This window comes from Accumulibacter sp. (assembly GCF_036625275.1).
Lineage (GTDB): Bacteria > Pseudomonadota > Gammaproteobacteria > Burkholderiales > Rhodocyclaceae > Accumulibacter.
Window position 1 is genome coordinate 1 of record NZ_JAZKUD010000011.1, and the last position, 57042, is coordinate 57042.

A 57042-nucleotide genomic window follows, 5' to 3' on the forward strand; every position below is an offset into this window, starting at 1 on the left:
CACGCCACTTCGCGAGCTGGCACGCATGCAGGCACAGCGCCATTTCATCGAGCGCGCCTTCGAGAATGCGAAAGGTGGCTGCGGGATGGCCGACTACCAGGTACGCAAGTGGCGGGCTTGGTACCACCCCATGGCGCTCGTCTGCGTCGCACTCCTCTTTCTCGTCAAGGAGCGGCGGCAACACTCACCCTACGCCGAGTTACTGTCCTGTGCCGATGTCGTCGACAGGCTCGTGGCGCAGCTCCCGGTGAAGATTCACGGTCGCGAAGACCTCGTGCGAATCATCGCCGAGCGTCATGCACGGCGACAAAGCGCCCGCGACAGCGCCTACCGAAGGCAGCCGCCAGCACCGAAAAATGCCATTCCAATCTGTTAATGTAGAATTAAGTACGACTGGTTGCCTTTCAAAGCCCGGACCGCCGAGAAGCTTCACGAAGATGTCGGTAAAATCCTGGACGAATTTGGCTCGGTTTGTCGGATGACTTTTTGCTGACCGCTTACAAGATCGATTTTGGTTAGAAAGTAGGCTAAAGTGGTCCCCGAAGTCAAGACAGGAGATCGCTGGCATCGACCACCGCCGGTTTTTGCTGCGCATCGATCGTCGACCGGCAGACCCCGGCCAGGACGCACTGCTGCACCATGGCGGCCGCCTCCCCTGGGTCGATCCACCCTGGCCGGATCATGACGGGCTGATCCCGGACTTTTTTTGAGCCAGTCCAATTCCCTCTTCAACTTGCCGATCTCGCTGTACAGCCGCTCCGGCTCCCGGTGGGCGGCCAGCGGCTTGGGACCTCGCTTCCCTTCAAACAGCGTCTTCGCCTGTTCCTGGATAGCCTTCTTCCACTGCCCAACCTGAACCGGATGGACGCCATACTCCTGGCCAATCTCGTTGATCGTCTTCACCCCTCGCACGGCCTCCAGACCCACCTTCGCCTTGAACTCCGGTGTATGTACCTTCCGCGTCTTCGTTTCACTCATCGTTCCTGGCTTCCTACCTTGGCGCACAGCTTAAGCTACTGTCTGAATTCCGGGGACCACTATATTCAGCCAAAATGAGAATTGCTGGTCAACAACCGGTTAAGCGGCGGTTAAGCTTGCTGGTCTAAAATGGCACTTTTGGGAGTTTCGCCGATGCCCGGATTGCCTTCGCTTGCCAGTATCAGCCGATTTTATTTGTTCACATGGCTGAGCGTCATCGCCCACGTCACCCGTTTCACCACCCGTGAGCAATACGCTGATCCGGGCACCGCTCTGTGGACCCTGGCGACGACGGCGACATACTCGATGTTCTATCTCCTGCCCGCCATTGGAGTCGGCTACCTGGCTTACTGGCTATTGCGTCGCGCAAAAAGTTTCCGTTACGGGAACCTGCTGCTGGCGACAACGCTCATCGCCCTGACCGGACTGATCCATGTGCTGCTGTTCGCCGATCGCCTGATCCACGACATGTATGGCTTTCATATCAACGGCTTCGTGGTGGATCTCGTCCTCACGCCCGGAGGCATTGACTCCCTGGGTGCGACGACCAGCACCCAGCTCACGGCGGCCCTGATCATCACCGCGCTGCTGGCCTTGCAGGGACTTGCCTATTACTGGCTGGTGGCGCGCAGCCCCGCGACCGCACGCCCCCTGCCGCGCATTCTGCGCTGGCGCTGGCTGGCCCTGATCATCCTGCTGGCGAGCATGGGCGAGCGTGTTGCCTACGCCTACAGCGCCGCGGTCAATTACCAGCCCATCCTGTTCGCCAGCGAACGTTATCCGATGTACTTGCCCCTGACGTCGCGCGCCACGATAGCCAGGCTGGGGATCAAGGAAGCCGACAAGGCTTCGGACGGAATCCAGGTGAAGAAGAGCGTTCTCAACTATCCCCTGGTGCCGCTGGATGTCGACAAATCCGTGCAGCCGCCGAACATCGTCTGGCTGGTTGCCGAGTCGCTGCGTTTCGACATGCTCGATCCGAAGATCATGCCGCAGCTTTGGGACTTTTCACAGCAGGCGCTGCGCCTGGAAAAACACTACAGCGGCGGCAACCTGACCCAGATGGGCGTCTTCTCGATGTTCTACGGGCTCTACGCCAACTACTGGTTCCCGATGCTGGACGCGCGTCGCGCACCGGTGCTGATGGATGTCATGCAGCAGCGCGGTTACCAGTTCACCCTGCACACTAGCCAGCGTTTCACCTTCCCCGCCTTCGACAAGACGGTATTCGTCAACATGAACCCGAACGACATGCATATGGCTTCCGTCGACCAGGTCGCCTGGCAGCGCGATCGAGACAACATCCGGGACCTGCTGGCATTCATCGACAAGCGCGATCCGGCTCGCCCGTTCATGGCTTACCACTTCTTCGAGTCGACGCACGCGCCCTATGTCTTTCCGCCGGATACGGTGATTGCCCAGCCCTACCTCGAAGACCTGAACTACCTGACGACGGATTTCAAGGGCGACATCAATCTGATCAAGAACCGTTACCTGAACGCCGCGCGCCATGTCGATCAGCAGGTGGGACGGGTCATCGAACACCTGAAGCAGAAGAATCTGCTGGACAACACCGTGATCATCGTGCTCGGCGACCACGGCGAAGAATTCATGGAGATCAGCCGCTGGGGCCATAGCGCCGAATTCAACCGTTACCAGACCAGCACGCCGGCGGTGATCTGGATACCCGGCAACCAGCCGCGCGTGGTCAAGGGCATCACCAGCCACCTTGACATTCCGGCCACCCTGATGCCACTGCTCGGCGTGCGCAACAAATCGTCCGACTATTCGCAGGGCATGAACCTGCTCGATCCCGCCTACCACCGCGCCTACGCGGTTGCCGGTGACTGGAACCGCCTGGCGTATTTGGGCGAGGATTACAAGGTCGCATTCCCGATCAATGCCACCGGCGGTGCCAAGCGCGACGAAGTCACCGACGGCAATGATCGCGAGATTGCCGATCGGGTACAGGTCAAGCAGAAAATCAGTCCCGCAATCACAGAAATGATGCAGAACCTGACGCGCTTCAGTCGCTTGAAAGGTTAATGTGAAAGTCGCGTCAGCGACTCACGAATCTCCTCTCTCCACTCGGGGGAGAGGGGAAACGGTCATGACTTTCATGATCAAGGGTGCCTGAAAAAGTCATGACCGTTAGCCGCCTCCGGGGTGGCCCCATGCCTGTCGCAATGCTCAGTGATCGCCGTCGCCAGGCGCGGCATCAGGGCTTCGGTAAAACGTAGCCCATGCCCTCGACCACCTGCGTCGCGGATTGCCGCCATCGCATGATCGAAAGCCTGGGTGTTCACGAAGGGTCCGTGCGGCTGTTCGTGGCCATGTAGTGCACCGCCAGATCGTCGATGTTGCGCAGGCGACGGCTCAGTTCCCGGGCCAGGTTGAGGGCAAGTAGCGTAAAGGTCTGCGGGTCAGACTCGTAGATCTGGAACAGATCGGCGTTGGACAAGGCCAATACCGACACCGGTTCGAGTGCCCGGATCGTTGCCGAACGACGCTGCGTGTCGATCAACTCCATTTCGCCAAAAACGTCACCGACCTGGAGAATGGCGATGCGCTTGCCAAACGTGCCGTTCGCGACAGGAGAGGCTTTCAGCACTTCGACCGAGCCGCTGCAGATCACGAAGAGGGAGTCACCATCTTCTCCCTCCTGAACGATCACCTCGGCAGCCGCGAAATGGAGTTCCCGCATCAGCAGCATGATCGACTGCATCGCCTGATCGCCGACGCCGCCGAAAATGGGTTGTTCCTGGAGGAATCGTGCTGTTTTCACTGCGCACTCCGGAGACGAAGATGGAAACCTCGACTATCGAAATAGTTTATACAGAATCAATCAGTTCAATCAGTTCACAAGGGCTGAAGATTTTCCTCGGCGCCGCTGATCCCGAATACCTGTTTGCGGATGCGGAACAATTCGTCGCGCGCGGCGGCGGCTTTCTCGAATTCGAGGTTTCTGGCGTACTCGTGCATTTCCTTCTCCAGGCGTCGCAGTTCGCGCGCCAGTTGCTTTTCGCTCATGGCCTGGTAGTCGGCCTGTTGCTGTGCGACCTTGAGGTCGCGTTGCGCATTCTCGGTATCGTAGACTCCGTCGATGATGTCGATGATACGTTTACTGATCCCCTTGGGTATGATGCCGTTGGCTTCGTTGAAAGCAAGCTGTTTGAGCCGCCGTCGTTCGGTTTCGGCGATTGCACGCTGCATCGAGTCGGTGACCCTGTCGGCGTAGAGGATCGCGGTACCGTGCAGATGGCGGGCGGCGCGACCGATGGTCTGGATCAGCGAGCGTTCGGAGCGCAAGAAACCTTCCTTGTCGGCGTCGAGGATGGCCACCAGCGAGACTTCGGGAATGTCCAGTCCTTCACGCAGCAGGTTGATGCCGACCAGAACGTCGAACTTGCCCAGACGCAGATCGCGAATGATCTCGGCGCGCTCGACGGTATCGATGTCCGAATGCAGATAGCGCACCCGCACTTCGTGTTCGTTGAGGTAATCGGTCAGGTCCTCGGCCATGCGCTTGGTCAGCGTGGTGACCAGCACCCGTTCCGCCAGTGCGGTGCGCAGCCGGATCTCCGACAGCAGGTCGTCGACCTGAGTCGAGGCAGGACGAACGATGAGTGTCGGATCGACCAGACCGGTCGGGCGGACGAGCAGCTCGACGACCTGCCCCTGGTGTGTCGTCTCGTAGTCGGCAGGGGTGGCCGAAACGAAAATGGTCTGCCGCATCAGGGCTTCGAACTCGGCGAACTTCAGCGGCCGGTTGTCGAGCGCCGACGGCAGACGAAATCCGTAATTGACGAGGTTCTCCTTGCGCGAGCGGTCGCCCTTGTACATGCCACCGACCTGAGAAACCGAGACATGCGACTCGTCGATGAACATCAGCGCATCGGTTGCCAGATAGTCGATCAGGGTCGGCGGAGGTTCGCCGACCTGGCGTCCCGAGAGATGCCGGGAATAGTTCTCGATGCCCTTGCAGAAACCGACCTGATCGAGCATTTCGAGGTCGAAACGGGTACGCTGTTCGATGCGCTGCGCCTCGACCAGACGGTTCTCGGCGTTGAAGTAAGCGATCTGTTCAACGAGTTCGCCCTTGATCGCCTCGATTGCCCGCAACACGGTCTCGCGCGGCGTGACGTAGTGCGACGACGGGAAAATCGTGAAGCGCAGCAGCCGGGCCTGCAGATGGCCGGTCAGGGGATCGAAGATCTGCAGGCCTTCGATTTCGTCGTCGAACAGCGAGATCCGGATCGCCTGTTCGGCGTGTTCGGCGGGGAAGACGTCGATGGTGTCGCCACGAACGCGAAAGGTGCCGCGGTGAAAGTCGGTCTCATTGCGCTCGTACTGCATGTCGGCAAGGCGCTTGATCACCTCGCGCTGGCCGATGCGGTCGCCGACGCGCATGATCAGGATCATCTTGTGGTACTCGTCGCGGTCGCCAAGGCCATAAATGCACGAAACGGTGGCAACGATCACGCAATCCCGGCGTTCGAGCAGGCTCTTGGTCGCGGACAGGCGCATCTGCTCGATGTGCTCGTTGACCGACGAATCTTTTTCGATGAACAGGTCGCGTGCCGGCACATAAGCCTCCGGCTGGTAGTAGTCGTAATAGGAAACAAAATACTCGACCGCGTTATCAGGAAAAAATTCGCGGAATTCGGCGTAGAGCTGTGCCGCGAGCGTTTTGTTGGGCGCCAGGACGAGCGCTGGACGACCCGTTCGCGCGATGACATTGGCCATGGTGTAGGTCTTGCCCGAGCCGGTGACGCCGAGCAGGGTCTGGAACGAGAGCCCGTCCTGCAATCCCTCGACCAGCCGATCAATGGCGGCCGGTTGGTCGCCGGCCGGCAGGAAGGGTTGGTAGAGACGAAACGGGCTGCCCTCGAAGGTGACGAAGGGCGGCTTCTCAGGAGAGTGCGCTGGGTTCGGCATGCTAGAATTCTACGTTGTTTCGCGACGGATCGGCGTCGGGAACGGCCGTTCAACGTTCTGTCTCGCGGATCGGGTGGTGTCTTCGGTGGGTGAAGGAACCATGCACCGCCGTTTTCGTCAAGGCACAACGAACCTATCTTGACCAACCGAGCAACTGAGGAAAACTGCATGACCGCTTCGATATTCGCCGCTGTGGAAATGGCTCCACGCGACCCCATTCTCGGCCTCACCGAATCATTCAACGCCGATGGACGCTCGACCAAGGTCAACCTCGGCGTTGGCGTGTACCTCGATGGCAGTGGCAAGGTGCCCCTGCTCGCTGCCGTCAAACTGGCCGAGAAAGCTCGTCTGGAGGCCATGCCGTCGCGTGGCTACCAGCCGATCGACGGCCTGGCCGCTTACAATCAGAACGTACAGAAGCTGCTTTTCGGTGCCGATTCGGCGCTTCTCGCGGAGGGGCGCGTACTCACCATCGAGGCGCTGGGCGGCACCGGCGCGCTCAAGGTCGGCGCTGACTATCTGCGGCGTCTGCTGCCCGAGGCCACGGTGTATCTCAGCGATCCGAGCTGGGAAAACCACCGCGCACTGTTCGAGAATGCAGGCTTCACGGTGGCGACTTATCCTTACTACGATCCGGCGACGCATGGCGTCGATTTCGCCGCCATGCAGGCTGGACTGAATGCCTTGCCGGCGGGTTCAATCGTCGTTCTGCATGCCTGTTGCCATAATCCAACCGGCGCTGATCTCGACGAGGCACAGTGGCGCCAGGTCATCGACGTGATCGGCGCCCGCGGCCTCCTGGCCTTCGTGGACATCGCCTATCAGGGCTTTGCCGACGGCCTTGGAGAGGATGCCCTGGCGCTCCGGCTGTTTGTCGAGTCCGGCTTGCAGTTCCTGGTGGCGAGTTCGTTTTCGAAATCGTTCTCGCTGTACGGAGAGCGTGTCGGTGCCCTGTCGGTGATCACCGCCAACCGGGATGAAACGGCGCGCGTGCTGTCACAGATCAAGCGTATCGTCCGCACCAACTACTCCAGCCCGCCGACACATGGCGGGGCCATCGTCGCTGCGGTGTTGTCCAGTCCGGAACTGCGCCGGATGTGGGAAGAAGAACTGGCAGACATGCGCGGGCGAATCCGCGCCATGCGCCTCAGCCTGGTCGACCGGCTGCAGGGCCGGGGAGTTGGCCAGGACTACTCCTTTGTCATCCGGCAGCGAGGGATGTTCTCCTATACCGGACTGAGCGTCGAGCAGGTCGACCGCATGCGCGAGGAGTTCGGCATTTACGCCGTGAGCAGTGGCCGAATCTGCCTGGCGGCGCTGAATACGCACAATATCGACTATGTGGCTGACGCCATCGCGGCGGTCCTGTAATGGATGATCCCCTGATCAGCGGTTGGCCGTTTGCGTCAGCGGCGACTTGAGGGGGCCGCTGATCAGGATCGACCGGCTGCTGTGATCGGCCTGGCCGCGCATCTGGACCTCCATCCTGCCGCGCAACTGCAGCTTGCGGGTCAGTTCGATCTGTCCAGAGGACTGCATCAGGCCGGCATTCAGTGCCAGGCGTGAAAAGAGGAAAGCGTCTGGCGTTACCGTGATGGCGCCGGACAATTCCTCGAAGCGGGTCCAGCCGCCCAGCGTTGCCGGTGTGGTCAATGATCGGCGTACTGCCTCGGGAAGATCGATGCCACCCAGCCTGCCACGACGCATCGTGAAGTTTCCGCTGGCCTGAAGAGCGGCGGGCAGGCCTGGCCAACTGGCCGAGTTGGCCGAGAATTTCAGCTTGCCATGCGCCTCACCCTGGAATTGACCGCCGATGCCCAGGGCTTCGCCGAGTTTCCGGGCATTGATCCGCTCGAACGACAGTTCACCGGCGATTGCCGCTTGCTGTCCATCGCGCAGGATCATCGCCGCGCGCACCACGCCGTCGAAAATTCGCGATTCGAAGCTGTCGATGACCCAATCGCTGCCTTCGATGACGCCCTTCACGTTCAAGGAATCAAAAAGATACGGCGAACCCTGCGCTACCCGCCAGGCGATCGCATCGATCTGAACCGCGAGCCCGCGCTCACTCGGGCTGAGCTTCAACTGCAGGCCGCGGTCTCGCGAGCGCAGCGAGATCGATTCCAGGCGGTGATCGGCCGAGAGTTGGCAGTGGCCATCCATTTCGTCAATGGCCAGTTCGGAGAACGAGAATGCCGCATTGCTGATCGTCAACTGCTGAACGCCGGCCCGGGCTGACGGGCTGGCGACGGAGGCCAGCATCCGCGACAGATTGCTGATCGTCGCGACGGACAGCCTGAGGTCGCTCAGTTCGGCCTCCCTGAAGAGAATCTTGTCTGCCCGCAGCGTCTGGAGTTCGGGCTGCAGGCGGACCTCGGCGATCTCGAGCCCGTCGCTTCCCTCACCGAGGCGGACATTGACCAGCAGCAAGCCGGGCCGGGGGTAGACACTGACCCGCATGCGATCGATCCTGGCAGGCTGCCCGATGCTTTGCGCCAGGCCGGCTTCCACCTCCGGCAGGTAGTTGGCGTAAGGAAAGAACAGGGCCAGAAGAAAGAGTACGGCGCAGAGCGACAGTCCCCCCAGCAGCAGGCCCAGCGACCAGGTCAGCGACCAACGCCGGCGGCCACGCCGGATCGGTTTGAGCGCTGGCTCGTCGCCCTCAGTGGCAGGTCGGGCGATCGCCTTCAGACGATCAAAAAGCGAGGGTTCCGCCGGCACGGCTTCGGCGGTTGCCGCCGGCCTGGCGGCTGTGGCTTCCTGCTGCAGCTGCAGGGCCGCGCCGGACAGCGGGCCGCCGCTCAGTGCAGGCTGCGGCGTGAGCGAGCCGGGAGCGCGCGAGGGATGACCCCCCCGACTTTCCGGAAAAGGAATGCTCCGGCCTTGCTGGTCATCGGATGCGGGTTCCTCGACCGGCGGCGCAGCCTTGTCGCCAAAGGTAGAGAATTCGGAAACCGTCCGGATGGCCGTTGCCACGATGCCTGTGGGTGAGTCCTTGGTATGCCGCCAGACCGAGTTCTTTTCGATTCTGCGCTCGATGAGGCCGCCATGTTCCAGTTCGAGCAGTGCATTCTGGGTAATCGGGGCATTGCCGGTTTTGTCGCATAACTCGGCGACGGTGGCGTTGCCATCAACGAGAATGAGCACCATCCGGACGTTTCGCTGGACGACCCGCGTTCGTTGCAGCATCGCTTCTTCGCCGGCTGGAGTCTTGGCGAAAACCAGATTGGCATCGATCAGATCAGGGTCCATGGTATTGGCAGGGCCGCAGGGTTAATGTGAAAGCCTTGTCGGCGACTGATCCCCTTCAGGGAAGGGTTCGGCCGTTGCAAGGATCGAATTGTGCATTGTGCACCTTGTTGGCAGGCGGGAAAAGGCGCAGACGACATGAGTCGGCATCCGTGCGTCGATAGCATAAACGGCCTGGCCCATTCCTGCACGGCCAATCACCTGCTGGCCGCCCGGATGTTGAGCCGCAGCCATGGGTTCTTGGGCCCACGGGCAGGCTGGCCATTCATGCCATTCATTCCGGCAGCGGCGCCGGGTGGTAATGAACGGCCAGCCAGACGCTGGTCTGATCAGGGCTGGTCCAGTCCACGCGGTGCCGCCGATGCGGCGCAATGTGCAGATAATCCCCGGCCTTGAGCTGGCGGGCTTGTGTCTCGTCGGCGAAACGCAGGCCGGCTTCGCCCTGCACCAACAGTACCCATTCCCCCTCTGGCTGGTCGTACCAGAAACCCGGCGGGCTGGACTGGCCGGTCGAGACGATGCGTTCAATCGTCAGACCGGGCTGGACCAATAGTTGCAAGAACTGCTCGGTGGGCGAGTCTGGAGGTGGCAGGTTGGCGAACAGGTTGTCCATTGGGCGTAAGTGGCGGGTGATCGATGCGGCAGGCAACAGATACGAATGGTGAAGGATGGTGAAGTGTGGATGATAAACGCAGCCGATCCCGAAAATTGAAAGATGGCTGCGTTTGAATGACCACCTGCCTGGCCCTCGGCGACCTCAACGACGCCGCCTGCCGCCTTACCGCGAGATCACGAATGCCTCGGCGAGGCCAAAACCCTGCAGGCTCCGGAAATCTGGCATCTGGCCAGCGGCGACCCGGCGAAGGCCTTCGTGAGCATCCACGTCGGCCTGGTGATTCAGAACTCGATCGATGATCGTTCTGGTGCAGCCGCTCGCCATGGCTTCTCGTCGAGCATTCGCCAAACGGGGTCTAGGGTTGGTGCTGCCTGGCTTCTGGGGGTAGCACGGAAGTTCGTGGCAGCGTCCGGGGTTAATGTGAAAGTCGCGCCAGCGACTCACGAATCTCCCTTCCCCCTTGCGGGGGCGAAGGCGGGGTTTCGCGGAGCACTGCTCCGCGCCGCCGTAGCCGGCCCGCGATGCAGCGCGGGCCGTGGAAGGAGTCGGGGGGCGAGATGGGGAAATCGCAGAGCCTGCTCTGCGCCCATCGAGCGATTCCGGCGTGCCAGCCGGAATGCGCCCTGCAAGGGAGGGAAGCGGTCATGACTTTCATGATTGGGGGTGCCTGGAGAAGTCATGACCGTTGGTTCAACGTTTGCGCCTGGAATTTGCAGACCGCTTGCCGAGCGAGGCCTTGACAGGAGTCTCGTCGCTCAGGCGCCTGTAGCGCATGTCGGGCCATGCGCCGTCCCTGGTCGACAGCAATCGATGATCTCGTTGATGGCCTGGAGAATTGGCCGCTATTCGCCTGCCTCGGTGCCAGGTTCCGGAGCGATGACGTCGCGAATCGCTGTCTTCAGCTCGCTGCGGTCGAGATGGACGAGCAGCAGCAGACCGGCGCGAACGAGTTCTTCCTTGCTGGCGGAGAGGCCCTTGCGCGCCAGTTGCTTCTTCAGCTTGGAGAGTTTAAGGAATTCGCTGTTCGTCAGGCGTACCTGGCAGCGAACCGTTCTGGCGGCTTTCTTCCCTTTTTTCCGATCCGGTTTCTCGCCGGTTTTTCCGGCCAGCCTTTTCAGTTTGAGTGCATGTGTTGCGGCGGCAATCGGGTCATCGCCGGGAGGATTGGCTGATGCTGACATTCAAATCTCCGTGACAGGAAGCAACAGGTTCAGGGTTCAACAGCGGTCCTCTGTGCCCAAGGGGCAGGTATCTCGCTGCGGGTGGGGGTCCCGGAGGGGGGCTCCGGGGTATTTGAAAGTCTTTGTCCGGGGCAATGGTCAGGAACCGTGCATCAAGGCATCGAGCAACTTGCGCATGTCAACCGGCCGCGGCCGGGCCTTGTTCTCGCCGCCATAAACGCTGCCGACTTTCCTGGCATTGATCCGTTCGAGGTTCTCGCTGTACGCCCGTGCCGGCAGCGGCAGGTAGTTCGCTTCGACCACCAGCCGCTCGGCGTTCTTCATGCAGAAATCAACGAAATCCTTGACCGCCGGTTTTTCGAGCGACTTTTCATTGACGTAGAGGAACAACGGACGCGATAGCGGCTGATAGCTGCCGTTGCGAATGTTGGCAACCGTCGGCAGAACGGCTTCCTTGCCGTCTCCGATGGCCACAGCCTTCAGCTTCTTCGCGTTTTCGACATAGTAGTCGAGGCTCAGATAGCCCAGAGCGTCCTTGTCGTCGGCAATCCGCTGCGCCAGCACGGCGTGGTCTTCGGCAGTATGGACATCGCTGCGGCTGGACTTGACGGTGCCAACGACGACTTCGGTGAAGGATTCGAAAGATCCCGAATCGGCACCCGGCGCATAGAGATTGATCTTCTGGGCCGGCCATGCCGGATTGAGGTCCTTCCAGGTGTTGATCCGGCCCTGTGCCCCCGGTTCCCAGAGCTTTCTCAGATCGGCGACGCTCAGTCTATTGACGAAGGCATTCTGTGGATTGACCACGACGGTCAGCGCATCGTAGGCCATCGGCATTTCGTAGAAGCGGACGCCGGCTTTGGTGCAGTCGTCCATTTCCTTTTTCAGGATCGGTCGCGAGGCGTTCGAGAGGTCGGTCTCGCCGCGGCAGAACTTCGCAAAACCGGCACTGGTTCCGGAGACGCCGATGTTGACGTGCACTTCGTGCAGCTTGGCCCGCTGGAAATCCTGGGCCACCGCCTCGGTGATCGGATAGACCGTGCTCGAACCGTCGATCCTGACCACGGGTCCGGCACCCATGGCCAGCGGACTGACCGCCAGGGCAGCAGCAAAAGCGCCTGCGGAAAAAAACGACGTGGCAAGTGAAGCGGACAGATCGCGCGGCATGGGAAGTCTCCATGATGAGGGTTGATCGAAACGACGCAGGGATTGTGTGACAGATTTGTGACGGATTGATGACAGATTGTCTTTGCCGCGACGGCGACCCGCTGGTCGGCGATGACCGTCCTGGTGAAGCCGCCGCTCACTCGTACGACGGGCTGTTTGCGTGCCGACGCGCGACGCCCGATAATGAGTACTGGCGCCGGGCCGACAGGCCGGCAGAACTCGGGAGCGTGGTATGGATTTATGGGCATGTCCGGCGGTCGTGACCGGGGCAGCATCGGGCCTGGGCGCCGAGACGGCGCGCTATCTCTCTGAAGCGGGTGCCAAGGTGGCGGTGATCGACATCGACGCCGAGGGTGTTCAGAGGGTTGCCGACGAGATTGGCGCGCTCGCCATTCCCTGTGACGTCGCCGATGCACTGTCCGCCGAGCAGGCGATCGCCATGGCACGTGAGGCGCATGGCGCAGCGCGCGTGCTGGTGCACTGCGTCGGCCGTGGCCACTGCAAGCCAATCGTCGGGGCCAGTGGTCCGATGCCACTGGAGGATTTTCGCCAGCTCGTCGAAGTCAACCTGATTTCGACCTTCAACATGATGCGGCTCGCCGCCGCCGACATGGCGGGTTTGCAGCCACTGGCCAACGGCGAGCGTGGCGTCATCCTGTCCACGGCATCGGTCTCGGCCTACGAAGGACAGAGCGGCGAAGCGGCGTATGCCGCCTCGAAAGGCGGCGTCGTCAGCATGATCCTGCCGGCCTCGCGCGAACTCGGTCCCCTCGGGATCCGTGTCGTCGGCATCGCGCCCGGCCTGTTCGGCACGCAGACCCTGTTCGATATGGAGAAGAACCTCGACTCGCGGTTGGCCAGGCAGATCCCGTTCCCGCACCGCTTCGGCGATCCCGCCGAGTTCGCGATGCTGGTTCTGCATGTGCTCAAGAATGTCATGATCAACGGCAGTGTGTTGCGCCTCGACGGTGGCTATCATCGCTGAAAAGGGGGCGTGATGATCAAGGAGAAGGGACGGAAGGCTGAGCACAGCAGGACCATCGTCCTGTATCTTGTCTCGCATGCCTCGGGCGAGCTGGTCGAGATGCTGGCGCGCAATGCGGTCACCCAGCTGGCCGGACTCGAGGTGAAACGCCGGCTGTGGAAGATGGTCCGGCACCTCGACCAGATTCCCGAGATCCTTGGCACATTCGCCAGTTCGCCGGGCTATGTTCTGCACAGCATCAGCCACCACGATATCCGCGAGGCACTCGAGGAAGGCTGTCGCCGGCTCAACCTCCCTTGCCAGTTTGCGCTCGAGCCGCTGCTCGGCCGGCTGGCCGGATACTCCGGCGCCACGGTGCAGCTTCACAACAGTTCGGGCGACGCTTTTGACGAGGACTACTACCGCCGCGTCGAGGCCATGAAGTATACCCTGGCCCATGACGACGGGATCGGCAGCGATGATCTTGAGGGTGCCGACGTGATCGTCGTCGGCGTGTCACGGGCGACCAAGACGCCGACCTGCATGTACCTCGCCTCGCGCGGCATCAAGGCCGCCAATGTGCCGCTGGTGCCGGGAGCGCCGCCGCCGTCGGCGCTGTTGCATGTGAGCAAGCCGTTGATCGTCGGGCTGACCGTCGATCCTGTACGGTTGGCGATGGTCCGCGCGGCCCGCCTGACGGCGCTGCAGGATGAAGCCAATACCGACTACGCGGATATCGACGGTCTGCGCAAGGAAGTGCTCGAAGCGCGTCGCCTGTTCATCCGGCGCGGCTGGCCAATCATCGACGCCAGCCATCGTTCGATCGAGCAGACGGCGTCAATGATCGTCGAAATGCTGCGCAAACGGGCCATCGAGGGTCATTAATGTCAAAGTCGCGTATGCGACTCACGAACCTCCCCTCCCCCCTCGCGGGGGAGGGGTTGGGGTAGAGGGAAACGGTCATGACTTTCATGATCGGGGGTGCCTGGAAAAGTCATGACCGTTAGCAGGCGACGGATCGGCCAAGCAGCGTTTCGCAACCGCCGCTTGCGCCGCTAGAAAAAATATCGATGGACGAAGAACGCCGCGAGACCCATGGCTATCGTCACCAACAGATTGCGCGTGACGAGGCCGGCGGCCAGGCTGACCAGTGCGGCAACCAGGTACGAATTGGCAAACGAAACCTGCCACTCGCCATTCGGCAGCAGGACGGCGGGTACGGTGATGGCCGTCAGCACCGCCGGCGGGATGAACTTGAGCGAGACTTCGAGCCACGGCGCCAGGCGAATCCGGTCTGCCACTGCGAACAGACCATAGCGGATGCCGAAGGTCACGACCACCATTCCGGCAAGCATCCAGACCTCATCGCTGCTCATGGCCGGCCGGCCTCCCGGCGTGCATCGATGATGCGCTGCGCCAGCAAGCCCGAGGCGATGCCGGCGAAAGCGGAAACGACAATCCCGAGTTTGTAGGGCATCGCCAGCGTGAGCAGCGAGGCCGCTCCGGCCGTGAGAACGGAGAGCAGGACCGGAAGGGTTTTGACAAAGGGGATGATCATTCCAATGAAGGTCACCGGCATCGCCACATCGAGTCCCCAGCTCTGCGCGTCGGGAATGCGGTGGCCGAGCACCAGGCCGAGAAAGCACCAGAATTGCCAGTTGAGATACATGGCAATCGACGAGCCGAGCTGGTACCAGTGCTTGCAAGGTGACGAATCGCTCCTTTGAAAGCGGTGCACGGTCACCGCGAAGGTTTCGTCGGTCAGCCAGAACGCCAGCGGAATTCGCCATCTTTGTGGCAGATCCTTGAGATACGGGAGGAGGGTGGCGCTGTAGAGCATGTGGCGCAGATTGACGATCAGGGTCGTCAGCACGATGATCGCGACCGGCGTCTGTGCGGCGACCAGCCCGACGGCGATGAACTGCGATGAACCGGCAAAAACCAGCGCCGACATCAGGATTGCGGCCGTCATCGACAGGCCCGAGGTGGCCGCGATGGCGCCGTAAATCAGCCCAAACGGCAGCGCGCCGAGCAGCAGCGGCAGCGTATCGCGGATTCCCGAGAAAAATTCGTGTCTGTTGAGCGATTCAGGGTGATTCATGGGAGTGGTCATTGGCGTCGGAGACATGCCCCTGCGGGCCACGTCAATCCTGATGATCAGGCGAACATGAGCCGATCGCGCGGCGCCGGGATCGGGCGACTCAGGTCATTGACGATCAGATGACGCACTGGGCTTTCCTTCCGGGTCCTCAGTCAGCCAGTGCTGCCGCCAGCGTTTTCGCGTTCTGCCGCATCATGCCAAGATAACTGTCGGCTGCGCTGCCGGGTTTTGCCAGCGAGTCGGAGTATAGCGTGCCACCGATGCGAGCGCCCGATTCACGGCTGATGCGTTCGAGCAGGCGCGGGTCGGTGATGTTCTCGACGAACATCGCCTTGATCCTTTCCTGGCGGATCTGCCGGATGATGGCGCCGACCTCGCCGGCCGAAGGCTCGGCGTCGGTACTGACGCCGACCGGGGCGATGAAGCGGATCCCGTAGGCGCGGCTGAAGTAGGCGAAAGCGTCATGCGAGCTGACGACTTTGCGCCTTTCTGCCGGCAGGACATTGAAGGTGGCGCGAATTTCGCCGTCGAGAATCGCCATGGCCTGCTCCAGGCGGGCCGCATTGGCCTGATAGACGCTGCGGTTTGCCGGGTCCGCCTCGCCGAGTGCGGCAGCGATGTTGGCGACGTAACGGCGAGCATTGGCGAGGTCCTGCCAGGCATGCGGATCGAGGTCGCCGGGATGCTGGTGAGGGTCGGCAGGCTTGCCGGCATGCGCTCGCGGCTGGCGCAGTGCATGGATTCCCTGGCTGGCGACGACCCGCGCACCGCGATAGCCGGATGACTTGATCAGGCGGTCGATCCAGCCCTCGAAACCGAGCCCGTTGACGATCACCAGTCGCGCCCGGGAAAGGGTTCTGGCGTCGCTGGGTGTCGGTTGGTAGACATGCGCATCGGCGCCGGCGCCAACCAGGGTGTATACCTGCACGCGGTCGCCGCCGATCTGCTGCGTCAGATCGCCGAGAATGCTGAAGCTGGCGACCACCGGCAGCGCCTCGCCAGCCACCGTCCGACCGACCGATCCCAGACTGGCAATGGCCAGCAGTCCAATGGCCAGCAGCCCTATTGCCAGAAGCCGGAAAGGCGCGCTCAGAAGAATCATGGGCATGACTGGATTTCTCATCAGGGTTCAGCGTTCGAAATGCCAATTCGGCCGCCAGCGGCTGGCCAGCGGCCCGAGTCGGCCGATTCCCATCGACAGCAGGTAGAAGGCACCAAGCGTCAGCACGATGGCCGGTCCCGCCGGTAGGTTGGCGTAGTACGACAGCAGCAGGCCGATCAGCGACCCGAAAAAAGCCGTCAGCACGGCGATCAGCAGCATTGGGCCGAGGGTCCCCGCCCACAGGCGTGCCGTGGCCGCCGGCAGAATCATGATGCCGACCGCCATCAGCGTGCCGAGGGCGTGGAAACCAGCCACCAGGTTGAGCACCAGCAGGATCATGAAACCATAGTGGGCGACCGGCGCGAGGCGGCTGATGCGCGCCAGGAAAGCCGGATCGCAGCCTTCGAGCGCGAACAGACGCAGCCCGATCGCGAGCGCGACGACCGATAGCGAGGCGAAGCTGGCAAGCAGGTACAGTGCGGCGTCGTCGAGCGCGAGCACGCTGCCGAAAAGGACATGCAACAGATCGACGCTACTGCCGCGCAGCGAGATGATCAGCACGCCGGCGGAGAGCGAGAGCAAGTAGAAGGTCGCCAGGCTGGTGTCCTCCTTGATCACCGTATTGCGCGCCACGCCACCGGCCAGCACCGCCACCGCCAGGCCGGCCATCAGGCCGCCAAGGGTCATTGCCGGGAGGGACAGTCCGGCAATCAGATAGCCGATGGCCGCGCCCGGCAGGATCGCGTGCGACATCGCATCACCGGCGAGACTCATGCGGCGCAACATCAGGAAGACACCGACCGGCGTCGCACCCAGCGACAGGGCCAGGCAACCTGCCAGTGCCCGGCGCATGAAGCCGAACTCGATGAATGGCGAGAGCAGTGGCAGCGACGACAACGTTTCGGTCATGCGCCCATCCGGTGGCTGCGACAGATCGCCGTGGCCTGGTCCGCGCGGCGGCCTTCGGCGAGTTGCTGGGCGCGCAAGAGGTTGGCCTCGCTGAGTACGCTCGCGGTGTCACCGCGCGCGACGACTTCACGCGCCAGCAACAGCGTTTCCGGATATTCCTGGCGAACATGTTCGAGATCGTGCAGGACAGAGATCACCGTTCGCCCTTCACTGTGCCAGCGGCGCACCAGCGCCGCCAGGTCGCGCACGCTGGCCACGTCGATCGCCCCATAGGGCTCGTCGAGCAGCACCAGCGGCGCGTCCTGGAGCAGGACCCTGGCAAACAGCGCGCGCTGCAACTGACCGCCAGAGAGCGAGCCAATCGGGCGTCCTTCGAGTCCGCCCAGGCCGACGCCATCGATGGCCGCTTCGATGCGCTCCCGGCGGACGCGGTCGAGGCCGGCAAAAGCACCGATTTCGCGCCACAGGCCCATCGCCACGAAGTCATGAACAACGATCGGGAAGCTCGTATCAAGCGTCGCCTGCTGCGTCAGGTAGGCGATCTGCCGGCGCTGCAGGCCGTTCAGGCCGATCCTCCCCTGCAGGGGTCGCAGTTCGCCGGCGATGCCCTTGAGCAGCGTCGATTTGCCGGCGCCGTTGGGGCCGACGATGGCCAGCAGACTGCCGGTAGCGACTTCGCCACGCAAGTGGTGCACGGCGGGATGCCGGTTGTAGCCGAGCGTCAGATCGTCAAAGTAGAGCAGCGCCTCAGCCTGCAAGGGCGGGCGCAGACATGACGGTTGCACGGCGTTCAATCGAGTGCCCAGAGGACGGTCGTCCACAACAGCAGCAGCGCCGCGAAGGCCCACAGCAAGCGGATGGCGGTGCTGCTGCAGAGCACCGGATCGAGCTTCAGGACGCCTGTCGATCGGGCTGAACGGAGTGGGGTAGGCATCAGACAGTGTAGTCGGCAGGGAAAACTGCTGGTCGAAACTTATGGCGAAATACGGATCTTGCCGCATTCGACTGCCTAATGCAACCTTGTTGCGAAAACTTCAGCCCTGACGCATGACCCTGCCCAATCGCGAGCGATCGCTGTTCCTGCCAACACGCGCCAAATGGGGCGTCAGACAGGCTAGCGCACGGCGCAGGATTGGGTTATGAGGCTGCGCAAAGAAGAAGTAACCGTTTTATTCCCGGTACTATTTCTTCAGCATCGCGGAACGCCGACGCAGGGCCAGTACCACCGCAGGTCCCAGCAGCCACAGCACGCCCGGTTCCGGCACATCGGTGATTCGCGCGTCGGTGAAGTGGCCCGCCTGCAGGCGCAATTGCTCGAGAGACAGCCCCTCGTCACAGGAGAAACACGGCCGGCCCACCTCCGTGTCGATGCCCAGTGCGAGGTTCGAAAGGTACAGGCTGCCGTCGCCGTCAGTGTCCACCCTGGGCGAGAAGGTAAAGTCCGTCACGCGGCCGCGGCAGGTCACGCAGAACAGCGTACCGATCTCCACACCACTGATTACCACCGGCTCGTCGGCCTCGAATAGTTCGTCCGGCGGGCACGCGCCAGCATCGGCGAGACCACATCCGAACGACGAGATCTGGCGGAAGGTGCCTGCCACGGTGACATCGAAGTAGCCCGCATCGCCGTGTGTGCCATTGCGCAGGTTGCCGAAGCCGTGGCCATTGGCCGCCACATCGCCCGCGCGCGCCACCGTCATGGTCAGGCTCGATGCCTCGCGCAGCAGGCGCGTCCGCGGGTCTTCCAGCAGGATCCGGAACGCCGGCGTGTCGATGGGGATCACGTTTGCCTTGAAGCTCGAATCCACCACCGGTGCCACGAAGCCATCCGCATTCAGCTTCAGATTGAACAGCGGTGACGTGGTGCCTTCGAAGCCCAGCAATTCTGCGCGCACTTCTGGCCCCGCGAAGCTTGACTGGCCGGCAAACGCCAGCGACACAGCGCTGTGGATGTCGGCATCCAGCAGGTAGGACGGCTTCACGCGCAGTTCCGACACGTTGGCGACCGTGCGCAACTGCAGCGGGTTCGCCGGATCGAAAACGCTCGTATAGCCCGGACTCTGCCACGCGCCGTCCTCGAACACCTGCACGGGCTGGTTGAAGAGGAGGGCCACGCGCGTCTTCGTGGTGATGTCGAACTGCGCGGAGAGCGATGCGGCGAACCCGAGATGACCGTCGAGCAACTGGTAGCTGAAGGGGTCCACGCTGCCGCTAAGGGGGGGCAGGCCGCGTGCACGCAGTACGTTGTTCAGGCTGTCACCGACGTCGAAGCCGAGGTTGAACAGTGGCACACTGCCGCCGTAGGAACGCGTGGCGTTCGGCAGCGCGGGGCCGGCCAGCGGGATCGGCGGGACGGGGCCGATCCCGCTGCCAAGGTCCTTGGCAATGCCGTCGTCGAGCTTCGAGCCGAGGTTGTTCTGCGTGAAGAACGGGATGCGTGCGTTCACGAACTTCGGCAGATCGGCGCTACTACGCTTACAGAGAGGCCCAGCGCAGGCCTCGGCGAACACGCTTGGGCCGAGGTTGAGCAGCGCAGACACCGCGACATCGACACCCCCCAGGTCGAAGTTCACCGAGGGTTTCACGTTCGCCGGGCTCGAACCGAAGAACGTCTTGTAGACCATCCAGCAGGTCACCCTTCGGATCCTTGGCCGGTTGGAGCGCTGCGACGGTAAACTTCGTGTCCGTTGCATCGGCCAGACGGCTGGTGGGTGTCAGGAATCGGCCAGACGGCTGGTGGGTGTCAGGAAAAAGCTGCGCCCTGCGACGGCCGCGTAGTCGTCCGGATAGTCGAACTTCTGCCGCACGGGCAACGCGAGGTCGAATGTGCCACCGGTGAGGTAGGCATCGACGCCGATACCCACGCTGCCCTTCGCGGACACACCGACCGCCAACGGGCCGAAGGACTGGCGGTATGCATCGATGTCGAACGGTGTCCTCAGGTCGAACTGGCCGCGCGCGGAGAACGTGTTGCTCGCTGCAAACGCGTTCTGCGAGCGCGCCACGAACACGACATCGGCCTCGTATTTTGCTGCGTTGACCTGCGGCGCGGCGCCGAGGATGAACAAGGCGGCCGCTGCCGCGAGCACGCGGCGAACGGTGCGGATTCGATTGCCGGAACTCGCGGGCATGACCTCCGGCCTGATGACATTTCTCGCGTGCGGATCCCGGTCTTTCCGAATGGCCCCCTGGAACCGGAGGCAGGAACGGCGAGCGGACCCAGCACCCAAGTCAAACATCCGCAGAGCCAATGTGGCCAATGCAAGTGTCTTCATTTTGAACTCCAAAGTATCCAAATAGTATCCAAAAAGAGCAAACACCGTGCCATAGTTGGGCATGTTCACGTGCTCTGGATGGGTTTTCATTGCACTTCATGCGGTTAGCGCGAGTGGTCGCACCGTCAGCCGCTGGCAGGGAGCGAAAAGATCCCCGTTGTTCCGTCATCTCGAAGGGGATCTGTAAAAATTGTCGACACGTACATGCCCGTAATGCGATACGACAGCGCCGATGTGAGCGTCTCTGGATTTCGTCCCACGCCTGCGCGATTCACCATAGGATGCCCATACCATGATCGTCATCCGGATGAGAGGGGTCACTCTCCCGGATGTTCGTCCGTTGTCGCCGAAAAATCCCGCCAATTCGCCTGCCCGGGCATGTAAAGAAATCCGACAGCTGTCGCCCAGGGAGCGCGGAACATCCGCTGGATCGCCGGTGTCTCCACTTTGGCATCCATATGGCTCGACGCCGGGCGATGTTCTTGGTCAGCGTGGACTTCGACTGAATAGTCTGGAATTCCGGCGAGACTTCCCATGGCTATGCTATCCGTCACGCGAACTCAGGTCCGTGCGGTGCATCATCCGTCGCGAGACGTACGCTTGGCCCTGCGGCATGACGGCCCGGCGCACAGCAGTGAGATCGACCGCACATCCGCCGGACAGATGCGGTATGGCGGTGAAATCCTTGCCGAGGTCGTTACCGTAGGCGTGGTTTCGACGCCCGATTGTCGATTATCATGAGACTCACGTAGACCGATCCAAAATGGAGACCAGCAGTGACCGAACTGATTCCAGTTGAAGCATTGGCCGAGCGTCTGCGGCCCAACCCAGGCAATTCCCAGCCTTACTATCAGCAGATTCTGCAGCAACTGACCGGCCTGATCGATTCCGGTGAATTGGCGGAAGGCGTCAACCTGCCCCCGGAACGGGTGCTCGCAGACTTGCTTGCCGTCAGCCGGACGACCGTCAAGCGCTGCTACGACGCGCTGCGCGAGACCCATAAGCTGGCTTCCTACGGGCGTGGCGGCACCGTGGTTCGCGGTACGCCGCGCGTGAGTCCCGAAATGGGCCGGCTCAAGGGATTTTCCGAGGAAATGCGCGAACTGGGGATGACACCTTCCACGCGTCTGCTGGAACGCGTGGTGATACAGGATCGTACGCTGGCTTCCATGTTCGGAGGCCCTTCGTCGGCGCGTTTTCTCAAGCTGGTGCGCTTGCGTCTGGGCGACGAACAGCCCATGAGCTACGAGACAGCCTGGTATGACCTGGGCCTGGCGCCGGACCTGGAGAATTGGGATACCAACGGTTCGGCCTATGCCTTCTTGCGCGATCCGTGCGGGATCGTCCTCGCCGATGCGGATCAGAGCATCGAAGCGGTGCTGAGTTCCGGGATGGAAAGCGAAGTATTCGGTTTTTCGGCGCCCGCGCCCTGTCTGTTGCTGAAGCGCCGCACCTACTCCAGTCACCGGAAACTTGTGGAATACGTGGAAGGGTTGTTCCGCGGCGATGCCTACGCGTATCGGTTGAAGCTGCGCGCTTGAGAGAACCCGCCGGCGTCGGGGGTGAGCGCGGTCTGCTCACCGGATGACCGATGCCAACTCGAGGACACTCAAATCCGGCCTGGCCCTTCGGCTGGTGTATGGTTTGCTCAGGCAGGAGCTGCCGCTGAGCGTGGCCAACGCGGTCATGGTCGTCCTGACCGGCGCAATCGGCGCAATCACGGCAATGAAGTTGCGGTTTGAACAGCCGCCAGGCCGCGTCTGAAATCGCGTAGCCGCTCCGCCGTCGGGAGTGCGGATAACACGCCCCGATGCGCGGCCATGAAAGCGCCACAGGCATTGGCCTGGTCGAGTGCGTCGGGGAGGGGGATGCCGGTTCCCAGACCGTGCAACAGGCCGGCGGCAAAGGAGTCGCCGGCACCGATGCTGTCGAGAGCGGTGACGGGATAAGCCGGAGCGGCAACGCAATTCCCTGCGCGCGGGAAGGCGAGGGCGCCACGTGAGCCCAGGGTCAACACCAGAAGTTCGCCTGACCATGTTCGAAAGAAATCGGCCACGTGTCCGCGCACTTGCGCGAGGCAGCCCATCAGGGTGTCCTGATCCAGATCTCCGCAGCCGATGAGCCCCTGCGCTTCCACTTCGTTGACGATGAGGATATCGCACAATGCCAGGAGCTGCGGCGCTGTGGGCTGCCAAGGTGAAGGGTTGAGCACCGTGCGCACGCCATCCCTGCGTGCGCGGCGGAAGCATTCCCAAAGTGCGCCCAGCGATGTCTCGAACTGGCCATAGACCAGATCGGCGGCGGCGATGGCGGCTTGCGAAAGGATCGCGTGACTGGCTTCGAGACGATCGTTTGCGCCGGGATAGACGGCAATCAGGTTCTCGCCATTGGCGCCGATCAGTCCGGCGCCATGCCCGGACGGGGTGTCGAAGTCGAACACCAGTTCGGTGGAGATACCTTCCGCGGCAAACAGATCGCGCAAACACCGGCCGCCGGAATCGCGCCCAACGCCAACCAGCGCGCTGACCTCGGCGCCCAGACGGCGCGTGCCCACCGCTACGTTGAGTCCCTTGCCACCCGGTTCCACCAGAAAGCCGTCGGCGCGCAGGGTTTCGGCCGCGCACGGCAGGCGCGCAACCAGCCAGCAGTAGGCCATGACCAGATTGGCGCAGACAAAGACATTGACACTCTTATCCAAGACGGTTCATGACAATGAGAAAGTCAGGGCAGCAGCACAGCCGCTATTCGATTCGGCTCAAGGTATTCTGCCAACTAAGCCAGGGCCATCGTATTCGCCTCCTGCAGGGAAGGTCAAGAGTCTGGAGCCAGTGCTCCGGCGAAATGTGCTTCATTTTTGATCAGATGCACGAATCCGGATTCCGGCGTACGCCGGAATGACTGGGGACTGTCAGAACAAATTTGCTCTGAGCCCGCTACCGCCTGCCGGTTGGCCCGCCGGCCTCGTTTGCCTGATAATCGCTCCCTTCGCTCTCTTTGCAGCAATGCCGCCCATGGATGACGATCCGGTCAGCAACGACAGCCCGAACCCGCTTTTTGAGCAGCTTCTCGCAGCGCTTGGGCCACACGCCCCAATGCGCCGCCGCCTGCTGCAACTGGGTCTCGGTAGTGTCGTACTGCCATTTCTCGGTTTGCCCGCGCGGGCGACTGCGGGCCGATCAGAGATCGGTTTCAAAGCGATCGCCGCGTCTGCAGAGGATCTGGTACGGGTTCCCGAAGCCTATATGCTGCAGGTGCTCTATGCTTGGGGGGACCCGGTTTCGAATGGCCCGGCTTTTCGATCCGATGCCGGTAACAGCGCCGAAGAGCAGGCCGAGCAGGCGGGAATGCATCACGACGGGATGCATTTCTTTCCTTTCGTCAGCCACGGCAAACCCTCGTCGACGCACGGCCTGCTGTGCGTGAACCACGAATACACCGACGAAAACCTGCTTCACCCGGAGGGTGGCGCCAACTGGAGCCAGGCCAAAACGCTCAAGTCGCAGAATGCGCATGGCGTTTCGGTGATCGAGATCGAATTTATGAGCCGCGGCAAGGGCCTGCGCTGGCAGCTCGTCCGGCCTTCCGCCTACGCCCGCAGGATCACGGCGCGCACACCGATGCGCATCGACGGCCCGGCCGCCGGCACCGCCGCCATGCGCACCCGCGACGACACGGATGGTCAACGCGTCGCCGGCACCCTCGCCAATTGCGCAATGGGCGTGACGCCCTGGGGCACCTACCTGACCTGCGAGGAGCATTTCAACGCGTACTTCAACGGACTCGACCAGCCGACACCGGCGCAGAAACGTTACGGTATCCGTGCCCGGAGTGCCGGCTACCGCTGGCACGAGCATGACCGCCGTTTCGATGTGGCGAGCGAGCCCAACGAAGCCAATCGCTTCGGCTGGGTAGTCGAAATCGATCCCTGGAATCCGGGCAGCGAACCGGTCAAGCACACTGCACTCGGCCGCTTCAAACATGAAGGAGCGATGCTGACGCTGGCCAGCGATGGTCGGGTGGTGGTGTACATGGGCGACGACGAGGCTTTCGAGTATCTCTACAAGTACGTCTCACGCGATCGTTTCGACGCCGGCAAGCCAGGCAGCGGTGCTGCGTTGCTCACGGTCGGGACGCTGTACGTTGCCCGTTTTGCGGCCGATGGACGCGGCCAGTGGATTGCCCTGCAGCATGGGCAGAACGGTCTCGACGCAGCGCATGGTTTTGCCGACCAGGCCGACGTCCTGATCCATACCCGTCAGGCTGCCGACCAGGTCGGTGCGACCAAGATGGACCGCCCGGAGTGGATTGCCGTCCATCCACGAACCGGTGAAGCCTACTGTAGCCTGACCAACAACCGCCAGCGGAGCACAGCCGACCCCGCCAATCCACGCACCGACAACACTTTCGGCCATATCATCCGCTGGCGCGAGGGGGGCAGGCAGGGTGCCGCGGCAGCGACCGACCGTTTCGCCTGGGACATCTTCGTTCTCTGCGGCGACCCGCAGCATCCCGACCCCGACAAACGCGGCAACATTCGCGGTGACGCCTTTGCCAGTCCGGACGGGTTATGGTTCGACCCCGACGGTCGCCTGTGGATTGCCACCGATGTCTCCGGCAGCGCGCTCAGCCGTGGCGACCATGAGCGATTCGGCAACAATCAGCTATTGGTCGCCGACGTTGCCAGTGGCGAAATCCGGCGCTTTCTCACCGGGCCAAGAGGCTGCGAGATCACTGGACTCACCGCCAGTCCTGACGGTTGCAATCTGTTCATCAACGTTCAGCATCCCGGTGAGGTCGTCGGCGGCCGTTTCGATCCAGCCAGGCCGCGAACCGGATCAGTCTGGCCGGCCAGTCAGTTCCCTGAATTGACCGGTGGTCGACCACGCTCGGCAACCCTGGTCATCCGCCGCCAGGATGGCGGCATCGTGGGGCGCTGAGGAGCATTCAAACCGGCGGTGGCGGTGGGGTCGCGTCGTCGGGAGCCACCTGTTGCTGGCACGCCTGCCGGAGGAAAGACAGTTGCTTCTGGTAGTTTCGGCAGCCGACACAGATCAGCTTGTGCAGCCGCAGGGCAAAGCGATGGCCGCCAGCGAGATCATGGTCCATTTCTTCCGACATCAGCCGGATGGCTTCCTTGCAGTTCATTCTCGGACCAGTGGGTTGATGGCCCCGGCCATGAACCATTTCTGATCGAGGCACAGGCGCAGACCCATGCGTGCCCGGTGCAGAACCACCCAGCAGTGGTTGCTGCTCATCGACAGTTCCTCACAGATTTCGTCGGTTTCCAGACCAAGCATCTCGCGCATCATGAAAACGCGCGCTGTCGCCGCCGGCAGGCGATTCAGGCAGGTATCGAAGACGGCCCAGAAGCGCTGGTTCTCAAAACTCTTTTCCGGGTCTCCCCAGTCCGCAGGGCGGGCGTCGCGTTGCCAGTGGCCGTTGGCGGAGAAAAGCGGGTCGAAATCGCTTTCGTCGATCTCGTCTTCGGGGTCCTGGTAGCTCGGTTCGCGAACCCGTCGCCGGATGATGTCGACGATCTTGTTCCTGAGAATCGAAAAGACCCAGGTCTTGAACTTGGCCCGCTCGTCAAAACGGTCGGCCCCCTGCAGCGCGGCAAGCATCGCCTCCTGCACGGCATCTTCGGCACTGGCCTGATCACGCAACTGCAGGATCGCGAAACGCAGCATCTCGCGCCGAAAACCGGCCATTTCAGCGGCGATGGTTTCCGCCGCCGGCGGTAGCTTCCGGCGCATGGCTCCGGGTAATGGCGTTGGCTCGATGTCGCCGCCGGTATTTGCGATCATGCGGCGGTACCGTCAGCAAGGACGCGCAACGAATCTGGCAAGGATCATGTTTCTCCAAAATGAGGGGCCGCTGGACTCGCCGCCAGGGATGGCAAAGTCAGAGTGATTGCCGCTTCGGGCCATGCCGCGGCAGTGTATACGCAAGCGGGCGTGCAGCATAGCCCGAGCATCCGCGCATTTGACCGAATGGGCACCGTCAGCCTGGCAGCCTGTCGGACTTTACCCATACCCCGGCAGGTCGGCCAGGACGAGGCCCGCGGCAAGTCCGGCCATCACCACCGCGATGCCGCTGTCGAGCATCCGCCAGGCGACCGGCCGGGCGAACAGCGGCACCAGCCGGCGGGCGCCCCAGGCGAGCGAGACGAACCAGACGGCACTGGCGGTGCAGGCGCCGAGGCCGAAGATCCAGCGCCCCTCCTCGCCGTGCTGGTTGGCCATGCTGCCGAGCAGAATCACGGTGTCCAGATAGACGTGCGGGTTGAGGAAGGTCAGCCCGAGGCAGGTCAATACTGCCGTCGCGGCCGGCATCGTCCGCTTGTCCGCCGCAGCGACTTCCAGGCGCTGGCCCTGCCAGGCACGGCGCAGGGCCTGCCAGGCGCAGCAAGCGAGGAAAGCGGCGCCGCCATGGCGCACCACGTCGAGCAGGGATGGCTGCGCCTGGATCAGTTGCCCGAGGCCGGCAATGCCGACGCCGATCAGGAGCGCGTCGGAGAACGCGCAGATCAGCGTCACCAGGACCAGATGTTCGCCGCGCAGACCTTGCCGCAGAACGAAGGCGTTCTGCGCGCCGATGGCGACTATGAGGCCCATGCAGGCCAGGAATCCGGCGAGGAATGAAGGGTTCATGCGGGTGCTCTCCGATCGTTCGGAGCACAGCGTAGCGAGCGGAGAGTGAAAAGAAAAACTAAACTATTTAAACTGCCATCAGTTTTGCTAACGGTCATGATTTTTCCAGCCCCCCGCCCCGATCATGAAAGTCGTGAGTCGCTGACGCGACTTTCACATTAAAGCCATGAAAATGGACAATGCCCAGCTCGCCGCTTTCGCGGCGATCATCCGCGAAGGTTCCTTCGACGCCGCCGCGCGCCGCCTGCATGTCACGCCATCGGCGATCAGCCAGCGCATCCGGCAACTCGAGGAACGGCTCGGCCAGGTCCTCGTCCAGCGCAGCAGTCCATGCCAGGCCACGGCGGCCGGCCGGCTTCTGGTGCGCTACACCGAGGAGGTGGCGCTACTCGAAACCGAGATGCTCGGCGCCCTTGGCGGCAGCGAGGCCGCGCCTGCCGGCGAGCGGCCGGTGGTGCGCCTGCCGGTGGCGGTCAACGCCGACTCGCTCGAGACCTGGTTCATGGCCGTCATCGCCGCGTTGTCGGCCGACACGGACCTGCTCTTCGACCTGCGCGTCGAGGACCAGGACCATTCGGCCACCTTGTTGCGCGACGGGACGGTGATGGCGGCGGTCAGCGCCAGCGCTGCGCCGGTCCAGGGTTGCCGCGTCGAACCTCTCGGCGTGATGCGCTACCTCGCGGTGGCAGCGCCGGATTTCGCCGCCCGTCATTTCGCACACGGAGTCAACTCGCGCAGCCTGGCGCGGGCGCCGATGCTGCGCTTCAACCCCAAGGATGCGCTGCAAGACCAGTTCATCGCGCTGCAAACCACCGAGCCGGTAGCGCCGCCGACGCACTTCGTGCCTTCGGTGCACGGTTTCCTCGGCCTGACGGGCGCTGGACTCGGCTGGGGCATGGTGCCCGAGGTCATGGCACGGCCCGCGATCGCCGCCGGCCAACTGGTCGAACTGGTTCGCGACAAACCCCTCGACGTGCCGCTGTACTGGCACCGCTGGCGGCTCGAATCGCAGGCGCTGGCGGCCCTGAGTGCGGCGGTCGGCCGCGGCGCGAAAGCCAGCCTGCGACCCATGCCTGCCGGTCGCTGAGCGCTGGTGAAGGAATCGTCGCGAGCAGGAACACGCGACTGGTCGGGTTGACGCGGTTATCATGAACGGATGGGTCCACAAACCTGCGGGGGAGGGTGGCAATGGTCAGCGTTTACGTTTCGTATGCGTGGAAGGACGAGGAGCAGCACCGGCTTGTCGACCGACTCGGCGCGGTGTGTCGGGCGCGCGGGATCGATCTGGTGCGCGACATTGCCCATGTCGGTTACGGCAGATCGATCCGCGAGTTCATGGATCGGCTGGCTGCCGCAGAGCATGTCGTGGTGGTGCTCAGCGACCGCTATCTGCGCTCCCGGTACTGCCTGTACGAGTTACGGGAAATCTGGCGCAATGGCCATTTCCGGGCGCGAGTGAGCCCGATCGTCCTGCGTGGCACGTCGCTTGAGCCGGAAGACTGGGCCGACTACCTCGAGCACTGGGAGTGCAAGAAGAAAAGGCTCGGGGATAGGCTCAACAAGCTCGACCGCGAGTACACCCGCCCGCTCAACCAGGCCGTAGACGACTATGCGGAGTTTCGGCGTTTGATCGCCGAGTCGCTGGCGACTGTCTGCGACATGAACGCCCTTGACCCCGATGTGCATCTCAACACCGATTTCGCCGCCCTGATCGCGAGGATCCTGGCGGGCAAGTCAGGCGGCACGAGGCAGCAAGCACACGCATCGCGGCAGAAGGACGAGGAGTTCGTCGCCAGGGTCGAAGTGGAGATACGCGAGATCCTCGATGCGCTGCCCTCGTTTGCCAAGGTCCTTCACGAGCAGGCGCGGAAGCAAGGGCTGCTGAACACATCGACTGACCTCGCCAGGTCTCTTGCTACGGCCAGGCCGGAAGTCGCACTCAGCGACGTACTGCGGCCGGCAACCGAGAAGGCCCTGCCGCGCGGATCGCCACAAACCATCCGCGACTCCGATGTCTGGGAAAACGCCAAGACGCTGCTGGCGTGGCTCAGCGTTCTGGCCGTCCGTCCCGAGTGGGTGCAGAAGCAGGAGCAACTCGACAGCGACGGAGAAGCCACTTTCGAGATCCTGGTCAGAACCGAGTGCGGTGTCGAGATCCTCAGCTCGCGCTACCGGCAGATACGCCCACGCTTCGGTCCGGTCAGGGGCTTCGACATCGTCGGTGAGGAACGCCTCGATCTCCCGGTAGTCGAGTCCGGCTGGGATGACGAGTACGCGGTCAGGCAAATCGGCCTCGATATTGCCGCGCAGCTTTTCCCCGAGCTGAAATGCGGAGCCAATCCGACCGCAAAGCCAAGCGACGACGAGATCCTCGACAACCTCAGGGAAACGCTCGGCGAACGTGCCAAGCACAAGTCGCACCATCACTATCTCCTGATCACGACCGACGACCACTCGCCCTTGCAGCGGCGCGACTTCCACGAAAAGCTCATCGGTGAGTTTCCCTTGACGGTGATCTACATGCGCCCCCCAGGACCGGAAACCCCGTTCCTGGTCGACAAGGAAAGCCGCCTGCTCACCATCATCCGCGAATTCCTGACCCTCCCCGACCTGCTGGCGAAAAGACGATGAACCTCCCTCTCCCGAAGATCCCCGAAATCCCGCTCTCCGACCTCCCCCTGCCGCAACGCGGCTCGTGGCCGGCGTCGGTGCATCGTTTCGACGAAGAATCGGCGTGGGCCGTTCGCTCGGCGCTCGCCGCGCAGCGGCCGCTGCTGGTGCGCGGCGAGCCGGGGTCGGGCAAGAGCCAGTTGGCGCGCGCCGCGGCCGAGGCGCTTGGCCGCCTGTTCGTTGCCGAAGTCGTGCATGCGCGCAGCGAGAGCCAGGACCTGCAGTGGCGCTTCGACGCGCTCGGCCGGCTCGGCGACGCGCAGGCGATGGGCGCGCACCATTGTGGCGCCGACGAGGTCCGGCAGCGCCTCGACCCGCGCAACTACCTGAGCCCCGGCGCGCTGTGGTGGGTCCTCGACTGGCGGTCGGCGCTGCAGCAGCAGCAACAGAGCGGCGGGCGCGGCGCGCGGCCGCAGCCGCCGGCCGGCTGGTTGCCGGAGAAGGGCAGCGTGCTGCTGATCGACGAGATCGACAAGGCCGAAGCCGACCTGCCCAACGGCCTGCTCGAAACGCTCGGCAACGGTGGCTTCAGCGTTCCCTGGCTCGACGCCGCCGTCTGCGCGCCACCGACGATGCCGACGCCACTGGTCGTGATCACCACCAACGAGGAGCGCGAACTGCCGGCGGCGTTCATCCGTCGCTGCCTGGTGCTCAACCTGCAGTGGCCGAGCAACGAGGACGCTTTCAGCGCCCGGCTGATCGAACGCGGCCGGTTGCATTTCCACGCACGCTGCCACGCCGACGTCTATCGCGAAGCCGCGCGCCAGCTCTGGCAGGACCGCCAGGCGGCGGCCAGCCAGGGGCTGCAGGGGCCGGGTCAGGCCGAATACCTCGACCTGCTGCGCGTCGTCGTCCGCCTCGCACCGGTCATCGACGAGCAGTTGGCGCTGCTCGCCAGGGTCGGCGAGTTCGCGCTCAGGAAGCACCCGCCGGCCGGCTGATGGAAACGACGGTTCTGCATTCACGGGCCGCCGTCGGTCGTGCCGACCTGCTGCGCATCTACGCCGCCGGGGGCGACGAAGCGCTCGCGCACGCCGCCGCGGCGCTCGGCTACCAGCGGCGGCCGCGCGCGCCGGCGCCGCCGCCAGTCATCAGCGGCGGCAGCGAAGACACGCCATTCGGCGATCCGGTCGACCGCAGCGCACCCGCCGCCTTGCCCGAACGACCGCCGGCCTTGCCGATGGCGCGCTTCTTCCGCGTCGTCGGACATCGCCGGCGCGAACCGCAAGCCGCCGCCAGGGCCGGGCCGCCGCCCCCGCCGTGGCTCGCCAACGCGCAGGTTCTCGGCAGCGATTCGCGGCCGCCAGCGACCTCGCTGCACCTGCCGCCGCGCCCGCCGCTGACCCGCTGGTCGCGGCTGTGGCCTTTCCTGCGCCGCGTGCTCGGTCGCCGCCTCGCGACCCGCCAGCCCGACCTGCCGCGGCTGCTCGAAAGGCTGACGCGCGGCGAGGTGCTGCGCGCGCTCCCGCTGCTGCCGGGCCACGGCTGGAGCCCGCGCATCGCCATCCTCGGCGACTACGGCCGGCGCACCCGGCCGTTTCACGAAGACTTCAACGCGCTCTGCCGCGCGCTCGAAAAGCGTCACGGCAAGCTCGGCATCGACCGCCGCATCCTTGCTGGCGAACCCGGCCGGCAGCCGCGCGTCCGCCAGCCGGGTGCCGGCACGACCGAGCGCTGGCCGCTGCCGGCGCCGAACACGCCGCTGCTGATCCTCGGCGACGCCGGCCTGCTCGACAGCACGCCCGACACGGCGAACGGCTGGCAGCAGTTCGGCCATCGCCTGCGCAGCGCCGGCGTGCCGGCGCTGGTCCTCTGCCCGCTGCCGGCGCGCCAGCACGGCGCCGGCGCGCCAGGCAGCCTGACGCTCGTCGAATGGGACCGCCACAGCCGCCTGCGCCCCTCGTCCACTTCGTCGCTGCGTGCGCCGGCGGGCGACCCGGCCGGCGACGAGCGCCGGCAGCGCGCGCTCGACACGCTATTGACGCTGCTCGCGCCGGCCGTCGTCATCGAACCGGACCTGCTGCGCGCGCTGCGCTACCTGCTGCCGGCGAGCGAAGCCGACGTGCTCGTCGAGGCGCTGGTCTGGCAGCATCCCGATCTGGTCACCAGCGCGCACGCCGGCCAGTTCGCGAGTCCGCTGGCAATCGCCGAATACCAGCAGAAGTTCCGCGCGCTGGCGCCCGCATTGCGCCAGGCGGCAGTCGCGCGCCTCCTCGCGCAGCACGCCGGCCTGCCGGCTTCGGTGCGCTGCGCCGAAGTGCTGGCGTGCCGGCATCTCGCTCCCGAAGCCGTTCCGCCGGCACTCGCCGCCGACGCCGAGCGCTGGCAGGCCGACATCGCCGAAACCGCCCGCCGGTGCGACGACCGCGCGCTGCGCCAGTGGCTGCAGCGGCACGCCGCGCGCCAGAGCGACGCCGCGCTCGCCGCCAACCCGGCGCTCGCCGCGCACTGGGCGCTGGCGCAGCGCGAGCGGCTGGCGGCCGGCGTCATGGTCGAGCTGCCGGAAGGCGTCCGCGAGGAAGACCTCGGCTATTTCCTGCACGACGCGCACGAGCCGGCATCGCGCGTCCGCTGCACGCTTCGCCAGCGTGGCGACGAACTGTGGCTCGAACCGGTCGACGCCGCCGGCGGCAGCCCTGATGCCGAGCTCACACTGGTCGATCGCGGCGTCTACGTGACGCTGACGCGCAGCGCCGACCGTGCCGATTCACCAGACCGGCGCTATTTCGCCGCCGGCGCGCTGCCGCAGAGGATCGCCCGGCTGACGCGCGAAGTCGAGCGGATCGCGCTGCACAGCGAGCATTTCGATCTCGTCGTCACGCCGCTCAATAAGCCCGTCTGGGCGAGCGCCATCGGTCGCGACGCGCGTGGCCTGTACGCCGAGGTGTTCTGGCGCGGCGAGCGCTGCCGCCTCGACTGGCATCCGCCAGAGGCCGATGGTGGAGCCGAAGGTGCCTGGACGGGCGAACAGGCGCTCGGTGTCGATCGTTACGGGCTGTTCGGCGAAATCGCCGTCGCGGGCGTCACGCAGCGCTTCCGCTGGATCGCGCCGGGGAGTTTCCGGATGGGTTCGCCGGAGGGCGAGCCCGAACGCTACGACGATGAAGTGCAGCACGAAGTGACGCTGAGCGAGGGCTACTGGCTCGCCGACACGGCGTGCACGCAGGCGCTGTGGCAGGCGGTGACGGGCGAGAACCCGAGCCGCTTCAAGGACAACCCTTCCCATCCGGTCGAGCAGGTGAGCTGGGACGACGTTCAGGGTTTCCTGGGCGAGCTGAACCGTCGGCTGCCCGGTCTCGAAGCGCGCCTGCCGAGCGAAGCCGAATGGGAATACGCGTGCCGGTCGGGAACGACGACGCCGTTTTCGTTTGGCGAGAACATCACTCCCGAGCAGGTCAACTACGACGGAAACTATCCCTACGCCGGTGGCGCGAAGGGCGTCTATCGCCGGAAGACCGTGCCAGTGGGCTCCCTGCCGGCGAATCCGTGGGGCCTGTACGAGATGCATGGCAATGTCTTGGAGTGGTGTGCGGATTGGTACGGGGACTACCCGACGACGCCGCAGGTGGACCCGCGCGGCGCGCCGTCGGGCGGCGCCCGCGTGTTGCGCGGCGGCTCGTGGAACGGCCACGGCGGGCTCGTCCGTTCTGCCAACCGCTTCGGGTACGAGCCAGGCAGGCACGACTTCGTCAGCGGGTTCCGGCTCGCCCTAGGTCCCCAGAAGCCGGCGGAGCCGGCTTGGCAGGTGGGAAGGAAGTCGCCGGCGGAGCCGGCGATCAGCGAGCCGGCGCCCGCGGAGCGGGTGCCGGCGGTCGAGCTGCCGCCCGGGACGGGCGGCAGCTCCGGGGTGCGCGGCGCAACGTCGCGCACGTTCACTCAACGACTGAAGGATCTCTTCAAACGCCCATGAGATTCCATGTGTTCACCATCGAAGTGCGCGATCCCGGTCCGGGACAGGACGCACTCAACGCGTTCTGCGCGCAGCATCGGGTAGCCGATGTCGAAAAGCGCTTCGTCGATCAGGGGTCCCACTCGTACTGGACGTTCTGCGTGGCAACGCTCGACGGTGAAGACTCGTCTCGCCCGCCTGCCGAGAGGAAGCGGATCGATTACCGGGAGCTGCTGAACGAGGCCGACTTTGCCGTCTATGCCGAGCTGCGCGGTTTGCGCCGGTCGCTCGCCGAACACGAGGGCGTGCCGCAGTTTGCGCTGTTCACCAACGAGCAGCTCGCGGCGATGGTCACGCGGCGGGTAACGACGGCTACGGCGCTCGGCGAGATCGAAGGCGTCGGCAAGGCGCGCGTCGACAAGTACGCCAGCCATTTCCTGCCGCTGCTGCGAAAGGCATTCACGGTGCCGGCAGGTGCTTCGACCGATGCAGCGCGTGCGAATTGAGCTCGCCGACCTGGCGAGTGCCGACAACCTCGCCCTCGCGGCGTGGAAAGCGGCGCGCGGCAAGCGGCAGCGCCCGGAAGTGAGGCGCTTCTGCGCGCATTTCGACGACTCGATTGCCCGCTTGCGCCGCGACATCCTGGCCGGCGTCGTTCCCTACGGCGAGTATCGCAGCTTCCTGATCCACGACCCGAAGCAACGCCTGATCCACGCCGCGTGCTTCGCCGATCGCGTTCTCCACCACGCGATCATGAATCTTGCCGGACCGGTTTTCGAGCGTACGCTGGTTCCGAGCACCTACGCCTGCCGGCCGGGGCTCGGCGTGCATCGCGCGATACGCCAGGTGCAGGCCGAGCTGCGCCGCTTTGCGTGGTTCGTCAAGGTCGATGTCGACGCCTACTTCCCGTCGATCGACCACGCGATTCTGGAGCGGCTGCTCGCCAGGCGCTTCAAGGGCGCCGACTTCCTCGCCCTGCTCGGGCGAATCATCGCCGCGTGCCCGGCGGCTCCCAGGCGCGGGTTGCCGATCGGCTCGCTGACCTCGCAGCATTTTGCCAATCATTACCTCGACGGCGCCGACCGCTTTCTGCTCGCGCACCCGCTGGTCCGCGCCCACGTCCGTTACATGGACGACATCCTCTGCTGGGGCGACGACCGGCAGAGCGTCAGGCAGGTGGCCGGCGAACTGCGCGAATGGCTGCAGCGCGAGCGGCACCTGACGCTGAAAGCCAACGTTCAGATCAACCGCAGCGAGCGTGGCGTCAGCTATTGCGGCGCGCGCGTGCTGCGCGGTTCGCTGCGCCTGACGCCGCGCAAGCAGGCGCGTTACCGGCACGGCTGCCAGCGCTGGGAGGCCGCCTGGCTGGCCGGCGTCATCGACGAAGCGGCGCTGCAGCGCGGTTACGCCGCGGTGCTGGCGCCGACGCTGCACTGCGACAGCCTGAGCTGGCGAAAACGTCACCTCGAACTCCACCCTTCGCGCTATAGTGAGCAATGAGCGGCCCGCTGCAATTTTGGATGGGCTGCTCGGCAGGTGCAGCAACCAGGGAGGCCATCGCAGGCGACGCCCGCGTGTTGCGCGGCGGCTCGTGGAACAACAACGGCAGGAACGTCCGTTCTGCCAACCGCAACAGGAACGAGCCAGGCAGGCACGACAACGACAGCGGGTTCCGGCTCGCCCTAGCTCCGGAGTCCAGGAGACCGGCTCGGGACCAGATGACCTTCCTGTCCGCCGTGTACCGGCGGCAAAAAGCCCATGCCCTTCGGCAGGCTGGTAGGCAGGATGCCGAACGCCTGCCGAAGTGGCGCTTCGCCGGATGCCCGTGATGCTCGTTCCCGCTCTCGCTGACGACAGCGCCGCGATCTTCCTTCCCGAGCGCTTCCCGCTGCGCTGGGCCAGCGCCTGGGGTGAGGACGAGTGGGGTCTGTGGATGACGCTCGAACTGGCCGAAGCGCAGCAGCGCTTCCGCTGGATCGCGCCGGGGCGTTTCCGGATGGGTTCGCCGGAGAACGAGCCCGAACGCGACGGCGATGAAGTGCAGCACGAAGTGACGCTGAGCGAGGGCTACTGGCTCGCCGACACGGCGTGCACGCAGGCGCTGTGGCAGGCGGTGACGGGCGAGAACCCGAGCCGCTTCAAGGACAACCCTTCCCATCCGGTCGAGCAGGTGAGCTGGGACGACGTTCAGGGTTTCCTGGGTGAGCTGAATCGTCGGCTGCCCGGTCTCGAAGCGCGCCTGCCGAGCGAAGCCGAATGGGAATACGCGTGCCGGGCGGGAACGACGACGCCGTTTTCGTTTGGCGAGAACATCACTCCCGAGCAGGTCAACTACAACGGGAATTATCCGTATGCCGGTGGCGCGAAGGGCGTGTATCGCGAGAAGACCGTTCCGGTAGGCTCCCTGCCGGCCAATCCGTGGGGCCTGTACGAGATGCATGGCAACGTCTGGGAGTGGTGTGCGGATTGGTACGGGGACTACCCGACGACGCCGCAGGTGGACCCGCGCGGTGCGGCGTGGGGCGACGCCCGCGTGTTGCGCGGCGGCTCGTGGGGCAGCGACGGCAGGGGCGTCCGTTCTGCCGACCGCAGCGGGAGCGGGCCGGGCAGGCACGGCGGCGGCAGCGGGTTCCGGCTCGCCCTAGGTCCCGGGAAGCCGGCGGAGCCGGCTCAGGAGAATTCGGCGGCGGAGCCGCCGAATTGAGCGCCGCTGCCCGCTCCGCGGGCAGCGGCGGCAATGCGCAGGGTTTGCGAGCAGTTGCGAGCAGAAAAATTTTCGCCTGTTAGTGGCAAAACGCAATGAAGTGGTCTGCCGTGTGTTCACGCGCCTGGCCGGATGCCTGGCCGCCGCACGATGCCGGATTGCTCAAGGCGCTCGGCCTGCCGAACACCGCCAGCGGCTGGCGCGAAGCCGAGGCGATCGCCGAGCCGTGGCGACCCTGGCGCAGCCATGCGCTGAGGCACCTGTGGCCCCCTCGGGAGAAAACCGCATTGCATCTACAGGGTGCGAACGAAAGTGTTGGTCGAAGGATTGCATGTGGCATGGCCTCTTCAAAACGACCGTCCGATGGCGAAACCTTGGGGGTTCACCCCTCGCGGGAGAGGGCCAGCCAACATGTACAGCAGCGGCGCGCCGACCAACGATCGCCCCTCCCCCCTCGCGGGGGAGGGGTTGGGGAGAGGGGCAAGGGTTGAACACAAATTCGTCAAAACCCTGCGGCAGCACAGGAACGAAGTCGGAAAGCCGTTCCGGCCTGAAGGCCATGATGGCCGCGGTGGAGCACATGCCCCCTCTCCCCAACCCCTCCCCCGCGAGGGGGGAGGGGAGTCAGGGTTCCGCCCAACACTTTCGTTCGTACCCGCATCTACAGCTTGCCTTGATTCTCGATCATAATGCATCTACGATTTGGCAGTGATCACCTTCGACGAAACCAAGTGTCAAGCGAACATTGCCAAGCACGGCATTGATTTGGCCGCGCTGTCGGGTTTCTTTGAGGGTGACTTGCTGACCCGCGAAGATGCGCGCGAAGCCTATGGCGAGTTGCGCTTCCAGAGCGTTGGCTGGCACGCGGGAGAAATGTTGTTCGTTGTCTGGACGCCGGGCGACGACGAATGGCCCCATATTATTTCGGCGCGAAAGGCAGAAAAACATGAGCGCGAGGCGTGGACACGTTTCTGTAAATGATGCTCCGGCTACCAAACCGGACGATTGGAATAATGCATTTGTCACTCATTCGGCAGACCAACTTCGTGAAGTGATTGCGGCACGTCGTCCCCGCGGGCCAAACAAGCACCCGACGAAAGAGCAAGTGACGGTGCGATACAGCCCGGAAGTACTTGCCTATTTCCGCGCGACCGGAGCAGGCTGGCAAACCCGCATGGACGAAGCGTTATGCGAGTATGTGTCCCAACACAAGGTGACCTAACGGTCATGACTTTTCCAGGCATCCCACGATCATGAAAGTCATGACCGTTTCCCTCTCCCCCAACCCCTTCCACGGCCCGCGCTGCATCGCGGGCCGGCTGCGGCGGCGCGGAGCAGTGCTCCGCGAAACCCCGCCTTCGTTCCACGGCCCGCGCTGCATCGCGGGCCGGCTACGGCGGCGCGGAGCAGTGCTCCGCGAAACCCCGCCTTCGTTCCACGGCCCGCGCTGCATCGCGGGCCGGCTACGGCGGCGCGGAGCAGTGCTCCGCGAAACCCCGCCTTCGTTCCACGGCCCGCGCTGCATCGCGGGCCGGCTGCGGCGGCGCGGAGCAGTGCTCCACGAAACCCCGCCTTCGTTCCACGGCCCGCGCTGCATCGCGGGCCGGCTACGGCGGCGCGGAGCAGTGCTCCGCGAAACCCCGCCTTCGCCCCCGCGAGGGGGAGGGGAGGTTCGTGAGTCGCGTACGCGACTTGCACAGTAACCCTTCACTCTAACCCTTCACTCGAAGCGCCCACGGCTTGGTGCTGGCCCGGAAGTCTTCCCCGTCATGCCGCCTCGCCCACGCGAGCCGTGCATTCTTCGCCGCAATCGCCGCGACGGCCTTCCAGTAGCCGCATCGTTCCTGAAGACTGCGCGCCCAGCGGCTGAAGCCGTCCTGTGGGTCGCCCAGCCCTGCCAGTATGGCGCGGGCGCCCATCACCCGGAGATTTCGGAGAGGGGCCTCTCCGGCCTGGGTGATCCTGCCCAGCCCAGCCTTGCCGCCGCGGCTGTCTTGTCCCGGAACCAGCCCGACCCACGCCGCGACCTGTCGGCCGTTCTTGAAGTCGTGACCGCTGCCGAGGCAGGCCAGCGAGAAATTTTCATCTATTAGTTGCAAAATGCAACGAAGTTGTTTACAGTGTGTTCACGCGCCGGCTGGTCGGCGTTGCCGAAGAGGAGAGTGAGCATGACCTGGAACAAGATTGATCCCCCCGTCGTCCGCAGCCTGCTGGAGAACGACCTCTACAAGTTCACGATGTGGCAGGCGCTGCTGCATAGCCACCCTGGGGCGCAGGCCGAGTACGCCTTTTTCTGCCGGAACCGGCCGGTCTATCCGCTGGCCGAGCTGCAGGCCGACGTCGATGCCGAACTCGACCACTTGTGTACCCTGACCTTCGATGACGATGAACTCGCTTACCTGCGTAGCCTGCGTTTCATCAAGAGCGACTTCGTCGACTTCCTCTCGGTGTTTCGCTTCCAGCGCCGCTTCATCACGACGCGCGCCGACGGCGAGCATCTGCGGGTCGTCGCCAGCGGTCCCCTGGTGCATGTCATGGCCTTCGAGATCTTTGTGCTCTACATCGTCAATGAGCTCTACTTCCGACGGCTGTCGACCGATCCCTCGATTCTGGCCGTGGCGCGCGAACGGCTGCAGGCGAAGATCGACTTCCTGAAGTCGCAGCAGCCGTTGCTGGCGTCGGCGACCGAGCCTTTCATTTTCTTCGACTTCGGCCTGCGCCGGCGCTATTCCGCCGCCTGGCACGAGGAAGTCGTGCGCACGCTGGCCAACGAGGTGCCGGAGCATTTCCGCGGCACTTCCAACGTCTACCTGGCGAAGAAACTGGGGCTGACGCCGATCGGCACGATGGCGCACGAGTACCTGCAGGCTTACCAGGCGTTCGGCTTTCGCCTGCGCGATTTCCAGAAAGCGGCGCTCGAGGCCTGGGTGCAGGAGTACCGCGGCGATCTCGGCATCGCGCTGACCGACGTGGTCGGCATGGACGCCTTTCTCGCCGATTTCGACCTCTACTTTGCCAAGCTCTTCGACGGTCTGCGCCACGATTCGGGCGATCCCGTCGAATGGGCCGAGAAGGCGCTGCGCCACTATCAGCAACTGCACATCGACCCGCTGAGCAAGCGCCTGGTCTTCTCCGACAGCCTGAACCTGCCGCGCGCGGTCGATCTCTACCGGCGTTTGCGCGGACGGGTGCAAACCTCCTACGGCATCGGTACCGACCTCTCGAACGATACGCCGCATCAGGCGCTGAACGTGGTCATGAAAATCATGGCGTGCAACGGGCAGCCGGTCGCCAAGCTCTCCGATTCCGCGGGCAAGACGCTGTGCGAGGACCGCACCTTTCTCGCCTACCTGCGGCAGGTCTTCCATCATCCGGTGGCAACGCCATGAACGCCTTTCGCATCACCCTCGCGCAGTTGAACCCGACGATCGGCGACATCGACGGCAACATCGCCCTGATGGGTCGCGCAGCCGCGCAGGCGCATGCCGAGCAGGCGCAGATGGTGGTTTTTCCCGAGCTGTCGCTGACCGGCTACTCGCCCGGCGACCTGCTCGACGAAGCCGACTTCATCGAGCGCGCGGCGGCGGGCCTCGACAGCTTGCTCGCCGCGAGCCAGACGACGCCGGGCCTGTGCTGGGTGGTCGGCGCGCCAACGCGGCGCAGCGGCCCCGGCAAGCCGCTTGAAAACAGTCTGCTCGTGCTCCGCGACGGGGCGGTCGTGCTCAGATACGCGAAGCAGTTGCTGCCGACCTACAACGTTTTTGACGAGCGCCGCCACTTCGAGCCGGGACCGGATGTCGCCAGGGTCTTGCGCGTCGGCGGCACGCAGGTCGGCTTCCTGATCTGCGAAGACGGCTGGAACGACGCCGGCAGCGACTACGCGGTCAACCCCTTTAGCCGCCTCGCCGACGCCAGTCCCGATCTGCTGGTGACGATCAACGCCAGCCCGTCGAACATCGGCAAGCGCGAGCAGCGCCATCGTCTCTTTGCGGCGGCCAGCCAGCGCCACCAGATGCCGTTGGTCTATGTCAACCAGATCGGCGGGCATGACCAGCTCATCTTCGACGGCGCCTCGTTCGCCGTTTCTCCGGCCGCCGGTGTGGTCTTCGAGGCGCCGCGCTTTGCCGAAGCGGTGAGCACGCTGCAATGGGACGGCACGAACTTCCTGTCGGCCACCGGCGAAGCACTACCGCCGATCGCCGCCGAAGGTCTGCCGGTGATGGAGTTCTACCGCCGGCAGATCGTTCTCGGCTTGCGCGACTACGCTCGTCGCTGCGGCTTCAGCCGCGCGGTCGTCGGCTCGTCGGGCGGGATCGACAGCGCGCTGACGCTGGCGCTCGCCGTCGAGGCGCTCGGCGCGGACCATGTCGTCGCCATCACCATGCCGTCGAGTTTCTCGACGCCAGGCAGCGTCGGCGACTCCGAAGTGCTTTGCCGCCGGCTTGGAATCCGCCTGATCGAGCATCCGATTCGCGACCTCGTCAGCCAGTTTGCAACCGGCTTCGCCGCGGCCTGCAGCGACCCCTTGCGCGGTCTGGCGCTCGAGAATCTGCAGGCGCGGGTGCGCGGCACCATCCTGATGGAGTATTCCAACAGCTACGGCCACCTGCTGCTGACCACCGGCAACAAGAGCGAAATCTCGGTCGGCTACTGCACCCTCTACGGCGACACCAACGGCGGTCTGGGTCTGATCGGCGACCTCTACAAGACCGAAGTCTTTGCCTTGAGCCGGTACCTCAACGAATGCGCCGGTGGCGAAGTGATCCCGCAGGCGATCCTCGACAAGGAGCCTTCGGCCGAACTCGCGCCCGGTCAGCGGGACACCGACAGCCTGCCGCCGTATCCGGTCCTCGACACGATCCTCAAGGTGCTGATCGAGGGCGAGCGGCTCGGTGCCGACGAGCGCGCCAGCGTCGAGTCCGCCTACGCGCAACTGCTGGCCGACGCCGAGGGCAGGGCGCTGGTGACGAGAATTCGGCGTCTGATCGCGCGCAACGAATACAAGCGACGCCAGGCGCCGCCGATTCTGCGCCTGCGCGGGCGCGCCTTCGGCAGCGGCCGGCAGATGCCGATTGCCGCCCGCCATGACTAACGGTCATGACTTTTCCAGGCCACCCCCGATCCTGAAAGTCATGACCGTTTCCCTCCCTTGCAGGGCGCATTCCGGCTGGCACGCCGGAATCGCTCGATGGGCGCGGAGCAGGCTCCGCGAATTCCCCATCTCGCTCCCCGACTCCTCTCCCGCGAGGGGAGAGGGGAGATTCGTGAGTCGCTGACGCGACTTGCACATTAACGACCACTGACCATGACTGACCAGGAGCCCATCCGATGACCACCGACCGATTCGACATCGCCGTACTGATTGGCCGTTTCCAGCCCTTCCACCATGCGCATGCGGCCTTGCTCGCCAGGACCCTGGAAAGCGCCGAACAGGTGATCGTTCTGCTCGGATCGGCGCACGCGGCGCGCAATGCGAAGAACCCGTTCACCTGGGAGGAGCGCGCCGCCATGATCGGCAGCACGCTCGACGACGCGACGCGCGCGCGTGTCCGTTTTCTGCCGATTCGCGATTATTACGACGATCGGCGCTGGGGCGAGGCGGTCGTCGCCGCGGTGCAGGAACACAGCGCCCCCGGTGCGCGGATCGCCCTCGTCGGCTACCTCAAGGACGCCTCCAGCCACTACCTGCAACGTTTTCCGCGCTGGCAGTTCGTCGCCGCGCCGCAATTCGACGAGATCGACGCGACCAGCATCCGCCAGATCTACTTCGAGAGCGAAGACTGGCCGGCGACGCAGGCGCTGCTCGGCGGGCTGCTGCCGGCGACGATCGTGCACTATCTGAAGGGCTGGACCCGTCTGCCGCATTACCGCTCACTGCGCGGCGAGCATCTGGCGCTCGAGGAGAACCGGCGGGTCTGGGGAAGTGGTCCTTTCGTGACCGTGGACGCGGTCGTCACCGCGTCCACGCATGTCCTGCTCGTCGAACGTGGGCATCCGCCGGGAAAAGGCTTGTGGGCGGTACCCGGCGGTTTCCTCGAGGCGCGTGAGCGCGTCCTGCAGGGCGCGATTCGCGAGCTGCGCGAAGAAACCGGCCTTGGCCTGCTCGATTCCACGCTTGAAGTGGCCTTGCAAGGCGTCGCCGTTTTCGATCATCCCGACCGCAGTCTGCGCGGGCGAACGATCACGCATGCGCACTGGTTCGATCTCGGCGACTGCCGCTTGCCCGAGGTCTGCGGCGCCGACGACGCCGCGCAAGCCAGGTGGGTGCCGATCACAGAACTCCCGGCCCTGGAAAGTCACTTTTTCGAAGACCATTTCAACCTGCTCGACCATTTCCTGTCCCTGCATCCCTGAGTCCGGCGCGATGGCATTCAACCGCACTCACCTGTCCGCAATGCGGCGCTGCCCGGACCCGACATTCCGCACTCCCCATGCCGAATTGGCCCATATCCCATTTAGCGTGAAAGTCGCGCCAGCGACTCACGAATCTCCCCTCCCCCCTCGCGGGGGAGGGGTCGGGGGAGAGGGAAACGGTCATGACTTTCAGGATCGGGGGTGCCTGGAGAAGTCATGACCGTTAACCAAAAATGGGAAATCCCCGGGGCTCTGCCGGGGGAGCGGATCAGTCACACCCGTCGGCGGGTGCCGCAGCATGGCCGGGGAGGGTTCCCTTTCAGAAGGACACCAGACGAACGTTCGCCGACGTCAGACGCTCGCTAAGGACAGCGAGAAAAGACTGGTAGAAATGCATTCGACAGGCAGCAGAAGAGTTCTGCAAAGCGCTTTCGGTAATCCTCACCAGTTTGCTATCGGTCAGGGCGATGATATCCGCGCCACGTACCGAGTTCGCCTTGCCGATCACGGCCATTTCGCCGAAGCACTCTCCAGTGGTCAGCAGATCAAGGATCATGCCGTTCTTGAGGACTTTCAGTTCACCTGCGGCGAGGAAATAGAAACAATCGCCGGCGTTGCCGTCCTGAATGATCACTTCACCGGGTGGAACGCGGCTCCATTGAGAAAAATGCACGATTTCCCAGAGCTCGACATCGGAGAAATCGGCGAAGAAGGCGAACGCACGCAAGGTGTCGAACTTTTCGACATCGACCATCTGCTCGGCTGGCATGTTCGACCTTGGGCCGCGGCAAGTCTGCGCGAGATCGTGCGCAAACTCTGCCCAATTCGGGTAACGGTTTTCGAGTTTCTTGCTCATCGCACGCGCGACGATGGCGTCGAGCGATGCCGGAATGTCAGCGCGTAGCGTCGAAGGCCGGCGAGGTTCCGAGTGGATGATCTGGTAGATCAGGTCGTAACTGTTGCGAGCCTGAAAAGGCAGTTGCCCGGTCAGCAACTGATACATGACCACGCCGAGAGAGTAGATGTCGGCCTGGTGATCGAGCGGATGATCTTTCACCTGTTGCGGCGACATGTAGGCGGGTGACCCCATGCCGAGAATCAGGGTACGGTCGGGCGAGCCGATGATTGCCGCGCCAAAATCCGAGATCTTGATCTCGCCTACATTCGGGTCGAAGCCCGCGACGAGAATATTGGCAGGCTTGATGTCACGATGAATGATGCCGGCCCGGAACGCAAAATCGAGCGCTCGCGTACATTTGAAAATGATCTCGACGACACGTGCGTATGACAGCAGCCGGTTGGCTGTGCAAGCCGCCTCCAGCGTGCTGCCTGCTACATATTCCATAACGATGTAGCAGAGATGGTCGTCGACCACCGCGTCGTAAGTCTGGACGATGTGCGGGTGTGACAGTTTGCCGATCAGTGCGGCTTCATTGAGAAAGATGTGTGTGTATAGCCTGCCCCGTTTGGAGTCTCTCAGAATATCCGGAAAGGCGATCTTGACCGCGACCTCGCGTTTGCTGAAAGGGTCGTTGCCGAGGTAGACGGTGGAAGTTGCGCCCCGGCCGATTTCCCGGACAAGTTCGTATTTGCCGATCTTCTCCATGCCTGCCGTGTCGGGGGGACTTAATGTGAAAGTCGCGTCAGCGACTCATGACGGGGGGTGAGAGGGGGAATTCGCGGAGCCTGCTCCGCGCCCATCGAACGATTCCGGCGTGCCAGCCGGAATGTGCCCTGCAAGGGAGGGAAACGGTCATCACTTTCATGATCGGAGGTGCCTGGAAAAGTCATGACCGTTAGCCGCAACGCGCACGCGCGATCGCCGCCAGAACCTGTTCCGGCGCCGTGCCGCCTACATGGCGGCGTGCCGCCAGCGAGCCCTCGATGGTCAGTACGGCAAAGACATCGTCACCAATCAGCGGGGATAAGCGCTGCAGTTCTCCGAGCGAAAGCTGCGCGAGGTCGACGCCGAGTTCCTCTGCGCGGCGAACGGCCAGGCCGACGGCTGCGTGAGCATCGCGGAAAGGCAGTCCCTTGCGGGTCAGGTAGTCAGCCAGGTCGGTGGCGGTGGCAAATCCCTGGCGCAAGGCGTCACGCATATTTTCCGGGTGGGTGGTGATCCCGGGAATCATCTCGATGAAGATGCGCAGGGTATCGATGAGCGTGTCAACGGTGTCGAAAAGCGGTTCCTTGTCTTCCTGGTTGTCCTTGTTGTAGGCCAGAGGCTGGCCCTTCATCAATGTCAGCAAGGCGGTCAGGTGACCATAGATGCGGCCGGTCTTGCCGCGCGCCAACTCGGGTACGTCGGGATTCCGCTTCTGGGGCATGATCGAGCTGCCGGTGCAGAATCGATCGGCGAGCCGGATGAAGCCGAAACGGGGATTCATCCACAGGATCAGTTCTTCGGACAGACGCGAGAGGTGCATCATCAGTAATGCGCCGGCGGCACAGAATTCAATCGCAAAGTCGCGGTCGGAAACGGCATCGAGCGAGTTTTCGCAAACCCCGTCGAAACCCAGCAAATCGGCGACGAACGGTCGGTCAATCGGATAGGGGGTGCCAGCCAGGGCAGCCGCACCGAGTGGCAAACGGTTGGTCCGTCGGCGACAGTCGGCCAGGCGTTCGGCGTCGCGTCGCACCATTTCGAAATAGGCCAGCAGATGATGGCCAAAGGTAATCGGCTGCGCGACCTGCAAGTGGGTGAAGCCAGGCAGTGCCGTGGCCGCTTCCTTTTCAGCAAGATCGAGCAGCCTGCTCTGGAATTCGCCGAGCAGCCTGGCGATATCATCGATTGCATCACGAAGATAGAGACGAATGTCGGTGGCAACCTGATCATTGCGTGAGCGGCCGGTATGCAGACGCTTGCCGGCATCACCGACGAGCGTGGTCAGACGTTTCTCGATGTTCAGGTGCAGGTCTTCGAGGTCGAGCGACCAAACGAAGCTGCCGGCCTCGATTTCTCGCACGACCTGCGCCATCCCGCGCTCGATGTCGGCCAGATCGTCGGTACTGATGATGTTTTGTCGGGCCAGCATCGTGGCGTGTGCCAGCGAGGCACGGATGTCTTGACGCCACATTCGCTGGTCGAAATCGACCGATGCCGTGTAGCGCTTGACCAGGTCGGACATCGGCTCGGAGAAGCGGCCGGCCCATGTATAGAGTGAAGAATCGGATTGGCTCATAAGGTACCGGTTCCTAGGCTAAAATCACTCGTAGAACCTTGTACAGGCGCCACTTCGAGTAATGGCAAGTATAAAGCAAAACCTGGCTGGTCATCTGTTGCCGGACTTCCGCAATGCTGGAGTCATACTGCGCATCCTGCTCGGGGTCAACCTGCTGGCATTGCTCGCAGCCCTGGTGCAGAGCGAGGGGATCAGCGACAGCGTGCAACGTTACAGTGAGATGGCCATTTGGGTGCAACCCTTGCTGCTGATCAACCTGACCCTTCTGGCGCTGTTCGGGAACCTGTTGCGGCGCCTCCCCATTGGGATCGGACAGGCGCTGGTGGTGCTTCTGGCCGCCGCTTCCGCGATCCTTCTGACCGATCTCTGGCGTTTTCTGACTTTCGATGAAGGGGGCTGGTCGCACCTGCTGAAAGCCGGTCTGCTCGGTGGGGCAGCGGCGGCGTTGATGCTGTCCTACCTGGCCTTGCGCGCCAGCGCATTGTCGCCGGCGCTTGCCGAGGCCCGCCTGCAATCGCTGACCGCACGCATCCGACCGCATTTCCTGTTCAATAGTCTCAATGCCATCATCTCGTTGATTCGTCTTGATCCGAGGCGTGCCGAGACGGCCCTTGAAGAGTTGGCCGAACTCTTTCGGGCGCTCATGCGAGACCATCGGGAGCTGATCCCGTTGGCCGACGAGATGGCCTTGTGTCGGCAGTATCTCGACCTTGAAAAGTTGCGTCTTGGAGAACGTCTGAATGTCGAATGGGAGGTGACTGATGTGGTCGCCGATCTCAAGGTGCCGCCGCTGATGGTGCAACCATTGCTGGAGAATGCCGTCTATCACGGTATCGAACCCTCCGGAGAGAGCGGCACGATCCGTATTCGAGTGCTGCGACGTGGCGATCAATTGCATATCGATCTCATCAACCCCTGTGATGGCGACACCGAGCATCCACACGGCAACCACATGGCGCTTGATAACATTCGCGAGCGGCTGGCACTGTACTACGATCTGGAAGCCCGCATCGAGACCGGCGAGGTGCTCCTTGCTGGCGGTCGGCGCGAGTATCGGGTGCACATCGTTCTCCCTTGTCGCGGGCACTCGCCATGATTCCCGCCGTTTGTCCCGGCCCGCTTGCGGTGATGATTGTCGATGATGAAGCGCCCGCGCGTACGCGCTTGCGTGATCTGCTGGCTGATCTTGCACCGGCGCTGCCCAATGAACTCGTTGCCGAAGCAGAAAATGGCTTGCGTGCCCTGGCGGCGATCGCCAGCCGAAGGGTGGACGTTGCCCTGATCGACATTCAGATGCCCAGGATGGACGGCATCGCGCTCGCCTGTCGTCTGTCGGAACTTGCACGGCCACCGGCGGTGATCTTTGTGACGGCCTTTGAAGCGTACGCGGTGCAAGCCTTCGAACTCAACGTCGTGGATTATCTGTTGAAACCAGTACGGGCAAAGCGTTTGCTCGCCGCGTTGCAGAAGGTTCGACCACACCCACTGCCGCGTCTGCCGGTAGCGCTGGCCTCGCTGCAGCAAACGGCCCGCAGCCACCTCTCCTGTCACGAACGGGGTCGTCTGTTGCTGATTCCAGTCGCCGAGGTCATTTACCTCAAAGCTGACCTGAAGTACGTCATCGCGCGCACCCGTGATCGGGAATACCTGCTCGACGAGTCACTGACCCATCTCGAACAGGAGTTTGGCGAGCAGTTCATTCGCCTGCATCGCAGCGTCCTGGTCGCCAGGGAGACGATTATCGGTTTCGAAAAGAGCCACTCCGACGATGCCGAGACGCAGTGGCAGGCCATGCTGCGCGATATTCCCGAACGGCTGCCGATCAGCCGCCGACAGTGGCCTCTGGTCAAATCGTTCGCCCATCATTTGATTCCCTGAGTGTCCGATCAGGTGCAATCCATCGATCCATCATCGATTCATTGTGCCGGCTTGAACCAGTCCAGTTTCTGCTGCAGACGCACCACGGTTCCCACAATGATCAGTGCCGGAGACGTGATGCCGGCGGCTGCGACCTTCGCCGGCAGGGTCGCCAGATCGCCAGTCAGCACGCGTTGCCGACGCGTCGTGCCGTTCTGAACGACCGCCGCAGGGTGATTCTCGGGCAATCCATGGGCGATCATCTGCTGGCAGATTTCGGCGAGGCCACCGACGCCCATGTAGAAGACGACCGTCAGCCGCGGACGCGCCAGCGATGACCAATCGAGATTGATCGTGCCGTCCTTGAGATGGCCGGTTGCGAAAGCTACCGCGTGGGCGTGATCGCGATGCGTCAACGGGATGCCGGCGTAAGCGGCGCAGCCGGCGGCGGCAGTCACTCCCGGCACCACCTCGAAAGCAATTCCCGCGTCGACCAGCGTTTCGATTTCCTCGCCGCCACGCCCGAAAATGAAGGGGTCTCCCCCTTTGAGGCGGACCACCTGCTTGCCCGCGCGCGCCAGGCGCACCAGCAACTGGTTGAGTTCATGCTGTGGCACACTGTGTCGTGAACGTTCCTTGCCGGCATAGATTTTTTCTGCGTCAGGACGCGCCAGTTCAAGGACGCCATCGGCAATCAGATGGTCGTAGACAATGGCATCCGCCTGGCCGATCAGCCGCGCAGCACGCAGCGTCAACAGGTCGAGGTCGCCGGGACCGCTGCCGACGATGTATACGGTTCCGCTGGGCGTTGACGAAGGAGTCTGGGTCATTTCGGTGTTTCCAATCACTACCATTAATCGAGGAGTCCACTATCAGTCGGGCGGCAAGGCCGGGTCAGGGCGAACGGCGTCCGGCGAGAGCACCGGCGGCGGCTTCGTTGCCTCTGGCGAAAGTGCCTGCTCACGCGGCACGGCATCCGGCGAGAGCACCGGATCGGCTGCGGTCTCTTGCGGGGAGAGCGCACGCTCGGGAGGCACCGCGTCCGGCGAGAGTACGGGTCCGGGAGGGGTCTCCTCGGGCGATGATGCAGGGCCGGGACGAACCGCGCCGTCACTCGTGTAAGATTGCGCATGCGCGGCTGACGGACTGAGCAAGGCGAGCGTGCTGCTCAGCATCGCAATCGACAGGCGTTGACGGTTCGGCATGATGGTTTCCTCCCTGGGGTGGCCCGGCAATTGGGTAAGCCTGGGGACTGCTCCCCAGGCGAATGTAGCGCGTGCCCGGCAAGCGGTCAATGAGCGGTGGTCAGCGCTGCTCGAGGCCAGCCCGCGTTGGACTATCGCTTGGTGGCGGCCATGCCTTGGGGTAGATTGCCGGTCAGTAGAAATTTGTGTTTCTCATCGGGAGGGTGAACATGGCATCAGCAAAGGGTTTCAGAAAATGTATCGTCTGTGCCTTGGGCGCACTCAGTCTGGTGGCGGTCACACCAGGCAGCGCCGTGGAGAATCAGCCCCGGATGGACCTCTTCGACGGGCAGTGGCACTTCAGTGTCACGCCCTATGCGTGGCTGCCGACGATCTATAACACGACGACGCTCAACCCGTTCGGGATCAGCAATGGCGTGACCAGCAAGCTGCACAGCACTCCCGACACTTACCTGCACAACCTCTCCTTCGCCTTTTTCCTTGCCGGCGAAGCACGCAAAGGCGACTGGTCGTTGTTTGCCGACTACCTCTACATGAAGTTCGACCACCAGAAATCGGGGCTGAAGCCCATCGACCGACCGGGAGCAGCGGGTACCTTACCCTTTGACTCCTCATCGGGTATCCAGTCCAATGTCCTGACGCTCGCTGGCAGCTACAGTGTCTGGCGTAAAGGCGCGTCGCATCTGGATGTATTCGCCGGCACCCGTTACCTCAACCTGGTGACGACGCTGGATTACAGCTTGTTCCTTTTTCCGGGTCATCTGAATGCCTCGGTCTCCGTCAACAAGTGGGATGGGATTGTCGGCGTCAAGGGCAGGATTGGCCTCAGTGAAGATGGCCGGTGGTTCATGCCCTACTATCTGGATGCTGGTGTCGGTTCGCAAAACACGACCTGGCAGGCGCTGGTCGGTACCGGCTACCGCTACGGCTGGGGTGACGTGACAGTGATCCTGCGCAACCTCAGCTACAACTTTGACGGCAAGGGTCATGGCGGCCTGGACGCGCGCTTCACCGGGCTGGGAGTGGGTGCGACCTTCTTTTTTTAACTCCTGAAGATGTTCAACAACGCAAGGAATATGAAAATGAAAACAGGGATACATCGATGGGCCTTGCTTGCCATGGCTGTATTAGCCATGGCGATTGCCGGTCCTGGCCTTGCCCAGCAAGTTGCCGGTGTGCTCGGCTCACCGAGCGCGACGGCTTCGATCAGCGGCAAGCAGCTGCCCGCGCCCGACCCGAAATTTGCTGGCGTGATCCAGGACGACGCCCTGCAATCCAAACCTTGGTGGGCGCCGCGCATCGTGCCGCCGAAGGGCGCACCGAACGTGCTGCTGATCATCACCGACGACGCCGGCTTCGGTGTTCCGAGCACCTTTGGCGGCGTCATCCCGACGCCGGCGATGGACCGCATCGCCAACGAAGGACTGCGCTACAACCGCATGTTCTCGACGGCGTTGTGCTCGCCAACGCGCGCCGCGCTGATCACCGGGCGCAACCACCACTCGGCCGGCTTCGGCGTGATCTCCGAGCAGTCGACCGGCTACCCTGGCTACAACAGCATCATTGGCAAGGACAAGGCGACGATCGGCCGCATCCTGCTCGACAACGGCTACGCTACCTCGTGGTTCGGCAAGAACCACAACACGCCGGCGTTCGTCGCCAGCCAGGTCGGGCCATTCGACCGATGGCCCAGCGGCATGGGCTTCGAGTATTTCTACGGTTTCGTCGGCGGCGACGCCAACCAGTGGCAGCCGAACCTGTTCCGCAACACGACGCAGATCTATCCGTTCGAGGGCAAACCGGGCTGGAACCTCGTCACCGGGATGGCCGACGATGCCATCGAATACATGACGCGCGTACACCAGATCCAGCCGGACAAGCCGATCTTCATCAAGTACGCCCCCGGCGCCACACACGCGCCGCACCACCCGACCCAAGAATGGGTAGAAAAGATCAGGGCGATGCATCTCTTCGACGACGGCTACGAGAAGCTGCGCGAGCGCATCTTCGAGAACCAGAAGCGGCTCGGGGTGATCCCCCAGGACACCAGGCTCGGGCCTTGGCCGTCGCAAGTCCTCAAGCCATGGGATCAGTTGAGCGCCGACGAGAAGAAGCTGTTCATCCGCCAGGTCGAGGTCTTCGCAGCCTATGCCGCCTACAGCGACCATGAGATCGGCCGCGTGATCCAGACCTTCCAGGATCTTGGTAAGCTCGACAACACGCTGATCATTTACATCAACGGCGATAACGGCACCAGCGCCGAGGGCGGGCCGCTGGGGACGCCGAACGAGGTCGCGTTCTTCAACGGCCTGAACCAGTTGCCCGTGGATGTGCAGATGAAGTTCTACGATGTCTGGGGCACCGAACAGACCTACAATCACATGTCGGCCGGCTGGTCGTGGGCCTTCGACACGCCATTCTCATGGTTCAAGCAGAACGCCTCGCAACTCGGTGGCGTCAACCAGAACATGGTCGTGTCGTGGCCGGCACGCATCAAGGACAAGGGCGGCCTGCGCGAGCAGTTCGTGCACGTCATCGACGTCGTACCGACGATCCTCGAGGCGGCGGGCATTCGTGCGCCGGAGATGGTCGACGGCATCAGGCAGGCGCCGATCGAGGGCACCAGCTTCGCCTACACGTTCGACGCGACCAGTGCCAAGGCGCCGACGCGCCACAAGACCCAGTATTTCGAGATGTTCGGCCAGTGGGCGTTGTACCACGACGGCTGGTTCCTCAGTACCAAGGTGAATCGCGCACCATGGGAAGCCTTCGGCCCGGGAAATCCCGACCCGCTGAACAACCAGGTGCTCGAACTCTTCAACCTGAACAGCGACTTCAGCCAGACCACCGACCTGGCTGCGAAGAACCCGCAGAAGGTCAAGGAGATGAGGCAGAGGTTCATCGCCGAGGCGAAGAAGCACCAGGTCTTTCCGATGGATGCTTCGGTGGCGGCGCGCATCGTCGCGCCACGGCCGAACATCACTGCCGGGCGCAGCGAGTTTGTCTACACGCGACCGATGGTCGGCCTGCCGCAAGGGGATTCGCCGCTACTGCTGAACACCTCCTACACCGTCACCGCGGACATCGAGGTGCCGGCTGCTGGAGCCGAGGGCATGATTCTGACCTCCGGTGGGCGTTTCGGTGGCTACGGCTTCTACCTACTCCAGGGCAAGCCGGTGTGGCTATGGAACATGGTCAATCTCGAGCGCCTGAAGTGGGAAGGCGCCGAGGCGCTACCACCCGGCAAGCACACGCTCGAGTTCGACTTCAAGTACGACGGTCTGGGTGCCGGCACGCTGGCCTTCAACAGCTTCAGCGGCGTCGGTCGGCCCGGTACCGGTACGCTGAAGGTGGACGGCAAGGTCGTCGCCACCAGAGCGATGCCCAAGACACTGCCGATGATCCTGCAGTGGGACGAGAGCTTCGACATCGGTTCCGATACCCTGACCGGCGTGAACGACGCGGACTACAAGCCACCGTTCACTCTGACCGCGAAGCTCAACAAGCTGACGATCAAGGTCGACCGGCCGCAGTTGTCGCCCGAGGACATCAAGAAACTCGCTGCGGCGATGCGCAACAACAAGATGAGCGAGTAGCCGGAACGAAGCAGCCGGCGTCCGAAGTGCCGGCCGCATTGCAAATTCACTGGCCAATCATTTTTGTAAAGGTCGGCAGGCCATGAAGGTCTCGATCGTACGTACCCTGGCCGGCCTCGCGCTGGCCATGGGCGTATTGGCTGAACCGGTTGCCGCACAGGGTACGGCACCGCAAGTCAAGGCTGAGGCGCCGCACTCACCATCCGAGCCCGCTTTCGGTGCCCTGCCGGGGCGCTGGGTACGGCCCGACGGCGGCTATGTCATTACGATCAAAAGTGTTGATGCCCGCGGTAAACTCGACGCCGCCTACGCGAACCCGAACCCGTTGCCGTTCTCGAGGGCCGAGGCCGTACGCAACGGCAACACCATCAGGCTCTTTTTTGAATTGCGCGCCGGTGGCTACAACGGATCCACCTACACGCTCAGCCATGACCCGACGAATGACATCCTCAAGGGGGTCTACTATCAGGCGGTCATGCAGCAGAAGTTCGATGTCTATTTCACGCGCGCCAAGCAATAGGGCAAGCAGAGATGGCATTCTTGTTACACTAACCCATGAGGAGTGAATCATGAACAAGCGTTTCTGGCGGTTTGCCATCCTGCCGGCGGTTTTCGTCGCCGGCATCAGCTTTGCGCAATTCCCGATCCTCGACATGGTTGCCGACAAGGTGATCCAGAGATACCAGACGGCGACCTGCGAGCAGTTGTGGATGAAGAAAGACCAGCCGAAGTCGGCAGAGGAGCAGCGCGTCATCGGCCTGTTGCGCAGTGATCCGGCGATGCGCACCGAGTTTCTGAATCGGGTGGCGGCGCCAATTGCCAACAAGATGTTCGAATGCGGGATGATCCCGTAAAAGCCGTGTTTCGCAGGCATTCTTTTGTATTTTCAAGAAGGAGACGATCAATGATTCATCACCCGTTTACCCGGCGTGTGGCGCTGCTTGCTACCGGCCTGCTCGTGGCTGGCAGCTTGCAGGCGCAGCAGCCACCGGGCAAGCCCAAAGCAGCGAAGCCGGCCAGGACCTCGGGCACGATCGTGGTGCCCAAGCCGATCCTCGAGGCGAAGGCCATCGATCTGCTGAAGGCGATGGGCGAGCGCCTCGCAGCCGCACGTTCGATGGCGTTCACTGCCGCGGTCACCTACGAGGCCCCGAGTCGTCTCGGCCCCGCACTCGCCTATACGACCATCTCCGAAGTGCTCATGCAGCGACCCGACAAACTGCGGGTGATTACTCTCGGCGATGGCCCGGCGTCCGAGTTCTACTACGACGGCAAGACGATGACCGCCTATTCACCAGCCGAGAATCTGATCGCCGTCGCTGCCGCTCCGCCGACCATCGATGCGGCACTCAAGGCTGCATTCGAGAGTGCCGCGATCTACTTTCCGTTTGCCGACGCGGTTCTCGCCGACCCCTACAGGAACATTGCCGAGGGACTGACCAACGCCTTTTACATCGGCCAGTCGAAAGTCGTCGGCGGCACGGTTACCGACATGCTGGCGTATGTCAATGACGCAGTCTTCGTACAGATCTGGATCGGCGCTGATGACAAGCTGCCACGCATGCTGCGCGCCGTCTATCGTGACGATCCGTTGCGCCTGCGTCATCAGATGGAGCTTGCCAACTGGAAGCTTGATCCGGTCGTACCGACAGATGCCTTCGCCACGACGAAGGCGGCTACGGCGGTGGCCATGACCTTCGCTCATCCGGATGCGAAAGCTGCGGTTGGTCTGCAACCGCCCGCGGAACGCAAGCCGACCAAAGTGCAATCCACCAAGTCGCAGTAAGGAGTCAACTCATGAACAGGATCGTTTTTACCCTTGCAGGGGTGATCAGCACCATGCTTTTGCCCGGACAGGCCGCAGCCTGGGGTAGTGCCAACCGCTTTGGCGGCAGTACCGAGCACGTCGCAGGAGTCGGTACCGAGCATACCAATGCCTGGGGCGGCAGTTCGGCGCACGCTTATGGTGGTGGCTTCGAGCATACCAACATGTACGGTGGCAGCACGGCCGGCCGGTACGGGGAGGGGGCTTACCACACCACGCCCGATGGCGCGACTGCCTATCGCCCACCCGCTCCGTATTATCCGTACCACCCACCTGTCGTCGTTCCCACCTACACCGCGGCGGGCTGCTACGGCTGTGCAGCAGCGGCCGGCGCGGTTGTCGGTGCCGCTGCCGGTGCAGCGATCACCTCGGCGAATACTGCTGCCGCCACCAGCAGTGCCTACTCTTCAGGCTACGCCGCCGGCAGCGCCAACACTGCCGCAGCCTACGCGATGGGGGGGAACTACGCAGCATTGCCTGCCGGCACGGTAGCGGTCCAGAAGTACGGCACCACCTATTATCTGCTCGGGAACACCTGGTTCCAGCCGGTCTACGGTGCCAACGGTGTTTATTACCGCGTCGTGCCAACCCCTTGACAACATGAACTTCCTGCACTTGCCCGAGAATCTCCCGGTTCCCGTGGATGACGGCGCTGCGGCGCATCTGGAAGGCCTGCATCTCCTGGGCCCTCCCGAGCACCGGTGGCTCGACGATTGCCTTGAATAGCCTGCACGGCCGCTGGGTCATCTACAACATCTACCCGATGACCGGCCATCCCGGGCTTCCCTTACCCGATGGATGGGACGGAATTCCCGGTGCGCGCGGTTGCATGCACTGAAAAGGAGCCATCGCCTGGGCGCCGCATCCACATAAGATGACCAGAAAATCGACACCCAAGGGCAAGCCCGGCCGGATGCCGACGAACCCTGTGGATACGCCGCCGCAGCGTCGGCGCTTGATTGCTGCCGGCGTGCTTCTCCCCGTGCTGATTGTTGGTGCGATACCGTTCCTTAGCTCCTCACCGTGGGCCCCCCCACCGACCGCAGCGCCTTCGACTATCCCCACTGTCGCGACACAACTTGTATCACCGGCCGCCACCTATGTTGGCGCCTCAACCTGCAAGAGCTGCCATGAAAGTGAATACCAGTCCTGGTCAGGTTCGCATCATCAACTGGCGATGCAGGAAGCAACGGCGGCCAGCGTGCTCGGGGACTTTGCCAACACCACTTTTCGCAAGGACGGCGTCGCGTCAAGCTTCTTCAAGCGGGGCGACAAGTTCATGGTGCGCACCGATGGTCCGGATGGTCAGCTGACCGACTATGAAGTCAGTCACACCTTTGGCATCTACCCGCTGCAGCAGTATCTGATTCCCTTTCCGGGCGGGCGCTATCAGGTGCTGCCGATTGCCTGGGATGCCCGCTCGAAGGGCGAGGGTGGCCAGCGCTGGTTCCATCTCTATCCTAAACAGAAAGTGGACTACCAGGATTCCCTGCATTGGACCGGCGTCTACCATAACTGGGCACTGCAGTGCGCCGAGTGCCATTCGACCAATCTGCGCAAGGGTTACGACGCGGCCAGCCAGACCTACAAGACGACATTCAGCGAAATCAACGTGGCTTGCGAGGCCTGCCATGGTCCTGCATCCGTTCATGTCGACTGGGCCCGGCTGGTCAGGCCGCCTTATCGCGCCGAGGACAGCAAGGGTCTGCCATCACTGCGAAGCCGCTGGAACGAGGCGTGGAAATTCCCGACCGGGGCCGCGAAATTCGCGCGGCGCGACCAGCCGGTCGAGCCGGCCGGAATGAACAGTTGCGTCGCCTGCCACGCCCGCCGCTCAACCCTCAGCGAAGAGCGGACGCCCGGTGCCACTCTGGAAGACAGTCATCGCCTTGCAATGCTCACCGCTCCAAACTACTACGCCGATGGTCAGCAGCGCGAAGAGGTGTACGTCTGGGGCTCGTTCCTGCAGAGCAGGATGCATCAGAACGGGGTGACCTGCATGGATTGTCACGAGCCGCATGCCCAGAAACTGCGTGCCGAAGGCAATGCGCTGTGTACCCGCTGCCACGCGGCTGTCGAGTTCGATGTGCCCAATCACCACCACCATACGGTTGGCGGCAAGGGTGCACAGTGCGTCACCTGTCACATGCCGACGCAAAACTACATGGTGATCCACGCCCGGCAGGATCACAGCCTGCGCATCCCGCGCCCCGATCTCTCGATCGCAATGGGCAGTCCGAATGCCTGTACTCAATGCCATACCGGAAAGCAGCCGCAGTGGGCAGCAGGTGCCATGGACCAGTGGTATGGCAGGAACTGGCGCGCGCGACCGCATTACGGCAGCACCTTGCATGCTGGCGAGTCTGGAGAAAACTCGCAGGGCGTGCGCGCCTTGCCTGGCCTGCTCGAACTCGCCGCCAGCCCGACGGCTCCGGCGATCGTCAGGGCGACAGCAGCGACACTGGCACAGCCCTACATCAACCCCGGCACGCTGCCGGCAACGCGCGCGCTGCTGCAGGATGCCGACCCGTCGGTACGTATTGCCGCGCTGGGGATGATCGCGCCGGCCGAACCGGCCAACCGGGTGCTCAGTGCAGCGCCGCTGCTCTCCGACCCGGTGCGTGGCGTGC

Annotated in this window: 50 protein-coding genes and 5 pseudogenes (1 of these 55 only partly in view); 30 read left to right on the forward strand and 25 right to left on the reverse strand. The window is 63.5% G+C overall.

Annotation, left to right across the window (positions count from 1 at the left end):
- Positions 1–376: pseudogene (locus tag V5B39_RS06660) on the forward strand (IS701 family transposase); the annotation flags it as partial.
- A 181-nt stretch (positions 377–557) separates the two neighbouring features.
- On the opposite strand, the pseudogene V5B39_RS06665 reads toward V5B39_RS06660, so the two are convergent.
- Positions 558–978, reverse strand: a pseudogene (locus V5B39_RS06665) (transposase); the annotation flags it as partial.
- A gap of 153 nt (positions 979–1131) precedes the next feature.
- On the opposite strand from V5B39_RS06665, the gene V5B39_RS06670 reads away from it, so the two are divergent.
- Positions 1132–3024: a sulfatase-like hydrolase/transferase gene (locus tag V5B39_RS06670; protein ID WP_434735660.1), complete on the forward strand. Its 1893-nt coding sequence runs from the start codon at positions 1132–1134 to the stop codon at positions 3022–3024.
- Between the two features lie 256 nt (positions 3025–3280).
- Here V5B39_RS06670 and V5B39_RS06675 read toward each other — a convergent pair whose 3' ends face one another.
- Positions 3281–3763, reverse strand: a complete 483-nt coding sequence (locus V5B39_RS06675; RefSeq protein WP_332342141.1) for a cyclic nucleotide-binding domain-containing protein — start codon at positions 3761–3763, stop codon at positions 3281–3283.
- A 74-nt stretch (positions 3764–3837) separates the two neighbouring features.
- Complete coding sequence (gene uvrB, locus V5B39_RS06680) at positions 3838–5916, reverse strand: excinuclease ABC subunit UvrB (RefSeq protein WP_332342142.1); 2079 nt, start codon at positions 5914–5916, stop codon at positions 3838–3840.
- A 168-nt stretch (positions 5917–6084) separates the two neighbouring features.
- Between uvrB and V5B39_RS06685 the strand changes: the two genes are divergently transcribed.
- Positions 6085–7287 carry an amino acid aminotransferase gene (locus tag V5B39_RS06685; RefSeq protein ID WP_332342143.1) on the forward strand — a complete coding sequence of 401 codons (1203 nt, stop codon included), beginning with the start codon at positions 6085–6087 and terminating at the stop codon, positions 7285–7287.
- 15 nt (positions 7288–7302) lie between these two features.
- Here the strand turns inward: V5B39_RS06685 and V5B39_RS06690 are convergent, their stop codons facing one another.
- From V5B39_RS06690 to V5B39_RS06705, 4 genes are all read right to left on the reverse strand, one after another.
- A complete protein-coding gene (locus V5B39_RS06690; RefSeq protein WP_332342144.1) occupies positions 7303–9168 on the reverse strand; it encodes an AsmA-like C-terminal region-containing protein in 1866 nt (621 codons plus the stop codon).
- 271 nt (positions 9169–9439) lie between these two features.
- The gene (locus V5B39_RS06695) at positions 9440–9778 is read right to left on the reverse strand and encodes a cupin domain-containing protein (RefSeq protein WP_332342145.1); all 339 of its coding nucleotides are present in this window, start codon (positions 9776–9778) and stop codon (positions 9440–9442) included.
- Positions 9779–10623: 845 nt separating this feature from the next.
- Positions 10624–10962 carry a hypothetical protein gene (locus tag V5B39_RS06700; RefSeq protein WP_332342146.1) on the reverse strand — a complete coding sequence of 113 codons (339 nt, stop codon included), beginning with the start codon at positions 10960–10962 and terminating at the stop codon, positions 10624–10626.
- Between the two features lie 138 nt (positions 10963–11100).
- Positions 11101–12129, reverse strand: coding sequence for a PstS family phosphate ABC transporter substrate-binding protein (locus V5B39_RS06705; protein WP_332342147.1), 1029 nt, complete (start codon positions 12127–12129; stop codon positions 11101–11103).
- Between the two features lie 232 nt (positions 12130–12361).
- Here V5B39_RS06705 and V5B39_RS06710 point away from each other — a divergent pair, with 232 nt between their 5' ends.
- Together V5B39_RS06710 and V5B39_RS06715 are read left to right on the forward strand one after the other, a co-directional pair.
- A complete protein-coding gene (locus V5B39_RS06710; RefSeq protein ID WP_332342148.1) occupies positions 12362–13114 on the forward strand; it encodes an SDR family oxidoreductase in 753 nt (250 codons plus the stop codon).
- Positions 13115–13126: 12 nt separating this feature from the next.
- Complete coding sequence (locus V5B39_RS06715; protein ID WP_332342149.1) at positions 13127–13978, forward strand: pyruvate, water dikinase regulatory protein; 852 nt, start codon at positions 13127–13129, stop codon at positions 13976–13978.
- A gap of 170 nt (positions 13979–14148) precedes the next feature.
- Here the strand turns inward: V5B39_RS06715 and V5B39_RS06720 are convergent, their stop codons facing one another.
- From V5B39_RS06720 to V5B39_RS06755, 8 genes are all read right to left on the reverse strand, one after another.
- Positions 14149–14469: an AzlD domain-containing protein gene (locus V5B39_RS06720; protein WP_332342150.1), complete on the reverse strand. Its 321-nt coding sequence runs from the start codon at positions 14467–14469 to the stop codon at positions 14149–14151.
- Positions 14466–15194 carry an AzlC family ABC transporter permease gene (locus tag V5B39_RS06725; protein ID WP_332342151.1) on the reverse strand — a complete coding sequence of 243 codons (729 nt, stop codon included), beginning with the start codon at positions 15192–15194 and terminating at the stop codon, positions 14466–14468. The genes V5B39_RS06720 and V5B39_RS06725 overlap by 4 nt, the downstream gene beginning before the upstream one ends.
- A 148-nt stretch (positions 15195–15342) precedes the next feature.
- Positions 15343–16302 carry a metal ABC transporter substrate-binding protein gene (locus tag V5B39_RS06730; RefSeq protein WP_332342152.1) on the reverse strand — a complete coding sequence of 320 codons (960 nt, stop codon included), beginning with the start codon at positions 16300–16302 and terminating at the stop codon, positions 15343–15345.
- Positions 16303–16323: 21 nt separating this feature from the next.
- Positions 16324–17205, reverse strand: a complete 882-nt coding sequence (locus tag V5B39_RS06735) for a metal ABC transporter permease (protein WP_332342153.1) — start codon at positions 17203–17205, stop codon at positions 16324–16326.
- Positions 17202–17990: a metal ABC transporter ATP-binding protein gene (locus tag V5B39_RS06740; protein ID WP_332342154.1), complete on the reverse strand. Its 789-nt coding sequence runs from the start codon at positions 17988–17990 to the stop codon at positions 17202–17204. Before V5B39_RS06740 ends, V5B39_RS06735 begins: the two co-directional genes overlap by 4 nt.
- A 5-nt stretch (positions 17991–17995) precedes the next feature.
- Positions 17996–18139, reverse strand: a complete 144-nt coding sequence (locus V5B39_RS06745; protein ID WP_332342155.1) for a hypothetical protein — start codon at positions 18137–18139, stop codon at positions 17996–17998.
- Between the two features lie 247 nt (positions 18140–18386).
- Complete coding sequence (locus V5B39_RS06750; RefSeq protein WP_332342156.1) at positions 18387–19829, reverse strand: hypothetical protein; 1443 nt, start codon at positions 19827–19829, stop codon at positions 18387–18389.
- A gap of 90 nt (positions 19830–19919) precedes the next feature.
- Entirely contained in the window at positions 19920–20570 is a 651-nt protein-coding gene (locus tag V5B39_RS06755) for a hypothetical protein (RefSeq protein WP_332342157.1), read from the reverse strand.
- 713 nt (positions 20571–21283) lie between these two features.
- On the opposite strand from V5B39_RS06755, the gene V5B39_RS06760 reads away from it, so the two are divergent.
- Complete coding sequence (locus V5B39_RS06760) at positions 21284–22021, forward strand: GntR family transcriptional regulator (RefSeq protein WP_332342158.1); 738 nt, start codon at positions 21284–21286, stop codon at positions 22019–22021.
- Between the two features lie 176 nt (positions 22022–22197).
- Here the strand turns inward: V5B39_RS06760 and V5B39_RS06765 are convergent, their stop codons facing one another.
- On the reverse strand, positions 22198–23178 hold the full coding sequence (locus V5B39_RS06765; RefSeq protein ID WP_332342159.1) for a ribokinase: 981 nt from the start codon (positions 23176–23178) through the stop codon (positions 22198–22200).
- Positions 23179–23491: 313 nt separating this feature from the next.
- Here V5B39_RS06765 and V5B39_RS06770 point away from each other — a divergent pair, with 313 nt between their 5' ends.
- Entirely contained in the window at positions 23492–25417 is a 1926-nt protein-coding gene (locus V5B39_RS06770; protein ID WP_332342160.1) for a PhoX family protein, read from the forward strand.
- 7 nt (positions 25418–25424) lie between these two features.
- Here the strand turns inward: V5B39_RS06770 and V5B39_RS06775 are convergent, their stop codons facing one another.
- From V5B39_RS06775 to V5B39_RS06785, 3 genes are all read right to left on the reverse strand, one after another.
- Positions 25425–25625 (reverse strand): zf-HC2 domain-containing protein, encoded by a 201-nt coding sequence (locus V5B39_RS06775; RefSeq protein ID WP_332342161.1) that lies wholly within the window; start codon positions 25623–25625, stop codon positions 25425–25427.
- A complete protein-coding gene (locus V5B39_RS06780; protein WP_332342162.1) occupies positions 25622–26284 on the reverse strand; it encodes a sigma-70 family RNA polymerase sigma factor in 663 nt (220 codons plus the stop codon). Before V5B39_RS06780 ends, V5B39_RS06775 begins: the two co-directional genes overlap by 4 nt.
- 219 nt (positions 26285–26503) lie before the next feature.
- Entirely contained in the window at positions 26504–27130 is a 627-nt protein-coding gene (locus V5B39_RS06785; RefSeq protein ID WP_332342163.1) for a LysE/ArgO family amino acid transporter, read from the reverse strand.
- Between the two features lie 166 nt (positions 27131–27296).
- Between V5B39_RS06785 and V5B39_RS06790 the strand changes: the two genes are divergently transcribed.
- The 8 genes from V5B39_RS06790 (at position 27297) to V5B39_RS06825 (ending at position 36393) form a co-directional block, all read left to right on the forward strand.
- Positions 27297–28217, forward strand: a complete 921-nt coding sequence (locus tag V5B39_RS06790; RefSeq protein WP_332342164.1) for a LysR family transcriptional regulator ArgP — start codon at positions 27297–27299, stop codon at positions 28215–28217.
- 101 nt (positions 28218–28318) lie between these two features.
- A complete protein-coding gene (locus tag V5B39_RS06795) occupies positions 28319–29761 on the forward strand; it encodes a toll/interleukin-1 receptor domain-containing protein (protein WP_332342165.1) in 1443 nt (480 codons plus the stop codon).
- Positions 29758–30741, forward strand: a complete 984-nt coding sequence (locus V5B39_RS06800; protein WP_332342166.1) for an AAA family ATPase — start codon at positions 29758–29760, stop codon at positions 30739–30741. The genes V5B39_RS06795 and V5B39_RS06800 overlap by 4 nt, the downstream gene beginning before the upstream one ends.
- Positions 30741–33710 carry a formylglycine-generating enzyme family protein gene (locus tag V5B39_RS06805; protein ID WP_332342167.1) on the forward strand — a complete coding sequence of 990 codons (2970 nt, stop codon included), beginning with the start codon at positions 30741–30743 and terminating at the stop codon, positions 33708–33710. Before V5B39_RS06800 ends, V5B39_RS06805 begins: the two co-directional genes overlap by 1 nt.
- An 8-nt stretch (positions 33711–33718) precedes the next feature.
- A complete protein-coding gene (locus V5B39_RS06810) occupies positions 33719–34195 on the forward strand; it encodes an HRDC domain-containing protein (RefSeq protein WP_332342168.1) in 477 nt (158 codons plus the stop codon).
- Positions 34176–35189 (forward strand): reverse transcriptase domain-containing protein, encoded by a 1014-nt coding sequence (locus V5B39_RS06815; RefSeq protein WP_332342169.1) that lies wholly within the window; start codon positions 34176–34178, stop codon positions 35187–35189. Before V5B39_RS06810 ends, V5B39_RS06815 begins: the two co-directional genes overlap by 20 nt.
- Positions 35190–35209: 20 nt before the next feature.
- Positions 35210–35518: an SUMF1/EgtB/PvdO family nonheme iron enzyme gene (locus V5B39_RS06820; protein ID WP_332342190.1), complete on the forward strand. Its 309-nt coding sequence runs from the start codon at positions 35210–35212 to the stop codon at positions 35516–35518.
- On the forward strand, positions 35518–36393 hold the full coding sequence (locus V5B39_RS06825; protein WP_332342170.1) for a formylglycine-generating enzyme family protein: 876 nt from the start codon (positions 35518–35520) through the stop codon (positions 36391–36393). The genes V5B39_RS06820 and V5B39_RS06825 overlap by 1 nt, the downstream gene beginning before the upstream one ends.
- Before the next feature lie 116 nt (positions 36394–36509).
- Here the strand turns inward: V5B39_RS06825 and V5B39_RS06830 are convergent, their stop codons facing one another.
- Entirely contained in the window at positions 36510–36641 is a 132-nt protein-coding gene (locus V5B39_RS06830) for a hypothetical protein (protein ID WP_332342171.1), read from the reverse strand.
- Positions 36642–37101: 460 nt separating this feature from the next.
- Between V5B39_RS06830 and V5B39_RS06835 the strand changes: the two genes are divergently transcribed.
- Complete coding sequence (locus tag V5B39_RS06835; protein ID WP_332342172.1) at positions 37102–37374, forward strand: BrnT family toxin; 273 nt, start codon at positions 37102–37104, stop codon at positions 37372–37374.
- Positions 37340–37615 (forward strand): BrnA antitoxin family protein, encoded by a 276-nt coding sequence (locus tag V5B39_RS06840; RefSeq protein ID WP_434735661.1) that lies wholly within the window; start codon positions 37340–37342, stop codon positions 37613–37615. Before V5B39_RS06835 ends, V5B39_RS06840 begins: the two co-directional genes overlap by 35 nt.
- A gap of 490 nt (positions 37616–38105) precedes the next feature.
- Here V5B39_RS06840 and V5B39_RS06845 read toward each other — a convergent pair.
- Positions 38106–38465, reverse strand: a pseudogene (locus V5B39_RS06845) (transposase); the annotation flags it as partial.
- Between the two features lie 96 nt (positions 38466–38561).
- Here V5B39_RS06845 and pncB point away from each other — a divergent pair.
- From pncB to V5B39_RS06860, 3 genes are all read left to right on the forward strand, one after another.
- Positions 38562–39782, forward strand: coding sequence for a nicotinate phosphoribosyltransferase (gene pncB, locus V5B39_RS06850; protein WP_332342173.1), 1221 nt, complete (start codon positions 38562–38564; stop codon positions 39780–39782).
- Entirely contained in the window at positions 39779–41485 is a 1707-nt protein-coding gene (locus tag V5B39_RS06855; protein WP_332342174.1) for an NAD+ synthase, read from the forward strand. The genes pncB and V5B39_RS06855 overlap by 4 nt, the downstream gene beginning before the upstream one ends.
- 236 nt (positions 41486–41721) lie before the next feature.
- Entirely contained in the window at positions 41722–42747 is a 1026-nt protein-coding gene (locus V5B39_RS06860; protein WP_332342175.1) for a bifunctional nicotinamide-nucleotide adenylyltransferase/Nudix hydroxylase, read from the forward strand.
- Between the two features lie 319 nt (positions 42748–43066).
- Here the strand turns inward: V5B39_RS06860 and V5B39_RS06865 are convergent, their stop codons facing one another.
- Both V5B39_RS06865 and argH read right to left on the reverse strand, forming a co-directional pair.
- Positions 43067–44353: a serine/threonine-protein kinase gene (locus V5B39_RS06865; protein ID WP_332342176.1), complete on the reverse strand. Its 1287-nt coding sequence runs from the start codon at positions 44351–44353 to the stop codon at positions 43067–43069.
- Between the two features lie 190 nt (positions 44354–44543).
- Complete coding sequence (gene argH / locus V5B39_RS06870; protein WP_332342177.1) at positions 44544–45929, reverse strand: argininosuccinate lyase; 1386 nt, start codon at positions 45927–45929, stop codon at positions 44544–44546.
- 61 nt (positions 45930–45990) lie between these two features.
- On the opposite strand from argH, the gene V5B39_RS06875 reads away from it, so the two are divergent.
- Together V5B39_RS06875 and V5B39_RS06880 are read left to right on the forward strand one after the other, a co-directional pair.
- Positions 45991–47025: a sensor histidine kinase gene (locus tag V5B39_RS06875; protein ID WP_332342178.1), complete on the forward strand. Its 1035-nt coding sequence runs from the start codon at positions 45991–45993 to the stop codon at positions 47023–47025.
- Positions 47022–47807, forward strand: a complete 786-nt coding sequence (locus V5B39_RS06880; protein ID WP_332342179.1) for a LytR/AlgR family response regulator transcription factor — start codon at positions 47022–47024, stop codon at positions 47805–47807. The genes V5B39_RS06875 and V5B39_RS06880 overlap by 4 nt, the downstream gene beginning before the upstream one ends.
- Positions 47808–47845: 38 nt before the next feature.
- Here the strand turns inward: V5B39_RS06880 and cobA are convergent.
- Positions 47846–48646: pseudogene (gene cobA / locus V5B39_RS06885) on the reverse strand (uroporphyrinogen-III C-methyltransferase); the annotation flags it as partial.
- A gap of 12 nt (positions 48647–48658) precedes the next feature.
- Positions 48659–48991: a hypothetical protein gene (locus V5B39_RS06890; protein ID WP_332342180.1), complete on the reverse strand. Its 333-nt coding sequence runs from the start codon at positions 48989–48991 to the stop codon at positions 48659–48661.
- Positions 48992–49200: 209 nt separating this feature from the next.
- Between V5B39_RS06890 and V5B39_RS06895 the strand changes: the two genes are divergently transcribed.
- From V5B39_RS06895 to V5B39_RS06930, 8 genes and pseudogenes are all read left to right on the forward strand, one after another.
- Positions 49201–50037 carry a hypothetical protein gene (locus tag V5B39_RS06895; RefSeq protein ID WP_332342181.1) on the forward strand — a complete coding sequence of 279 codons (837 nt, stop codon included), beginning with the start codon at positions 49201–49203 and terminating at the stop codon, positions 50035–50037.
- A 72-nt stretch (positions 50038–50109) separates the two neighbouring features.
- The gene (locus V5B39_RS06900; protein ID WP_434735662.1) at positions 50110–52587 is read left to right on the forward strand and encodes an arylsulfatase; all 2478 of its coding nucleotides are present in this window, start codon (positions 50110–50112) and stop codon (positions 52585–52587) included.
- 82 nt (positions 52588–52669) lie between these two features.
- Positions 52670–53107 (forward strand): hypothetical protein, encoded by a 438-nt coding sequence (locus tag V5B39_RS06905; RefSeq protein WP_332342182.1) that lies wholly within the window; start codon positions 52670–52672, stop codon positions 53105–53107.
- 49 nt (positions 53108–53156) lie between these two features.
- Positions 53157–53441, forward strand: coding sequence for a hypothetical protein (locus V5B39_RS06910; RefSeq protein WP_332342183.1), 285 nt, complete (start codon positions 53157–53159; stop codon positions 53439–53441).
- 50 nt (positions 53442–53491) lie between these two features.
- On the forward strand, positions 53492–54373 hold the full coding sequence (locus tag V5B39_RS06915; RefSeq protein WP_332342184.1) for a DUF2092 domain-containing protein: 882 nt from the start codon (positions 53492–53494) through the stop codon (positions 54371–54373).
- An 11-nt stretch (positions 54374–54384) separates the two neighbouring features.
- Positions 54385–55008: a hypothetical protein gene (locus tag V5B39_RS06920; protein ID WP_332342185.1), complete on the forward strand. Its 624-nt coding sequence runs from the start codon at positions 54385–54387 to the stop codon at positions 55006–55008.
- 4 nt (positions 55009–55012) lie between these two features.
- Positions 55013–55241, forward strand: a pseudogene (locus tag V5B39_RS06925) (peroxiredoxin); the annotation flags it as partial.
- Between the two features lie 228 nt (positions 55242–55469).
- On the forward strand, positions 55470–57042 hold the 5' portion of the coding sequence (locus V5B39_RS06930; RefSeq protein WP_332342192.1) for a tetratricopeptide repeat protein. Its footprint extends 674 nt past the window's final position; only the first 1573 of its 2247 coding nucleotides appear in the window; the start codon lies at positions 55470–55472; the stop codon falls past the right edge of the window.

Excerpts from the sequence above, each read along its gene's own strand:
- V5B39_RS06670 (WP_434735660.1), top strand. The coding sequence starts at position 1,132 with ATGCCCGGATTGCCTTCGCTTGCCAGTATCAGCCGATTTTATTTGTTC.
- uvrB (WP_332342142.1), bottom strand. The coding sequence starts at position 5,916 with ATGCCGAACCCAGCGCACTCTCCTGAGAAGCCGCCCTTCGTCACCTTC.
- V5B39_RS06685 (WP_332342143.1), top strand. The coding sequence starts at position 6,085 with ATGACCGCTTCGATATTCGCCGCTGTGGAAATGGCTCCACGCGACCCC.
- V5B39_RS06690 (WP_332342144.1), bottom strand. The coding sequence starts at position 9,168 with ATGGACCCTGATCTGATCGATGCCAATCTGGTTTTCGCCAAGACTCCA.
- V5B39_RS06695 (WP_332342145.1), bottom strand. The coding sequence starts at position 9,778 with ATGGACAACCTGTTCGCCAACCTGCCACCTCCAGACTCGCCCACCGAG.
- V5B39_RS06700 (WP_332342146.1), bottom strand. The coding sequence starts at position 10,962 with ATGTCAGCATCAGCCAATCCTCCCGGCGATGACCCGATTGCCGCCGCA.
- V5B39_RS06705 (WP_332342147.1), bottom strand. The coding sequence starts at position 12,129 with ATGCCGCGCGATCTGTCCGCTTCACTTGCCACGTCGTTTTTTTCCGCA.
- V5B39_RS06710 (WP_332342148.1), top strand. The coding sequence starts at position 12,362 with ATGGATTTATGGGCATGTCCGGCGGTCGTGACCGGGGCAGCATCGGGC.
- V5B39_RS06715 (WP_332342149.1), top strand. The coding sequence starts at position 13,127 with ATGATCAAGGAGAAGGGACGGAAGGCTGAGCACAGCAGGACCATCGTC.
- V5B39_RS06720 (WP_332342150.1), bottom strand. The coding sequence starts at position 14,469 with ATGAGCAGCGATGAGGTCTGGATGCTTGCCGGAATGGTGGTCGTGACC.
- V5B39_RS06725 (WP_332342151.1), bottom strand. The coding sequence starts at position 15,194 with ATGAATCACCCTGAATCGCTCAACAGACACGAATTTTTCTCGGGAATC.
- V5B39_RS06730 (WP_332342152.1), bottom strand. The coding sequence starts at position 16,302 with ATGCCCATGATTCTTCTGAGCGCGCCTTTCCGGCTTCTGGCAATAGGG.
- V5B39_RS06735 (WP_332342153.1), bottom strand. The coding sequence starts at position 17,205 with ATGACCGAAACGTTGTCGTCGCTGCCACTGCTCTCGCCATTCATCGAG.
- V5B39_RS06745 (WP_332342155.1), bottom strand. The coding sequence starts at position 18,139 with ATGCCTACCCCACTCCGTTCAGCCCGATCGACAGGCGTCCTGAAGCTC.
- V5B39_RS06750 (WP_332342156.1), bottom strand. The coding sequence starts at position 19,829 with ATGGTCTACAAGACGTTCTTCGGTTCGAGCCCGGCGAACGTGAAACCC.
- V5B39_RS06755 (WP_332342157.1), bottom strand. The coding sequence starts at position 20,570 with ATGAAAACCCATCCAGAGCACGTGAACATGCCCAACTATGGCACGGTG.
- V5B39_RS06770 (WP_332342160.1), top strand. The coding sequence starts at position 23,492 with ATGGATGACGATCCGGTCAGCAACGACAGCCCGAACCCGCTTTTTGAG.
- V5B39_RS06775 (WP_332342161.1), bottom strand. The coding sequence starts at position 25,625 with ATGAACTGCAAGGAAGCCATCCGGCTGATGTCGGAAGAAATGGACCAT.
- V5B39_RS06780 (WP_332342162.1), bottom strand. The coding sequence starts at position 26,284 with ATGATCGCAAATACCGGCGGCGACATCGAGCCAACGCCATTACCCGGA.
- V5B39_RS06785 (WP_332342163.1), bottom strand. The coding sequence starts at position 27,130 with ATGAACCCTTCATTCCTCGCCGGATTCCTGGCCTGCATGGGCCTCATA.
- V5B39_RS06790 (WP_332342164.1), top strand. The coding sequence starts at position 27,297 with ATGAAAATGGACAATGCCCAGCTCGCCGCTTTCGCGGCGATCATCCGC.
- V5B39_RS06795 (WP_332342165.1), top strand. The coding sequence starts at position 28,319 with ATGGTCAGCGTTTACGTTTCGTATGCGTGGAAGGACGAGGAGCAGCAC.
- V5B39_RS06800 (WP_332342166.1), top strand. The coding sequence starts at position 29,758 with ATGAACCTCCCTCTCCCGAAGATCCCCGAAATCCCGCTCTCCGACCTC.
- V5B39_RS06805 (WP_332342167.1), top strand. The coding sequence starts at position 30,741 with ATGGAAACGACGGTTCTGCATTCACGGGCCGCCGTCGGTCGTGCCGAC.
- V5B39_RS06815 (WP_332342169.1), top strand. The coding sequence starts at position 34,176 with ATGCAGCGCGTGCGAATTGAGCTCGCCGACCTGGCGAGTGCCGACAAC.
- V5B39_RS06820 (WP_332342190.1), top strand. The coding sequence starts at position 35,210 with ATGGGCTGCTCGGCAGGTGCAGCAACCAGGGAGGCCATCGCAGGCGAC.
- V5B39_RS06825 (WP_332342170.1), top strand. The coding sequence starts at position 35,518 with ATGCTCGTTCCCGCTCTCGCTGACGACAGCGCCGCGATCTTCCTTCCC.
- V5B39_RS06830 (WP_332342171.1), bottom strand. The coding sequence starts at position 36,641 with ATGGCTGCGCCAGGGTCGCCACGGCTCGGCGATCGCCTCGGCTTCGCG.
- V5B39_RS06840 (WP_434735661.1), top strand. The coding sequence starts at position 37,340 with ATGAGCGCGAGGCGTGGACACGTTTCTGTAAATGATGCTCCGGCTACC.
- pncB (WP_332342173.1), top strand. The coding sequence starts at position 38,562 with ATGACCTGGAACAAGATTGATCCCCCCGTCGTCCGCAGCCTGCTGGAG.
- V5B39_RS06855 (WP_332342174.1), top strand. The coding sequence starts at position 39,779 with ATGAACGCCTTTCGCATCACCCTCGCGCAGTTGAACCCGACGATCGGC.
- V5B39_RS06860 (WP_332342175.1), top strand. The coding sequence starts at position 41,722 with ATGACCACCGACCGATTCGACATCGCCGTACTGATTGGCCGTTTCCAG.
- V5B39_RS06865 (WP_332342176.1), bottom strand. The coding sequence starts at position 44,353 with ATGGAGAAGATCGGCAAATACGAACTTGTCCGGGAAATCGGCCGGGGC.
- argH (WP_332342177.1), bottom strand. The coding sequence starts at position 45,929 with ATGAGCCAATCCGATTCTTCACTCTATACATGGGCCGGCCGCTTCTCC.
- V5B39_RS06875 (WP_332342178.1), top strand. The coding sequence starts at position 45,991 with ATGGCAAGTATAAAGCAAAACCTGGCTGGTCATCTGTTGCCGGACTTC.
- V5B39_RS06880 (WP_332342179.1), top strand. The coding sequence starts at position 47,022 with ATGATTCCCGCCGTTTGTCCCGGCCCGCTTGCGGTGATGATTGTCGAT.
- V5B39_RS06890 (WP_332342180.1), bottom strand. The coding sequence starts at position 48,991 with ATGCCGAACCGTCAACGCCTGTCGATTGCGATGCTGAGCAGCACGCTC.
- V5B39_RS06895 (WP_332342181.1), top strand. The coding sequence starts at position 49,201 with ATGGCATCAGCAAAGGGTTTCAGAAAATGTATCGTCTGTGCCTTGGGC.
- V5B39_RS06900 (WP_434735662.1), top strand. The coding sequence starts at position 50,110 with ATGGCTGTATTAGCCATGGCGATTGCCGGTCCTGGCCTTGCCCAGCAA.
- V5B39_RS06905 (WP_332342182.1), top strand. The coding sequence starts at position 52,670 with ATGAAGGTCTCGATCGTACGTACCCTGGCCGGCCTCGCGCTGGCCATG.
- V5B39_RS06910 (WP_332342183.1), top strand. The coding sequence starts at position 53,157 with ATGAACAAGCGTTTCTGGCGGTTTGCCATCCTGCCGGCGGTTTTCGTC.
- V5B39_RS06915 (WP_332342184.1), top strand. The coding sequence starts at position 53,492 with ATGATTCATCACCCGTTTACCCGGCGTGTGGCGCTGCTTGCTACCGGC.
- V5B39_RS06920 (WP_332342185.1), top strand. The coding sequence starts at position 54,385 with ATGAACAGGATCGTTTTTACCCTTGCAGGGGTGATCAGCACCATGCTT.